The sequence below is a fragment of the Mycobacterium sp. Root265 genome (genome assembly GCF_001428895.1).
Lineage (GTDB): Bacteria > Actinomycetota > Actinomycetes > Mycobacteriales > Mycobacteriaceae > Mycobacterium.
In genome coordinates this window covers 173015-230290 of record NZ_LMJA01000001.1, presented here as the reverse complement: position 1 = coordinate 230290, position 57276 = coordinate 173015, and the positions used below count along the sequence as shown (strand labels likewise).

Genomic DNA, 57276 nt, shown 5'->3' with positions numbered 1-57276 from the left:
AGCAAAACTTTCGGCAACCGAAATGACCCTCCGGAAAGGGGGTCAGACAGCCTCTGCGGAGGGCCTCGCGAAGGCGGCTCCCAGCCGTGGAACCGCCTGGAAACCACGATCGCGTGCGCGCGCCGCGCCGCGCCGGATGAACGCCGCGGTCGCGACGAAGCCCGCCTGATCGGCGACCACCAGCGGGGTGAGCAGACGGTTGTGCACGTAGCCGAAGGCAAGTCCGGTGGCCGGATCGGCCCAGCCGAGCGAGCCGCCCAGCCCGACGTGCCCGAAGCCCGGCAGCACGCCGGGGAACGGCAGCGAGTGGTAGCCGAGGTGGAAAGCCATCGGCAGACCGAGCGAGCCGTCCGGATGCAGACTCCGCGGGCCGGTCAGGCCGGCCACCAGATCACGGGACAGGAACCTGGTGCCGTCGAGGTCTCCCCCGTTGGCGATCGCGCCGTACATCCGGGCCAGCGCCCGCGCCGTCGCGACGCCGTTGGCCGACGCCATCTCGCTGTCCAGCAGCGGGGTGTCGCCCTGCACCATCGACTTCATGCCGGGGAAGTACAGCGCGCCGAGTCCGCCGGACAGCGGCAAGGCGGCCAGATGGGGCGCCACCGCGTTGAAGATCGGATTCTGCAGGTGCCGCTGCGGGCCGATGATCTGCGCCGGCTGTGTCGGTGCCGCCACCGGCGGACGGCCCAGGTGCATACCGTCGACACCGAGGGGCGCCGCCAGCTCTCTGCGGAACAGCTCGCGCATCCCCAGGCCGGTCACCGAGCGGGCCAGACCGGAGACCAGCCAGCCGTAGGTCACCGCGTGATACGCCGGGCGCCCGCGCAGCAGCCCGGCGGGCGCGGCGGCGATGCGCTCCTCCATCTTGGCGTGGTCGAGCAGATCCGCCCGGCTGACCCCGTTGAGTTGGGACAGGCCGGCCCGGTGCCGCAGCACCTCACGAACCGTGATCGCGGCCTTGCCGTTGGCGCCGAACTCCGGCCAGTACTCGGCCATCGGTGCGTCGTAATCGATGAGCCCGCGGTCCACCAGGCGGTGGATGACGGTGGAGGCCATCCCCTTCGTCGCGGAGAACACCATCGCGCCGGTATCGGCCGTCCAGCGCTGCCTGCCCTTGCGGTCCGCCCAGCCCGTCCAGACGTCGACGACGGGTACGCCGTCCAGATAGACCGACAGCGCGCCGCCGCCGAACCGACGGTGACCGAACAGCTTGGAGAACGCCGACACGGCGCACGCGAAGTTGGGGTCGGCCGCACCCTGAACCCCGTGGGGCAGCGTGCAGTCATCAGGGGTCGCCGCGCTATTGCCGCTCTCGGTGCGCGCCGCGCTGCGCTCACCATCTATTGCGTAGGTCACAGTCAAACCAATTTACCTCGCCGTCTGGCTAACTAGCGAGGGGCGTTACCTATCCGTAAGACCAGGCCGGTTCCCGAAACGGTAACCTTGCCCAGCTCACCCGTCTGCGGCGTCGAGGATCTGCTGGGCCGCGAGCGCCGGAGTCAGCTCACCATCGCGCACCTGACGCTCCAGCTCGGCGCGGATGCGCTTGACCTCGGGATTGCTGAGCACCCGGTCCAGCACCGTGTCGCGGACCATCGCCCACGTCCAGTTCACCTGCTGTTTGCGGCGTCGGGCATCGAACTCGCCGGCATCGGTCAGCACCTTGCGATGCTTCTCGACGGTTTCCCACAGCTCCGCAAGGCCATCGCCGGTCAACGCGCTCATGGTGAGAACCGGTGGCCGCCAAAGAGTTTCGCGCGGGTAGATGAGGCGTAGCGCACCGGTCAGTTCACGCGCGGCGGCCTTGGCCTCCACCGCATGCTCCCCGTCGGCCTTGTTGACCACCACCACATCGGCGAGCTCGAGGACACCCTTCTTGATGCCCTGCAACTGATCGCCGGTCCGGGCCAGGGTCAGGAAGACGAAGCTGTCCACCATGTCGGACACCGTCACCTCGGACTGCCCGACGCCCACCGTCTCGACGAGGATGACGTCGAATCCGGCCGCCTCCAGCAGCACGATCGTCTCGCGCGTCGCGCGGGCCACCCCGCCGAGGGTGCCCGAGGTCGGTGACGGACGGATATAGGCGTCCGGGTGCACAGCAAGCTTGGCCATCCGGGTCTTGTCCCCGAGGATCGATCCGCCGGTGCGCGTCGAGGACGGATCGACGGCCAGTACGGCCACCCGGTGCCCGGCTTCGATCAGGTGCATGCCGAGCGCCTCGATGGTCGTCGACTTCCCGACGCCCGGCACACCGGTGATGCCCACGTGGACGGCACTGCCCGCTTCCGGCATCAGCTCCAGCAGCAATTCCTGGGCCTTCTGCCGGTGATCGGTACGCGTCGACTCGACGAGGGTGATCGCCCGCGCCAGACCCGAGCGGTCCCCACCGCGTACCGCCGCGGCCAGCTCGGCCACTGAAGGGCTCATCTAGCTCAGTGTGTAGCCGAGTCGGTCGGCGAGCTTGTGCAGCAGGCCGATGGCGGCATCGGCGATCACGGTGCCCGGCGGGAAGATGGCGGTCGCGCCGGCTTCGTAGAGCTCGTCGAAGTCACCGGGCGGGATCACACCGCCGACCACGACCATGATGTCGGGGCGGCCCACCTCGGCCAGCGCGTCGCGCAGAGCGGGCACCAGCGTCAGGTGTCCGGCGGCCAGCGAGGACACCCCGACGACGTGCACGTCGTTGTCGGCGGCCTGGCGCGCCACCTCGTCGGGGGTGGAGAACAGCGAGCCGACGTCGACGTCGAAACCGATGTCGGCGAAGGCGGTCGCGATCACCTTCTGCCCGCGGTCGTGGCCGTCCTGTCCCATCTTGGCGACCAGGATGCGCGGGCGGCGACCATCGGCGTCGGCGAACTTCTCCACCAGATCCGTTGCGGTAGCCACATTCCCAGCCTTCCCGACCTCGTCGCGGTAGACCCCGGCGATGGTGCGGATCTCGGCCTGATGCCGGCCGTAGACCTTCTCCAGGGCGTCGGAGATCTCGCCGACGGTGGCGTGCACCCGGGCGGCGTTGATGGCCAGCGCCATCAGGTTGTTGCCCAGCCCGTCCTCCCCGGCGGCCACGTTCTCGCCTGCGGCACGGGTCAATTCGGCCAGTGCCGCCTGGGTGGCCGCCTCGTCACGGTCGGCACGCAGTTGGGCCAGCTTGGCCAGCTGCTCGGTGCGCACCCGGCTGTTCTCGACCTTGAGGACCTCGATCTCCTGGTCCTCGGCCACCGCGTACTTGTTGATGCCGATGACCGGCTGGGCACCGGAATCGATGCGCGCCTGGGTCCGCGCGGCGGCCTCTTCGATGCGCAGTTTCGGGATGCCCTCACCGATGGCCTGGGCCATGCCGCCGTACTCGGCGACCTCCTTGAGGTGGGCGCGGGCCTTCTCGGCGAGCTGATGGGTCAGCCATTCCACGTAGTACGAGCCGCCCCACGGGTCGATCGGCCGGGTGGTACCGGACTCCTGCTGCAGCAGCAGCTGGGTGTTGCGGGCGATGCGGGCCGAGAAGTCGGTCGGCAGCGCCAGCGCCTCGTCGAGTGCATTGGTGTGCAGCGACTGGGTGTGACCCTGGGTGGCGGCCATCGCCTCGATACAGGTGCGGGCCACGTTGTTGAACGGGTCCTGGGCGGTCAGCGACCAGCCCGAGGTCTGCGAATGGGTGCGCAGAGACTGGGATTTCGCGCTCTTCGGATCGAACTGCGCGACCAGCTCGCTCCACAGCAGCCGGCCCGCGCGCAGCTTGGCGACCTCCATGAAGAAGTTCATCCCGATGCCCCAGAAGAAGGACAGCCGGGGCGCGAACTTGTCGATGTCCAGCCCGGCATCGAGGCCGGCCTTGATGTATTCGACGCCGTCGGCCAGCGTGTAGGCGAGCTCCAGATCGGCCGTGGCACCGGCCTCCTGGATGTGGTACCCCGAGATCGAGATGCTGTTGTACTTGGGCATCTTGGTGCTGGTGTAGCCGAAGATGTCGGAGATGATCCGCATGGACGGCTTCGGCGGATAGATGTAGGTGTTGCGGACCATGAACTCTTTGAGGATGTCGTTCTGGATGGTCCCGGCCAGCTTCTCCGGCGGCACACCCTGTTCCTCGGCGGCGGCGACGTAGAGCGCGAGGATCGGCAGCACGGCGCCGTTCATCGTCATCGACACCGAGACGGTGCCCAGATCGATCCCGTCGAACAGCTGGCGCATGTCCAGGATCGAGTCGATGGCCACACCGGCCATTCCGACATCGCCGGCGACCCGGGGATGATCGGAGTCGTAGCCGCGGTGGGTCGCCAGGTCGAAGGCGACCGACAGACCCTTCTGACCGGCGGCCAGATTTCGCCGGTAGAACGCGTTGGACTCGGCGGCGGTGGAGAAGCCGGCGTACTGGCGGATGGTCCACGGCTGGTTCACGTACATGGTCGGGTACGGGCCGCGGATGAACGGCGGCTCACCCGGGAAACTGTCCAGCGGGTAGCCCGCCGCGACCGCGCCATCGCGATCTGCGCCGATGTACACCGGCTTGACGTCGATGCCCTCCGGGGTCGACCAGACCAGCTGCTCGGGGGTGTAGCCGTGCGCGGCCGCGGCGACGCCGACCTGCTCGGTCACCGCTTCCGGCGTCGGCGTCTGCCCGGCGTCCTCGCCGTGCAACGGGATGTCGGCGAAACTGCCGATCGCAGCGGGGGTCTCGGTGATGTCGGATGCAGTCATGATTCAGGCCCCCAAACGGGTGAGCAGGGTCGCCAGCGCCTCGACGGCGTTGATCTTCGCGGTCAGGTACTCGTCGGGACGCGCAACGGCCTCCCCGATGGCCTTCTCCGGTCCGGCGAGATAGATGTGCGCTGCGCCGGCATCGCGTGCGGCAGCGACGACGGCCTCCGCCTCGGTGCCGTAGCGGGCGTCGGTGCCGCAGATCACCACGGCGCGGTGGCCGTCGACGGCCGCCGCGACCGCGGCCGCGTCGACCGTGCCCGGATTGACGACCTCGATGCCGCCGGAGGCCAGCAGGTTCGCGGCGAAGGTGGTCCGGATGTTGTGCTCGGCCAGCGGGCCCAGCGGCAGCAGCACCGCCTCGGGCCGTTTCCCGTGCTCGGCCAGGTGGGCATCCGAGCGGTCCCGCAGTGCCTCGAACCCGGCCGCGTACCGCACGATGCCGGTGGCTTCATCCGACTGCGGCAGCGGCTTCTCCCCCAGGTTCGGGAACTCGTTGACCCCGGTGAGCGAGGTCCGGCGGTGCGCGATGTCATCGGCGCGGGTGTCCCGCACCGCGGCGATCTGCTCGCTGAGGTGATCGCGCGCGTCCACGAATCCGCCACGGGACTCCAGATCCTGGAAGTGCGCCCAGGCCTGCTCGGCCAGCTGCGCCGTCAGGTCCTCGACGAACCACGACCCGGCCGACGGGTCGAGCACCCGGCCGAGGTGGGATTCCTCCAGCAGCAGCAGCTGCGTGTTGCGGGCCATACGGCGGGTGAAACTGGTTGCGGTGCCGGGCAATCCACCGGGAATGGCGGCATCGAACGGCGCCACCAGGACGGTGTCCGCGCCGCCGACACCGGCGGCGAACGCCGCCAGCGTGGTGCGCAGCATGTTCACCCAGGGATCGCGCCGGCTCATCATCGGCGCCGAGGAGACCGCGTGCACCACGGCGGCGCCGGCGGATCCGTCACCGGCGACCTCGGCCACCCGCGCCCACAATCGGCGCGCGGCGCGCAGTTTCGCGATCGTCATGAACTGGTCGTCGTCGGCGGCGAAGCGGAAGCTGATCTGGCGCAGGGCATCGGAGACGCTCAGTCCGGCCTCGGTCAGCAGCCGCAGGTAGCTCACCCCGGCCGCGATGGCCCCGGCCAGCTCCCAGGACGCGCTGGCACCCAGGTTGTGCAGCGCGGGACCGTCGACCGTCACGGTCCGCACCCCGGTCTGACCGGCCGTCCGCGCGGCGATCGCGGTGACATCGTCGATGCCGGCCGCGGGACGTCCGCTCAGCGGTGCCGTCAACGGGTCGGCGCCTAGATCCAGGGACACCCTGGCGCGTTGTTCGTCGTCGAAGTCGGCGATGAGCGCCAGCACGGCGTCGGCGGCGGCGACGTAGTCCGCGCCCGCGTCCAGCACCACCGGCACCAGATCGAGGTACACCCCGTCGAGCAGGTCTGCCAGTTCGGTCGGTGCCACCCCGGCTGGATCATTCCCCGTCGCTGCGCTCGCCCCGGCCGAACCGACCCGCAGCACCAGCGCGCTGGTGCCCTCGGTCAGCGCCAGCAGTAGTGCACCGTTGGCCTCCGAGGTACCGGACGCGACTGCCGGGAACTGTTCGGCGACCTTCCAGCCACTGAGCACATCGCGGCGGGCATCCCCGCCGCGGGCGAACGGCCACTGCCCGGGCAGCGGCGACTCGGGCACCCCGTCCAGGGCGGTGTAGAGCGGCCGGACCGGGAAACCTTCATAGGTCGGCGAGTCGAGCAGCCGCTCCGGTTCGGCGGGCAGATCCGCGGCGTCGCGCCGCAAGCTCTTCGCCAGCACGCCGGCGACACCGGAGCGCCAGCGCTCGCGATCCGATTCAATGACGCTCGAGGACACTCGCGGCTCCTGGGTTAAAAAGCGTTGTCTGACTTAGTTAGATTAGCCAGCTGTGACTGGCCTCTTTCACCTGAGGCTAAATGATCGGTATCACGGCAGCGTACGGCGGGCAAAAGCTACTGAGCAGTAGCGTTGGCGGCAACAGCGCCCGATGCCCCGTAGGGTTGGGAGACGTGAAACCCGTCGCCACCACGTTGCGCACGGTCTGGACCGCGGTGACGTCGACGGCCACTCAATTGCCCCGCCGTCGTGTGGTGGCCATCGCCGCCACAATTGTGATCCTCGTCGCAGTCGCGTTTCTGGTGCCGTTGCCCAGCGCGATCCAGCTGCGGGACTGGGCCACCGCGGCCGGCCCGTGGTTCCCGCTCGCCTTCTTCGCCGCCCATGTCGTGATGACGGTCTTCCCGTTTCCGCGGACCGCTTTCACGCTCGCGGCCGGCCTGCTGTTCGGGCCGCTGGTCGGCGTCAGCATCGCCGTCGTCGCGAGCACGCTCAGCGCCGTGCTGGCCGTCATCCTGGTGCGGGCGGTCGGCTGGCAACTCAGCCGCCTGACCCTGCACCCCCGGGTCGAGTCACTGGACGCCCGGTTGCGCGACCGCGGTTGGGTGACGGTGCTGTCGATGCGGATGATCCCGGCGGTACCGTTCGCCGTCCTCAACTACGCGGCGGGCGCCTCCGCGGTGCGACTGCTGCCCTACACGGTGGCCACCCTGATCGGGGTGTTCCCCGGGACGGCAGCGGTGGTCATCCTGGGCGATGCCCTCACCGGCAACATCAGCCCACTGCTGTTCCTGGTGTCGGCGTGCACCGCCGGCGTCGGACTGGCCGGGCTGGTCTACGAGATCCGGGTGCACCGCCGAACTCACCACCAACGACCGGCGGGCGACGAGCCCGCCGTCAACGGCTGACGGTCAGGCGGCCTGTTCCAAGGAGCTGTCCACCAGGCGCAGCTGACCGGCCCTCCGGGCCGCTGCTGGGCGTTTGGAGTGCAGCGTGATCATCGAGCCGGAGCGCACCACGCCCATCGGGCCCGAACCGGCGAAGCGTGCAATGCCCGCCACGCGGATCGCCCAGCCGGCCTTGGCCTGGCGGTAGCCGATCCGGATGCCGAGCGCGCAGATCACCAGCAGCCCGCCGACACCGGGGAGGGCCACCGCCGCCAGCGTCGCGATGGAGATCGGCACCAGCAGCGTGCTGACCGCACGGTCGAGGAACGTCTCGGGTGCGCCCGAGGCCGTCAGACCACTGACACCCAGCGACGCCGTGGTGATCGGGGCCATCCGCTGGACACTGACCGGGGTGACCGGGGACAGCACGGGCGCCGCGGGTGCGGGTGCCGCGACACCCGCACCGAGCGCGATGGCCGGGGTGTGCGGCAGCAGCAGCCCGGGCAGATCGATCGGACCGGACAGTGCGTTGGTCGGCCTGGCCTCCGGGTCGATGCCGATGGTGGCGACCGGCGGGGTGCTGACGCCCATCAGGGCGCCCAGCTCACCGGGCAGCGCCACGATGGTGCCGACCGAGGTGCTCACCGAGGTGAGCATGAACTCGATGGTGGTGATGACATCGGAGACCGGCGTGGTCGAACCGGGCAGCCCGACGAGCAACGCGGGGACCGCAGCCACCGTCTGGTGGGTCGCATTGAGCACCGAGGCCACGGTGTTACCGACGGTGTGGGCGACGTCGGGCAGCTTGTCGTAGGACAGCGGGGCCTTGACCGACACCGGCCGGGCCGGCGGCGGGCCGGCCGGCTTGGGCTTGGGGGTGCTGGAGTTGTTGGCCAGCGGGGTGCTCGCCGGTGCAACGGCGGGCTGCTGCTCGGGCGCGACCACCTCGGGATCGGTGACGACGGTCTCGGGCGCGGTGAGCTCGAGCTCGGTCGGGGTGGCGGAGGAGTCCGGAATGGTCGGGAGGGTGGTACGCGGACGGCCACCGAAGCCGGGCTGGGGGCGCTGGGCCGTCCACGGGCCGATCGTGCTGCGCACGCTGGTGAGCGACTGCCGCAATGATGCGCGCAGACCGGCACCGAGGTCGTTGCCGGATTTCGCGGTACCGCCCGTGGTGCCGGAGCTCTCGCCCTGCCCGGAGGTACCCGTGGAACCCGACGTGCCGCCGGAATCGGTGTCGGCAAGCGCCACGGCCGTGGGACCACCGACCAAAAGCATGGTGGACAGCACACCGGCGCCCACCGCGCTCCGCACGCCCGCCCTGCTCACAGCGTCCCCGTCATAACGTCGCCATTTCGTCCTCGCACCGGCAAAAGGCCCGGTCCACGGTCAGCAAATCACCAATATGCCATTAGACCATGCAATAAGTCCTACCGGCAGGAAAAATGTTCGACGCCGTCAATCAATCAGGGAAATCTCAGGCATCGCGCACGCAACCAGGTGGTGTATCGCGTACCGGGGTGCCGGTGTTACGGGGCGCGGTGGCTGCCGGGAGCCCCCGGCGGAGGCACCGGAGCACCGCCCAGCGCCTGCGTCTGGGTGGGCGCCTCCAGGGGTTCGGAAGGCGCCGAGCCCAGCGGCGGCACGGACTTTCGCGCCTCCGCCTCGGCCAGGGCCACCGCCCGGGCGATCTCCGGGTCGGTTTGGGTGTTGAACCAGTCCGCGACCTCTTCGGCGTCGTCCTCAGCGGACTTGGGTGAGTCGTCTGCCGGCGACGGGGTGTACCGGAACACACCGTCCTCCCCCGGCGCCCCGAGCAGCTTGGTGAAACCCTGCAGCGCGGATCCGAAATCACTGGGCACCAGCCACACCTTGTTGGCCTCGCCCTTGGCCATCAACGGCAGCGTCTGCAGGTACTGGTAGGCCAGCATCTCCGGGGTGGGACGGCCGTTCTTGATCGCCGCGAAGGTCTTCTCGATGGCCTTGGCCTGGCCCTGCGCCTGCAGGTATGCGGCGGCGCGTTCACCCTGCGCGCGCAGCATGCGGGACTGCCGGTCGGCCTCGGCGGCCAAGATCGCCGCCTGCTTGGCGCCTTCGGCCGACAGGATCTGTGCCTGCTTCTGCCCCTCGGCCGCCTTGATCGCGGCTTCCCGGCTGCCCTCGGCGGTCAGGATCATGGCGCGCTTCTCCCGGTCGGCGCGCATCTGCTTTTCCATCGAGTCCTGGATGGACGGCGGCGGGTCGATGCTGCGCAGCTCGACCCGGGCCACCCGCAGGCCCCACCGGCCGGTGGCCTCGTCGAGCACCCCGCGCAGCTGTCCATTGATGGAATCGCGTGAGGTCAGGGTCTGCTCCAGCGTCATCCCGCCGACGACGTTACGCAGCGTGGTGGTGGCCAGCTGCTCGACGCCGACGATGTAGTTGCTGATCTGGTAGACCGCCTTGGCCGGGTCGGTGACCTGGAAGTAGACGACGGTGTCGATGTTGACCGTCAGGTTGTCCTCGGTGATCACCGGCTGCGGCGGGAAGGACACCACCCGCTCCCGCAGGTCCACCCGGGCCCGGATCTTGTCCACGAACGGCAGCAGCAGTGTCAGCTGTCCGGACACCGTCTTGCTGTAGCGGCCGAGGCGCTCGATCACCGCGGCCTCGGCCTGCGGGATGAGCGCCACCGATTTGGCGACCACCACCACGGCAAAAATCACAAAGACCACAAGCAGTACGAGACCTACGAACGCACCGTCCATGACGACTCCCCTCCAGATCCAGTTTCGACTGCTGTTGCTCAGATGCCCCGGTAGACCACCGCGGTGGCACCGTCGATGTGCACGACGGTCACCCGGTCACCCGGTTCGAACACATCGTTGTCGTTGAGGGGCCGCGCCGTCCACACTTCGCCGTCAAGTTTCACCTGGCCGTCGTGCTGGGACACCTGGGAGAGCACCAGCGCGCCCTTGCCCTCCAGCGCCTTGGCCGGATCCAGCAGGCCGGTGTTCGACTCCATCCGCTTACGCAGCACGGGCCGCACCACGACGAGCAACAGCAACGAGACGACCAGGAACACGGCGCCGTCCGCCCAGATCGGCCAGTCGAACACGAAACCCGCGCCGGCGGCGGCCAGCGCGCCACCGCTGAGCATCAGGAGGAACAGGTCACCGGTCAGAGCTTCGGCGCCTGCCAGTCCCAGCGCTGCGACCAGCCATATCCATGCGGGCATGTGTGTCAGCGTAGCGAATCCGGCCGTATCTGCGACCGACAACTACACTGCCAGAACTATGTGGTGTCCGAGCGCTTCGCTGACGGTCTGGGTCAACGCCTGGCTTGCGGGCGTCGCCGCGCCCGACGATGTGCTCGACGCGCTATCCCAGTGGGCGCCAAAGCATTCCGTCACCGCCTACGATTCGGTGGCGGCGGGCTCCACCGGCCTGCCGTGGCCGGACCTGCACCACGCCGGAACCATGTCACTGCTGCAGACGATGCGGACCGCCGCCGGGCCGCCGCAGGGGGCGCCGCCGCTGACGCTGGTGCTGCCGGTCCCCGGCGATGTCCGCGGGCTGCCGCCGGACACTCAGTTCCAGCGCGACGCCATCACCATGGGTGAGGCGATCCTCGTCGGCCAGGATCCCCGCCGCTCGGTCGGCATGGTGCCCGAGTACATCTACGAGGACGTCGACGACCCGGATTTCGAGCCGGACCCGGTATCGCTGGCGTGGACGGTCTATTCGGCCGGGACCGCGGCTGTCGTCGAGCACAGCGATCTCGGTGATGCCGAGTACACGTTGCGGTCGGCGGTGCGCTCGGCCGCCGACGCCCTCGGCGCGTTGAGCGCCGGCATCGGCGCCGCCGACATCGACGATCCGCGCGGCATGGTCGAGCAGCTGCTGGAGGCAACCCGATTGCACCGGGTGCCCGATCACGCGCCGGAACGCGCGCTGCGGGTGCTGGAGAACGCGGCCCATGTGGACGCGATCATCACCGCCAGCTCCGGACTGATGCCGATCGGGCTTCAGACCAGTTCGGAGATACGCATCGCCTCGGACACCCTGCGGCCGTTGGCCTCGGTGGTGCGCACCGCCAGGCTCGCCGCCATCAGCGCGATCATGTACTCGGCCTGGGAGCGCTGACCGGCTCACAGGCCGGCGTGCAGAAGGCCCCGTCCACACTGCTGCCGTAACCCGGAACTGGTTGCGGCCCTGCGACTCTGGCCGGCTCGCCACCCAGGCGGAGCTCGTCGATCAGCCCGACGACCAGCTCGGCGAAACGGCGTTGGGCGTTCGGCGTGCTGGCCCGTGCCAGTGCAACCCCGGCGGCCTCGGCCTGTTCGGCGAGTTCGTTGTCGAGGTCCCACACCACCTCGATGTGGTCGGCGACGAATCCGATCGGACACGCGATGACGGCCTTGATTCCCTGCCCGACGAGGATCTCGAGATGATCGCCCACATCGGGTTCCAGCCAGGGCACCTGCGGTGGACCGGACCGGGACTGCCAGACGACGTCGAAATCCTGATAGCCGGCCGCGGCGGCCACCAGTTGCGATGCGTAGCGGACCTGACGCTCGTAGAGGTCGGTGCCGCACCGTGATGCGGCGCGCAGCGGTATCGAGTGTGCGGTGAACACCAGTCGCGCCCCGGCGCGCAGGTCCTCCGGAAGTGTCGCTGCGGCATCGGAAATGGCGTCGGCGAACATCCGCACGAACAGCGGGTGGTCGAAGTACTGGCGCAACTTCACCAGTTCCGGTGCCGACTCGCCCACCGCGGCACGCGCTCTGGTGATGTCCTCCTGATACTGCGCGCACCCGGAGTAGCCGCCCCAGGCCGAGGTGGAGAACACCGCAGCACGCCGAACACCGTTGTCGCGCATGGTCGCAACGGTGTCCTCGACGTAAGGTTCCCAGTTGCGGTTGCCGAAGTACACCGGCAGGTCGGTGACCGCCTCGATCTGCTCGATGAGCGCGCGGTTGATCCCGTTGATGGGCGAGACCCCGCCGAAGTGCAGATAGTGCTCGGCCACCGCCTCCAGACGCTCACGCGGGATACCCCGGCCCCGGGTGACGTTCTCCAGAAAGGGCATCACCTGCTCGGGGCCCTCCGGCCCTCCGAAGGAGAGCAGCAGCAGGGCATCAAACTCCACGTCCGACCCCGCTACAGCAGCTGGGTGTGGGCGCCGCCGTCGGCGTAGATGATGGTGCCGGTGGTGGCGGGCAGCCAGTCCGACAGCAGCGCGCAGACCGTCTTGGCGACCGGGGTCGGATCCTTCATGTTCCAGCCGACCGGTGCGCGCTGATCCCAGCCCTCTTCGAGCAGACGCATCTGATCGCCGGCCTCGGCACCCAGCGCGCCGCCGACGATGGCGCTCATGGCCAACGTCCGGATGGGCCCGGCGGCAACGAGATTGGAGCGCACCCCGAACGGTCCGGCTTCACGGGCAACGAAGCGGTTCACCGACTCCAGCGCGCTCTTGGCGACCGTCATCCAGTTGTAGGCCGGCATCGCCCGGGTGGGGTCGAAGTCCATGCCGACGATGCTGCCGCCGCTGTTGAGCACCGGAAGGGTCGCCTTGGCCAGCGAGGCATAGGAGTACGCCGAGATGTGAATGCCCTTGGCGACGTCCTCGTAAGGCGCGTCGAAGAACGGGTTGACACCCATGCCGGTCTGCGGCATGAACCCGATGGAGTGCACCACGCCGTCGAGCTTGTTGCCCTCGCCGATCACCTCGGTGACGCGGCCGGCCAGCGAGTCGAGGTGTTCGGAATTCTGCACATCGAGCTCGAGCAGCGGTGCCGGGTTGGGCAGCCGGTCGGCGATGCGCTGGATCAGCTTCATCCGGTCGAATCCGGTCAGCACCAGTTCCGCGCCGGCCTCCTGAGCCTGCTTGGCGATGTGGAACGCGATCGAACTGTCGGTGATGATCCCGGTGACCAGGATGCGTTTGCCTTCGAGAAAGCCAGTCATTGGTAAGTCCTTATCTCTTCTAGTGGCCCATGCCCATGCCGCCATCCACAGGGATGACCGCGCCGGCGATGTAGCTTGCGTCTTCGGAAGCAAGGAAGCTGACCGCTCCGGCCACTTCCTCGCCGGTGCCGACCCGCTTGGCGGGGATGAATTCCAGCGCACCCTCCTGGATGCGCTCGTCCAGCGCCCGGGTCATCTCGGTGTCGATGTAGCCGGGGGCGACGACGTTCGCGGTGACACCGGCCTTGGACAGCTCACGTGAGATGGACCGCGCCATGCCGATCAGACCGGCCTTGGCGGCGGCGTAGTTGGCCTGGTTGCCGATACCCCACATACCCGAGACCGAGCCGATGAAGATGATCCGGCCGAAACGCTTGCGCTGCATGCTGCGCGAGGCCCGCTGGGCCACCCGGAACGCGCCGGTGAGGTTGGCGTTGATGACGTTCTCGAAGCGCTCCTCGGTCATCCGGATGAGGAACGCGTCCTGCGAAATACCGGCGTTGGACACCAGCACCTCGACCGGGCCCTGGTGCTCCTCGACCTCTTTGAAGGCACGGTCGACGGCCGCGCTGTCGGTGACGTCACAGACGACGCCGAACAGTCCTTCGGGTGCACCGGAGCCGCGGTGGGTCACCGCGACCTTGTGCCCGTCGGCGGCCAGTCGCTGCGCGATGGCCAGACCGATCCCCCGGTTTCCACCGGTGACCAGCACCGAACGGGACACGAAGGGCGGACGGCCAACGGGCGCTGCGGCGGCACTTTCCGTGGCGGCAGTATCACTCATGACCGCCAACTTATCGTCTGACCGGCGCGGTCCCGAAATCGCATCGCCGCCGTGTCCACCCGGATGTGCGCCGAGTTCACGGAAGATGGACGGCGCTCACGCCGTGAGTGGCGTTCAGCCGCGCCGCGTCACGACCGGGTGGCGCGCCGAACATCCTGCGGTACTCCCGGCTGAACTGGGTGGGGCTGTCGTACCCGACGAGGTGCCCGACACCGGCGATGTCGCCGGGTTGCGCGACCAGCAGCGCCCGGGCCTCCTGCAGGCGGATGCGCTTCTGGAACTGCAGTGGGCTCATCTCGGTGACGGCGCGAAAATTCCGGTGGTACGCGGACGGACTCATCCCGGCCATCGCGGCGAGGTCGGCGATGCGCAACGGCTCGGCATAGTTCTCCCGGATCCAGCGAATCGTCCGGTTGATATAGGTCAATCCGCTTCCCGCCGAACCGATCTGGGCCACCACGCCGGCGTGTGGCCCGCGCAGCAGCCGCCACAGGATCTCCTGCTCGATCAGCGGGCCCAGCACGGCGGCGTCGGCGGGGTGCTCGAGCAGCCGCACCATCCGCAGCACCGCATCGAGCAGCTCCGGATCGGCGCAGCCGGTCGCCATGGCGGTCTGCGTGCCGGACCGCCGGGGCGCGCTGGTCTCGTGCAACAGCAGCTCCGCGATGGCCGGCGCCCGCAGCACCAATCCGACCGCCAGCGCCGGTGCCTGCGCACCGCAATCGATGAAATGTCCGCTGACCGGCAGTTGCGCGGTGACCACCAGGATCTCCCCGCCCCGGTACTCGACGACCCGGTCCCCCAGCAGCAGGCGCTTGCCGCCCCGCACCATCACCACGAGCAGCGGTTCGGTCAGTGAGTACTCCGGCGACGTGTCGGTCACGCTGGACACCAGCAGGCCGTCGATCGCCGTGGTCATATCCGGCCGGGCGTGCGCAGTGATGAGCGCTTCCAATTCGACCAGCGGACTGTCTGACACAGCCCGATGGTGTCAAAGACAGCAGGATCAGGCAAGAGCGCGGCAGGATCGGTCTACCCCGCCAAACGCCCGGACGGTTGCATGGGAGTGGTACATCCGAACATCTCCAAGGAGACCACCATGACACTGGACAACTACCTCACCCTCGGCCGTTCCGGCCTGCGCGTCAGCCCATTTGCACTGGGGGCCATGACCTTCGGGGAAGACGCCGGCGGCGCCGGCTGCAGCGTCGCCGAATCGGAGACCATCCTGGACGCCTACCTCGATCGCGGCGGGAACTTCGTGGACACCGCGAACTTCTACACCAACGGGCACTCGGAGAAGATCCTCGGCGACTACTTCCACCATCGCCCGCAGCGGCGCGATCGTGTGGTCCTGGCCACCAAGTTCTTCACCAACATGTCTCCCGGCGATCCGAACGGCGGGGGCGCCGGTCGACGCTCGATCATCGGCCAGCTCGAACAGAGCCTGCGCCGGCTTCGCACCGACCACATCGACCTCTACTGGCTGCACAACTGGGACCGGCACACCCCGATCGAGGAGACCATGCGCGCCCTCGACGACCTGGTGCGCGACGGCAAGATCCGCTACCTCGGGTTCTCCAACATCCCGTCCTGGGTCACCGCGCAGGCCCAGACGATGGCGGTACTGAAATCCTGGACCCCGCTGATCGCGCTGCAACTCGAATACTCGCTGCTGGCCCGCGATGTGGAGGGTGAGGCGGTGCCGCTGGCACTGGACCAGGACCTCGCGCTGGTGAGCTGGAGCCCGCTGCGCAACGGTTTCCTGTCCGGCAAGTACCGGCGCGGCCTGGACGTCGGTGATTCCGCGCGGGCCGCCTACGTGGGCGCACCCAGCGATGCCGAGTACGACGTCATCGACACCGTCACCGCCGTCGCAGAGGAGCTCGACACCACCGCCGCGGCGGTGGCGCTGGCCTGGCTACGGTCGCGGCCGGGCACGGTGATCCCGATCGTCGGCGCCCGGCGGCTGGCCCACCTGGAGGGCAATCTGGCCGGGCTGGACGTGCAGTTGCGCGCCGATCAGGTGCGCCGCCTCGATGAGGTGTCGGCCTTCGCGATGACCCACCACCCCGCCATCGAGGACTCGCTGCGGATGGCCCTGCAGTTCGCGGGCACCACGATCGACGGTGCGGCGAGCGGTGAGTATCCGCCACTGCAGGCCGGCACCGCCCGGTACTAGCCCGGCAGGCGACGGTTGATCAGCAGCGCCGCCAGGGCGGCCAACGCCAGCACCAGCGCACCGAGCCGCAGCCAGCCGACGCTGGCGTCGCCCTTGATGGTCTCGTAGCCGATCTGCTGCTGCAGCGAACTGAAGACCGCCTTGAGCTGTTCGAGGCTGGATGCGGTGAAGGCCTCGCCGCCGGAGAGGTCGGCGATCTTCTTGAGCATCTCGTCGTCGACGGGCACCGGCTGGCGCTGGTCGTTGATCTCCACGTAGCCGTACGGGGTGCCGAAGGACACCGTCGAGATGGGCACGCCCTGGTCCTTGGCGGTGCGGGCGGCGGTGTAGGCGCCCTTGGGGTTGTCCGGATTCGACGGCACGGTTTCCTTACCGTCGGACATCAGCACCACCCGCGCCGGCGGCGGTTCGTCGCCGCCGCCGATCACCGCACCGACGGTGGCGATCGCCTGCAGCGCGGTGAAGATGCCTTCACCGGTGGCGGTGCGATCGGCCAGCTGCAGCTTGTCGATGCCGTTCTTGGTGGCCTCGCGGTTGGTGGTCGGCGAGACCAGCACGGTGGCGGTGCCGGCGTAGGCGATCAGTCCGAGATTGATACCCGGGGTCAGCTGATCGGCGAACTGCTTGGCGGCCTCCTGGGCGGCGACCAGCCGGCTCGGGGCGACATCGGTGGCCCGCATCGACTGCGAGACGTCGATGACGAGCATCACCACGGCCCGGTTGCGCGGGATCCGCACATCGTTGGTCGGCCCGGCCATCGCCACGGTCAACAGCACCAGCGCGGACACCAGCAGGATCGCCGGCAGATGGCGCCACCGGGTGGGCTGCTTGGGCGCGACGGTCTCCAGCAGCTCCATGTTGGCGAAGCGCAGGATCCGCTTCTCGCGTGCCCGCTGGACCACGATGTAGAGGCCGACCAGTCCCAGTACAGCCAGCAGGAACAGGAAGAACCACTTGTGTTCGAAGCCCGACAGGCTCATCGGTCCGAGCAACGGCAAAGTCATGTGCAGCTTGTCATTTCAGTCTCGTAGTCTCGCTACCGGCCACCGGCCAGGGCGCCCCGGCGTCGGTTGGCCACGAAACGGACCACATCGGCGATCCAGTCCCGGTCGGTACGCAGGGTCAGCAGCGGCGCGCCACAGCGCCGCAGGGTACGGGCGACCTCGGCGCGGTGTGCCGCGGAGGCGCGCGCGAAATCGTCGCGCAACTTCTCGTCGATGGTGAACTCGCGGGTGACCCCGGTCTCGGTGTCCTGCAGGATCACATCACCGATATCGGGCAGTTCCACATCCCGCGGGTCGATGATCTCGATGCCGAGCACCTCGTGCCGCGCGGCGATGGCCCGCAGGGGCCGCATCCAGTCGATCGGGCCGAGGAAGTCGCTGATGACGACGGCCATGCCGCGCCGGCGTTCGGGACGGCGCAGTGCGTCGATGGTGGCGGCCAGGTCACCACGCACCCCGGGCGGTGCCTGCGGCGTGGTGGCGATGGCACGAAGGAGTTCCTGCTCGTGCAGCCGGCCCGAGAGCGCCGGGACCCGCCGCAGCGTGTCACCGTTGGAGATCAACGCACCGATCCGGTTGCCGCCGCCGCTGTTGAGGAACGTGATGGCCGCGGCCGCAGCCACCGCCAGATCGCGCTTCTCGCACCCGGTGGTCCCGAAGTCCAGACTGGCCGAGACGTCGACCACCAACCAGGTTTCCAGCTCGCGGTCGGCGATCATCTGCCGCACGTGTGGGTGGGTGGTCCGCGCGGTCACCGACCAGTCCATCCGGCGCACATCGTCGCCGGGCTGGTACATCCGCGACTCCCCCGGCTCCGACCCCGGACCGGGGATCAGGCCGAGGTGATCGCCATGCAACACCCCGTCGAGCTTGCGGCGCACTGTCAGCTCGAGCTTGCGCAGCGCCGCGGTCAGTGCAGGGTCGCGGATCTCACCACGCTTGAGCGAGGGCAGGTCGACCGCGCGACCGCCGGTGCTGGTCACCGACCGCCGGCCGCCGCGGCGGCAGGCACCCCGGGAGGCGCCGAATGACCCTGCTGCGGAATCGCATTCACCTGCGGCAGACCGACGGTCTGCATGATCCGGTTGATCACCGTCTCCGCGGAGACCTCGTCGGCCAGCGCGTCGTAGGTGAGCACCAGACGGTGACGCAGCACGTCCGGGATGACCTCGACGACATCCTGCGGGACGACGTAGTCACGCCCGCGCACCAGCGCCAGGGCGCGGGAGGCGGCGATGATGCCCAGCGAGGCACGCGGTGACGCGCCGTAGGCGATCCAGGACTTGGCGTCGGGCATACCGAACTTCTCCGGTTCGCGGGTCGCGGTGACGATGCGCACCACGTAGTCGACCAGCGCGTGGTGCACGAAGTTGTTCGCCGCGACCTCCTGCAGGCGCAGCAGATCCCCGGTGTTCAGGATCTGCTTGGGCTCAGGCGGTTTCACGCCCATCCGGTAGATGATCTCGCGCTCTTCCTCCGGCGACGGGTAGTCGACGTTGAGCTTGAACAGGAAGCGGTCGCGCTGCGCCTCGGGCAGCTGGTACACGCCCTCCTGCTCGATCGGGTTCTGGGTGGCCATCACCAGGAACGGGGACGGCAGCGGGAATGTCTTGCCGCCGATGGAGATCTTGCGCTCGGCCATGACCTCCAGCAGCGCGGACTGCACCTTGGCCGGGGCGCGGTTGATCTCGTCGGCGAGCAGGAAGTTGACGACGACGGGGCCGAGTTCGATGTCGAACGCCTCCTGGCCCTGCCGGTAGATGCGGGTACCGACGATGTCGGTGGGCACCAGGTCGGGGGTGAACTGAATGCGGGCGAAGGTGCCGCCGACCACCTTGGCGAAGGTCTCCACGGCGAGGGTTTTGGCCACACCGGGCACACCTTCGAGCAGGACGTGGCCCTTGGCGAGCAGACCGACCAGCATGCGTTCGAGCAGCTGATCCTGCCCGACGATGATGCGCTTGACCTCGAAGAGGGCCCGCTCAAGGGTGTGGACCTCGTTCTGCAGGTTCGCATTGGCGGGCGGTGCGCTCTGCGTGCCGGGCGGGTAACCCTGCGTCGGGGCCGGGCCTGCGTAGCCTCCGGCGCCCTGCGGCGGCCCACTCGGTGACGTCATCTAGCTTCCTCCCACGGTCGTTCGATACAAACTCGCTGGTATTCGCCGACGTCCACCGAGGCGGCGGGGCGTCCGCCGTCAACTATTCCAGGCAGTTCGGAATCCGTCGACGTCGCCCGCCCGTGCGGCGGGGCGTCAGGACTCGATGATACGAACCAGGTGCGGTGACATCCCGGCGGTGCGCAACGGGCTGACGGTCACCTTTTCGGCGCTGCCGGAGGCCTCCAGCATCTTCCCGCCGCCCAGATAGATGGCCACGTGCTGGCTGCCGCCGGGGCCCCAGAAGATGAGGTCGCCGCGCTTGGCCTGAGACGGCGCGATCGCGCGGCCGGTGTTGTACTGGTCGCCGGAGTACTTCGGGATCTGCACGCCGACGCCGGCGAAGGCGTACCGGGTGAAGCCCGAGCAGTCGTAGCCCATCTTCCCGGCGTCATAGTCCACGCCGGGGCCGGGGCCGGTCAGGGTGCCGCCGCCCCACGAGTAGGGCACCCCGATCTGGGACCCGCCGCGCCGGATGACGTATTCGATGGCGGCCGGACCGCGCACCCGGGCGCCGGTGGGCAGTCCGCCCGCGGCCGGTGTGGGCGCCAACCCGATGCTCTGCAGGAACTTCGAGCCCAGGCTCTGCGTGGTCTCCAGGGCGATCTTGCTCACCTGGAACGAGGCGTTCGCGATCGCGACCGGGTCGCCGGGCGCACCCGAACTCGGGTGGGCGGGCAGAGTCGGATCCCATTCCCCGGGAGCCGCGGCTGCCGGCACCGCGGCACCGAGCGCAATCGCCGCCACGACGGTCAGCGTGGCCAGCAGCCTGCTGAGGCGTGAGTTTCGAAAGTTCCTGGAAGCCTTCACGAACACAGAAATCCCAACGTTTTTAATACTCGATGTAGCGGACGGCGTGCGGGGTCATACCGCTGGTGCGCACCGGCGAGACCTTCACGTGCGAGCCGGTGTAGGGGGCCTCCAGCATCTGGTTGTTGCCGAGGTAGATGGCCACGTGCTGGCTGCCTCCCGGCCCCCAGAACAGCACATCGCCGCGGCGCATCTGCGATGTCGGGATCTTGCGGCCCATGTCGTACTGCGATCCCGAGTAGTGCGGCAACTTGATGCCCACCCCGGCGAAGGCGTAGAGCACCAGCCCCGAGCAGTCGAAACCGACTGTGCCGGAGCCCGAATCGATGCCGTTGCTCTTGCCTGCCGCATTTCCGCCGCCCCACGAGTAGGGCACACCGATCTGCGACATGGCGCGTTTGATGACGAACTCCGAGGCCGCCTGGCCGTGTACCCGCGGGATCGCACCGTTGGTGAATCCGGTTGGGGTGGGCAGGATGCCGAGCTTCTGCAGGAAGGTGCGGCCCATGTTCGCGGTCAACTGGGCCGAGGTCTGCATGATGCCGAGGATCGCGTTGATGATCGCGATGGGGTCACCGCTGACGAACGCACTCGGGATCGCGGGCAGGGTCAGGTCCCACTGGCTGGACTGCGCTCCGGGCGCCGCTCCGGGCTTGCGGTCCCAGTCCGCGGCGGCGGGGGTGGCCGCGGGTGCCGCGCCGGCACCCGGCGCTGCCGCCGCCGGCGCGGCGGCCGGTGCCTGGGCCGGACGCGCGGCGGCCAGTTTCGCCTGTGCCGCGCTGCGTTCGGCGCTCAGCCGGTCCAGCTCGGCCTGCTGCGAACCGAAGACCTTCTGCGCCTCGGTCAGGCTGGCCACCGCGGCGTCCTGGCTCGATTGCGCGGCGGCAGCGGCGTTGTCGGCGTCCTGCTTGGCCAGCCGGGCCGCGGACTCCCGGTTGACCTGATCGGTGCGGGCCCGCTGCAGATCGGACATCACCTGCTGCGAGCTGATGGCCATCGCCTGACCGGCCGCCGCCGTGCGCAGCGCGTCGGCCGGGTCGCTGGCGGTGAGGTAGGAGGCGGCGGGCCCGTTGACGTACGCGGCGACCGCGTAGGTGTCGAACCGCTTCTGCGCGTCGGCAATTGCCGCATTCGCATCGGCCACGCTGCGCTGGCTCGCGTCGACCTGCTGCTGTGCCGCGAGCGCGGCGTCGCGGGCGTCCTGCACCCCGACGAGCGCCTTGTTGACGCTCTCCTGCTGGCTCTGCACGGAGGCGCCCAGGTCCTGCAGTCGCTGGTTGGCATCGGCCACGGCGGCGACGAGGGCGGCCACGCCCTCGGGACCGACCGGCTCGGCGATCGCGACAGGCCCGGTGATCGGGCCGTTCGGGACAACGCTCGCGAACAGGATCCCCAACGACAACGGGACCGCGCAGACTCGCCCGTAATTCCGGGAGGCGGAGGCGCCAGGGGTGCGTCTCATTCGACTCAAGTCTCCTAGGGCTCAACGCGAACGGTGTTGGCACAACATCACTTGCGTGCCATGAGTCACAGGAATCACACCTGCATCACGAGCACTGTTTGCACCGTACGTCACATCACGCGCTAAAGAAACTTTAGTAACAAATTACATGAATGTAATTGAATCGAGCGTTATCGAATGGTGATATTCGAATTCGCGATCAAATGTTCGACGATTAGTCGGCAGGTCCGACGGGAGGCACGTCAGCAACGGCTTGCTTGGCACGAACCTGCAGCACGCGTGTGAATACCGCCGCCACCGCAACGCCGAGAACAACCACGATGGTAAACGGCATCCAGGGAAAGTCGGGACTCTGCAACTCCGCCACGAAATTCATCGACGATTGCACCGGATCCCCGGTTTTCGCCAGATCCTGACCGGCCTCCAGCGTGACCCGGTCAAATACCGGACTGAAGGTCCCCGCATAGGACGGACTGACGGCCAGCACCGTCGATCCCGGGTAGGCCGTACCCACCTCGGTGGCGATGTCGCGCAGCGGAGTGTCGATGGGCGGGTTGGTCTCGACGACGACGATCTTCAGGTCGATGCCGTCCTGGCCGGCCTCGGCGACCACCTGCCGCAGAGCGGCGATATCGGTACCCGCGGGCGCACTCACTCCGCCATCGCCGACCTGCGCCTTGACCACAGTCATGTCCACGTCGGGCGGAATGTAGCCCGGCAGGTGCGGGAGTTCGTGCGGTCCGGTCACACAGGCACCGTACCGTCGCCCCAACCGCAGGGCCGCACCCGACTCACGGGTCGTCACCGCGAAGTGATTCCGGCGTGATCTACGTGCACATCCCACGATCTGGCCATCCGGGTCGCACCGGGCGGGCAACTGGAGAAGACTGGACCCGACCCGCAGCGCCTTGCAGGACAAGCGTACTGTTAGGATCATTGACGCCGTCGACACAGCCCGTCGCGGCAAGATCTAGCCGGGAGTTGATGTGAGCAGCACAGATTCGGTCAATTCGTTTGGAGCCCGCGACACGCTGACCGTCGGGGACAACAGTTATGAGATCTACCGCCTCGACGCGGTCCCCGGAACCGAGAAACTTCCCTACAGCCTCAAGGTGCTGGCCGAGAACCTGCTTCGCACCGAAGATGGCGCCAACATCACCAAGGAACACATCGAGGCGATCGCCAACTGGGATCCCTCCGCCGATCCGAGCATCGAGATCCAGTTCACCCCGGCCCGTGTGGTGATGCAGGACTTCACCGGCGTGCCCTGCGTCGTCGACCTGGCCACCATGCGTGAGGCCGTCGCCGCACTCGGCGGCGACCCGGACAAGGTGAACCCGCTGTCACCCGCCGAACTCGTGATCGACCACTCGGTGATCCTGGACGTATTCGGCAACGCCGGTGCCTTCGAGCGCAACGTCGAACTCGAATACGAGCGCAACGGTGAGCGCTACCAGTTCCTGCGTTGGGGCCAGGGTGCTTTCGATGACTTCAAGGTCGTGCCGCCCGGCACCGGCATCGTGCACCAGGTCAACATCGAGTACCTGGCGCCGACCGTCATGGTCCGCAACGGCAAGGCCTACCCGGACACCTGCGTCGGCACCGACAGCCACACCACCATGGTCAACGGCCTGGGCGTGCTGGGCTGGGGCGTCGGCGGCATCGAGGCCGAGGCCGCCATGCTCGGCCAGCCCGTCTCGATGCTCATCCCCCGCGTGGTCGGTTTCAAACTGACCGGCGAGATCAAGCCCGGCGTGACCGCCACCGACGTGGTGCTGACCGCCACCGACATGCTGCGCAAGCACGGCGTCGTCGGCAAGTTCGTCGAGTTCTACGGCAAGGGTGTGGCCGAGGTGCCGCTGGCCAACCGCGCCACCCTGGGCAACATGAGCCCCGAATTCGGTTCCACCGCAGCCATTTTCCCGATCGACGAAGAGACGATCAAGTACCTGCGACTCACCGGCCGCAGCGATGAGCAGCTCGCGCTGGTCGAGGCCTATGCCAAGGAGCAGGGCATGTGGCACGACCCGGAGAAGGAGCCCGTCTTCTCCGAGTACATCGAACTGGACCTGTCCACCGTGGTGCCGTCCATCTCGGGCCCCAAGCGCCCGCAGGACCGCATCGAGCTCACCGACGCCAAGACCGCGTTCCGCAAGGACATCCACAACTACGTCGAAGAGAACTACCCCACCCCCGAGTCCAAGCTGGACGAGGCGGTCGACGAGTCCTTCCCCGCCAGCGACTCGGTGTCACTGTCTTTCGCCGACGACGGTGCCGTCGATGCGCGGCCGTCCGCTGCCAACGGCAGCGAGGGCCGGCCGTCCAAGCCGGTGCAGGTGAGTTCCGCCGAGCGCGGTGACTTCGTCCTCGACCACGGCGCCGTCGTCGTCGCGGGCATCACGTCCTGCACCAACACCTCGAACCCCACCGTCATGATCGGCGCCGCGCTGCTGGCCAAGAAGGCCGTCGAGAAGGGTCTGACCTCCAAGCCGTGGGTGAAGACCAACATGGCGCCCGGCTCGCAGGTCGTCACCGACTACTACAACAAGGCCGGCCTGTGGCCGTACCTGGAGAAGCTCGGTTACTTCCTCGGTGGCTACGGCTGCACCACCTGCATCGGCAACACCGGCCCGCTGCCCGATGAGATCTCGGCGGCGATCAACGAGAACGACCTGTCGGTCACCGCGGTGCTCTCGGGCAACCGCAACTTCGAGGGCCGCATCTCCCCCGACGTGAAGATGAACTACCTGGCCTCGCCGCCACTGGTCATCGCCTACGGCATCGCCGGCACCATGGACTTCGACTTCGAGGCCGATCCGCTGGGCACCGATCACGACGGTAACGACGTCTTCCTCAAGGACATCTGGCCGACCGCCGCCGAGATCGAGGAGACCATCGCCTCCTCGATCGACCGGAAGATGTTCGTCGACAGCTACGCCGATGTCTTCAAGGGTGACGAGCGCTGGCGTTCGCTGCCGACACCGGAGGGCAACACCTTCGAGTGGGACGACAAGTCCACCTATGTGCGTAAGCCTCCCTACTTCGACGGCATGCCCGCCGACCCGGAGCCGGTCAACGACATCACCGGCGCCAGAGTTCTTGCCCTGCTGGGTGATTCGGTGACCACCGACCACATCAGCCCAGCCGGTGCCATCAAGCCGGGCACCCCGGCGGCGCAGTACCTGGACTCGCACGGCGTGGAGCGCAAGGACTACAACTCACTGGGCTCACGCCGTGGCAACCACGAGGTGATGATCCGCGGCACCTTCGCCAACATCCGGCTGAAGAATCAGCTGCTCGACGATGTGTCGGGCGGCTACACCCGCGACTTCACCCAGGAGGGTGGCCCGCAGGCGTTCATCTACGACGCGTCGGAGAACTACCAGGCCGCGGGCATCCCGCTGGTGGTGCTGGGCGGCAAGGAGTACGGATCGGGCTCCTCGCGGGACTGGGCGGCCAAGGGCACCAGCCTGCTGGGTGTGCGTGCGGTGATCACCGAATCCTTCGAGCGCATCCACCGGTCGAACCTGATCGGTATGGGCGTCATCCCGCTGCAGTTCCCCGCCGGTGAGTCGGCGGCCTCGCTGAAGCTGGACGGCACCGAGACCTTCGACATCGCCGGGATCACCGCGCTCAACGAGGGCAAGACGCCGAAGACGGTCAAGGTGACCGCCACGAAGGAAGACGGCAACAAGGTGGAGTTCGACGCCGTGGTGCGCATCGACACCCCCGGCGAGGCGGACTACTACCGCAACGGCGGCATCCTGCAGTACGTGCTGCGCAACATGCTCAAAGCGAACTAGGCAAAGGCAGGACTCGGGACATAAGGGCAACGGGTACACCGTGCCACGGGTAACCGACGACCATCTGGCCGCCCGCCGCCGCCAGATCCTCGACGGCGCCCGGCGCTGCTTCGCCGAGTACGGATACGAGAAGGCGACCGTGCGGCGGCTCGAACACACCATCGGGCTGTCGCGCGGCGCCATCTTCCATCACTTCCGTGACAAGGACACGCTGTTCTTCGAACTGGCCCGCGAGGATGCCGAGCGGATGGCGGACGTCGCCGCCCGCGAAGGTCTGATCCAGGTGATGCGTGACCTGCTGGCCGCGCCCGACCAGTTCGACTGGTTGGTCACGCGGCTGGAAATCGCCCGCAAACTGCGCAATGACCCTGCGTTCCATCAGGGTTGGGCGGAGCGTTCGGCCGAGTTGTCGGCGGCGACCACCGAACGCCTGCGCAAACAAAAGCAGGCCGGCCGCCTGCGGGATGATGTGCCGGGCGCTGTGCTGCAGACCTATCTGGATCTGGTCCTCGATGGTCTGGTGGCGCGGCTTGCCTCGGGCGAGGACACCGAAAACCTCAGCGCGGTACTGGACCTCGTCGAGGCTTCGGTGCGACACCCCGCCGGCGGCAGCTAACTGGCGCGACGGTGGTTCGGCCCACCGCGACTGCGCATTCTGGTTCCCGATTCGCGCAACATGCTGTGCACAGACCCATACGATCGACCGGTCTCGGCCACCAATGACCTGATACTGGCCCCCCGCTCGTAAGCGCTGCGCAGCTCGGTCAAGATCTGCTCACGGGACCTACTGGTTTCATTCATCGACATCTCCCCACTTCCCGGTGCAACGTCGCGGATACCCAGACTAGGAACCGAGCAAACACCGCGTGGAGGAACGCGCGAATTGTCTTGCAGCCAGCCCTATGCCAGCTCGATGAGATCCCGGTACTCGGTGGACCAGAAATCCTCTGTGCCGTCGGGCAGCAACACCACCCGCTGCGGATCCAGCGCCTCGGCGGCGCCCGGGTCGTGGGTCACCAGCACCACCGCGCCCTGGTAACTGCGCAACGCGTCGAGCACCTGCTCGCGTGAGGCCGGATCCAGGTTGTTGGTGGGTTCGTCGAGCAGCAACACGTTGGCAGTTGACGCCACCAATCCCGCCAGCGCCAGACGGGTCTTCTCACCGCCGGACAGGGTGCCCGCCGGTTGGTCGAGCTGAGGGCCGGTGAACATGAACGCGCCCAACAGACCTCGCAGATCCTGCTCCCCGGTGTCGGGGGCCGCATGCCGGATGTTCTCCCAGACGGTGGCGTCGTTCTCCAAGGTGTCGTGCTCCTGGGCGAAGTACCCGATCTTGAGTCCGTGCCCCGGCTCCAGTGCCCCCGCGTCCGCGGATTCGGTTCCGGCCAGCAAGCGCAACAGGGTGGTCTTGCCGGCGCCGTTGAGTCCGAGCACCACAACCCGCGAGCCCCGGTCGATCGCCAGGTCGACCCCGGTGAAGATCTCCAGCGAACCGTAGGTTTTGGTCAGCCCCTTGGCCACCAGCGGGGTCTTTCCGCACGGCGCCGGGGTGGGAAACTTGATCCGGGCGACCTTGTCGGCCACCCGCTCAGCGTCGAGTTCGGCGATCATCCGCTCCGCACGGCGCAACATGTTCTGGGCCGCAACGGCTTTGGTGGCCTTGGCGCCCATCTTGGCGGCCTGGGTGCGCAGCGCGGAGGCCTTCTTCTCGGCGTTGGCGCGCTCCCGGCGGCGGCGTTGCTCATCGGTGGCGCGGGCGTCGAGGTACTTCTGCCAGCCCATGTTGTAGACGTCGGCCTCACCGCGCACCGCGTCCAGGAACCAGACCCGGTTCACGACATCGGCGAGCAGCTCGACATCGTGGCTGATCACCACCAGCCCACCGGTGTGGTTCTGCAGGAATGAGCGCAACCACCCGATCGAATCGGCGTCGAGGTGGTTGGTCGGCTCGTCGAGCAGCAGGGTGGTGGCCGAACCGGATCCCGTGTCGCTGGCGGCGAACAGGATGCGCGACAGTTCCACCCGGCGGCGCTGACCACCGGACAGGGTGCGCAGCGGCTGGGTCAGCACGCGGTCCGGCAGCCCCAGGCTGGCACAGATGCGGCCGGCCTCGCTCTCGGCGGCGTACCCGCCGAGTGCGGAGAACCGCTCCTCCAGCTCGCCGTAGCGGCGCACCGCCTTGTCGCGGGCGGCGTCATCGGCGACCTCGGCCATCAGCGTCTGTTGTTTCTCCAGATCCGACAGCAGGGTGTCCAGCCCCCGCGCGGAGAGCACCCGGTCGCGGGCCAGCACGTCGAGGTCGCCCTCACGCGGGTCCTGCGGCAGGTAGCCGATGTCACCGATGGTGTCCACCGAGCCGGCGTAGGGCTCGCCCTCGCCGGCCAGGATGCGCATCGTGGTGGTCTTGCCCGCGCCGTTGCGGCCCACCAGGCCGATCCGGTCACCGGGCTGGATCCGCAGCGCGGAGCCCTCGATGGACAGCAGTGTGCGCGCCCCGGCGCGGACCTCCAGGTCCGTTGCGGTGATCACGCAACTACCTCCTCATGTTGACTACTTGCCGTCGGTACCCCGGTCGTCAGAAAAGACCGGCGACCGCTTATCTTTGCGCGCAGCGACCGCTTCTTCAAAGTTGGCGGTGAGTAGACGCACGTAGAGCTGACCGAGGCCCTCGGCCTGCATATGGCCCTCCAGGCTACCGGCGTCCAGTCCACTCCACAGCGTGCGTTTGGTCAATTCGACTCCCGGCCGGGAGAACGCCGCGATGCCCCTGGCCATCTCCAGGCACCGCGACAACAGCTCGTCCTCGGGGGCCACGCTGGAGACCAGCCCGATGCGCTCGGCCTCGATCGCATCGACGTCGCGGCCGGTGAGCATGATCTCGAAGGCGCGCGACGCACCGATCGCGCGGGGCAGCAGATAGGACAGGCCCAGCTCGCTGGCGGTCAGTCCGTTGTTGATGCCTGCCGCACGAAAATACGCTCCAGCTGCGGCGACGCGGATATCGCAGGCCAGGGCCAGGCACAGCCCGCCACCGATGGCCGCACCGTTGACGGCGGCGATCACCGGCTGATGGAGCCGGCGCAGGCCGAGGATGACGTCGTCGAGGACCTCCATGGAGCGCAGCGCGAACGACGGCCGGGTCAGGCCCCCCACGTGCGGCACCGAACCCGCCGATTTGTGGTCGGCACCCGAGGAGAACCCGCGGCCGGCGCCGGTCAGCACCACGACCCGCACCTCGTTGTCATGGTGCAGATCGCCGATCACCGCCCGCAGTGGAACCATGACGTCGAACGCCATGGAGTTCATCCGTTCGGGCCGGTTCAGGGTGACCAACGCCACGCCGGGCTCGGGACGGTCGACGACGACGAACTCGCTGTGCTCAGCCACGCCGAGCACGTTAGCGCGCGGGTCAGTTCTCCTGCGACGCGACGGCCGCCTCGATGTCGAACTCCTTGATCTTGGTGATCAGTTCTTCGAGCTGCGCGGGGCCCAGCGCACCGGACTGGCGGAACACCTGATGGCCCTTCTTGAACGCCATCAGCGTCGGGATCGCCTGGATCTCGGCGGCCTGAGCCAACTCCGGCTCGGCCTCGGTGTCGACCTTGGCGTGCACGACGTCGGGATGCTTGTCCGCGGACGCGCCGAACGTCGGCGCGAAGGCACGACAGGGACCGCACCACGACGCCCAGAAGTCGACGAGGACGATGTCGTTGTCGTCGACGATCGCCTTGAATTCAGCTGCGGTGATGTCCTGTGTAGTCACGTTCTTCCTAACGTCTCGGCTGCTCTACAGATTCCCAGTATGTCCCCGGGACTAACCGACACCGGCCAACGAGTAGACCCGGACCCAGTCCACCCTCATGGCCTGCGGGAACTGCGAGGCCGAATCCGGATCGCCGGTCCACGGATTGCCCACCGCGGTGTTCAGGATCAGATAGTGCGACCAGGCCCCGGAGAACGGCGTCCAGTCACCGCCGAGCGCCTCGTACTGCGCCTTGGTGACCCGTCCCGTCTCGACGCCGTCCACATGCCAGATGATGCGGTCCGGATACCAGTCGATGCCGTAGTCGTGGAAGCCGGCGGACAGATCGACGCCCAGGTCTGCTCCGACGGTGTGCAGTTTGACGTCGACGGTGTTGTCCGCAGCCGCCGGGCCGTGGATGTTGCCCGTCCACTTGGTGCGCCCCTCGTCATCCCGGAAACCCGGGTATTCGACGATGTCGATCTCACCCTGACGCGGCCAGTCGAACTCGTGACCGGGTTCCAGGCCGACCATCCAGAACGCCGGCAGGGTGCCCTGGGTGTAGGGCATCTGCAGGCGGGCGACGATGCGCACCGGCGGTTCCACCGACTGCTTGCCGTAGGTGACCACCCGCGCCGAGGTGTAGTTGTGCGGCGCCGGCGCACCGTCGGGGGCGGTCTCCCGGCGGACCTCGATGACCAGGTGGCCGTTGGCGTCGATGGACACATTGGAGAAATCGGGCGTGTAGAACTGGTTCTCCCCCGCGGACTGGCCCCATCGGCCGGTCTGCGTCGACCAGGCCTGCATCGCCTCGGCGATATCGGTGAAGTTGGTCTCCCACAGCAGCACCGGGCCACTGGATGTGGGCGGCGTTCCCCCGGGGTTCGGGGTCACCGGACCGGTCGGCGGTACCACCACCGGTTTCGCGGGGATCCCGAAGATGCGCTGCCGGACATCGCGCCACCAATTCTGCATCCCCTTGGGCAGCGTGAACCTGACGCCGACACGCGACAGGATGCCCTTGAGGACGCTGCCGATCGTCACCGGTTTGGCCGCAGCGACTGTCGCCTGTGCCGGCAAGGCCGCCGTCGGCGCGGTCACAGCCGTCAGGCTCGCCGCCGCCGCGGGAGTCACCGCGGGTTGTTCGTCCGCCTCGGAGACGGCCGTCTGGCTCCGGCGCTCCGGACGCGGTGGGCGGGTCTCGGCGAAGGTGCGACGCCGGTCGAACTCGTCGGCGCCGGGTGTGGCCACCCCCGGGGCCGACGGCACCGCGCCCGGCTGGCCGTCGGCGGGTGAGGCGTCGTCCGGTACCACCGCTTCCACCGCGACCGTGCGGGGTCCGGTGGGGGCGATCTCGGCGGTGCGGGCGCTGCGGCGACTTGTGATGGGCCGCCGGACTTCTCGCGGTGTGCGCGCCGCCGGCCCGGTCCGCACACGCTGGGGAGCACCGGTGACCGACGGGCGGTCCGGCGTCGTGGTTCCCGAGGAGGCAGACGATGTCGCGTCATCGGCCGCGGCAAGGGCCAGACCCTGACCGGATGCGACGGCGGCACCGAGGCCGGCCGCCATGATTCCGGTCCCCAGCCAGTACCGATAGGCGGTCATATCCGTCACCCCATTCGATCCGTTACGGCAGCCGACAGACAAATAGACGGACCGTGCGGGGTCGACGAATACGCGCAGGCAAATACAACTGACCCAATAACCAGAGGACTGCGCAAACTCGACCTGACACCCGACGTGCCGCATACAGCAGGCGACGTTCACGGGAACCCGCGATGCCGCCTTGGAATCGTTTGAACCAGTATATATTTGATGAATCCCACACCGGATCACCGATGCAGCTCGAACAGTAATCGAGACTGATCGAGTTGGCGAGCTAAATCAACATATTGCAATGTCAAGAAATGCAAAGGACGTGAGCAATTGAATTCAATACCTTAATGGCGATATCGCGGCACGAAATGCAAGTCGTAACGGATCGCGCGTCGGTGAACCTCAATTCACCGAACTGCCCACCCTGAAGTCGCGGTTTACCGTGCAGCGCTTAAATGGCGTCGTGAGACGGCAATTTGCTGAAAACGCAAAGAGCGACATTTGCGCACAGCGCCACTGACGGCCGATAACCCGAATCGGGTCAGCCGGGAATGCCGGCACCACGACGCCGGCCGAAGGAAGGACCTATCAGACGGTGAAACCGAGCGCGCGCAGCTGCTCGCGGCCGTCGTCGGTGATCTTGTCCGGACCCCACGGCGGGTTCCACACCCAGTTCAGCTTGATCTCGTTGACCAGGCCGGCACCGATCAGCGCGGTGCGGGTCTGGTCCTCGATCACGTCGGTGAGCGGGCAGGCCGCCGACGTGAGCGTCATATCGATGAGCGCGACGGTGCCCGCCTCGCCCTCTTCCAGGTTCATGCCGTACACCAGGCCGAGGTCGACGACGTTGATGCCGAGTTCGGGGTCCACCACGTCACGCATGGCCTCCTCGACATCGGCGAGCAGTTCCTCATTCGCGGGATCGGTATTGACGGTGTCGCTCATCGTTTGTCCTCCACATCATGGCTGGCCTCGGCCAGAGCAGCCTTGAAGGCCGTCCAGCCGAGCAGGGCACATTTCACCCGCGCGGGGTACTTCGCCACACCGGCGAAGGCAATACCGTCGCCGATGACATCCTCATCCCCCTCAACGTTCCCACGCGAGGAGATCATCTCGGTGAACGCCGCCACCGTCTTGAGCGCATCGCCGACACTCTGCCCGATGACCTGGTCGGTGAGCACCGAGGTGGCGGCCTGGCTGATCGAACAGCCCTGGCCGTCATAGGAGATGTCCTCGACCGTCTCGCCGTCGGCGGACAGCGCCACCCGCAGGGTCACCTCGTCACCGCAGGTGGGATTGACGTGGTGCACCTCGGCGCCGAACGGCTCCCGCAGCCCGCGGTGATGCGGGTGCTTGTAATGGTCCAGGATCACTTCCTGGTACATCTGTTCCATTCTCATCGGGCGAAGAACTCCACGGCTCTCTTCACCCCGGCCACCAACCGGTCCACCTCGTCGAGCGTGTTGTACACCGCGAAGGACGCACGTGCGGTGGCGCTGATGCCGAACCGGCGGTGCAGCGGGGCCGCGCAGTGATGGCCGACCCGCACCGCGACGCCCTCGTCATCGAGCACCTGGCCGACATCGTGGGCGTGCACACCGTCGAGCACGAAGCTCACCGGGGAGGCACGCCGCTCGGTGGTCTGCGGGCCGATGATCCGGACCTGCGGCACCTCGGCGAGCCCGGCCAGCGCGGCAGCCACCAGCGTCTGCTCGTGGGCCTGCACGGCGGGCATGCCGATCGCACTCAGATACCGTGCGGCCGCGGCCAGTCCGACCACCTGCGAGGTCATCGGAGTACCCGCTTCGAATCGCTGCGGTGCGGGCGCGAAGGTCGTCGCCTCCATGGTGACGGTCTCGATCATGGACCCACCCGTGATGAACGGCGGCAGCGCGTTCAGCAGCTCACGCCGGCCGTAGAGCGCGCCGATCCCCGTCGGGCCGAGCATCTTGTGCCCGGAGAACGCGGCGAAATCGACTCCGAGAGCGTGGAAGTCGATCGGCTGGTGCGGCACCGACTGGCAGGCGTCCAGCAGGGTGAGCGCGCCGACCGCCTTGGCCCGGGCCACCAGTTCGTCCACCGGCGCCAGTGCGCCGGTCACGTTCGAATGATGGGTGAACGCCACGATCTTGACCCGCTCGTCGAGCTCGAGCGAATCCAGGTCGATGCGCCCGTCCTCGGTGACGCCGTACCACTTGAGTGTGGCGCCGGTGCGCCGCGCCAGTTCCTGCCACGGCACCAGGTTGGCGTGATGCTCCAGTTCGGTGGTGACGATGACGTCACCGGGACCGACCGCACCCTCGAAGCGGTTGTCCCCCAGCGCGTAGGCCACCAGGTTGATCGCCTCGGTGGCGTTCTTGGTGAACACCAGCTCGTCGACATCCGCGCCGACGAAGGCCGCGATGTCCGCACGGCCCTGCTCGTAGGCGTCGGTGGATTCCTCCATCAACTGGTGTGCACCGCGGTGCACCGCACCGTTGGAGGTGGTCAGGAACGCCCGCTCGGCATCCAGCACCGCCAGCGGTTTCTGCGATGTCGCACCGGAATCCAGATATGCCAACTGACACCCGCCGCGCATCACCCGGTTCAGGATGGGGAAATCGGCCCGGATACGGGCAATCCCCTCCAGATCCAGTGCGCGGTCGACGGATGTCGTTGTCATGGTCGGGCTCCTCCTACGCGGTGGATGTGGCTAGGTTGATGCAGCCTGGGTGAAACGCTCGTAGCCGTTCTCTTCGAGCTGATCGGCGAGCTCGGGCCCACCCGACTCGATGATCCGGCCGTCGAAGAACACGTGCACGAACTGCGGGCGGATGTAGCGCAGGATCCGGGTGTAGTGCGTGATCAGCAGCAGGCCACCGTTCTCGGCCTCGGCGTAGCGGTTCACGCCCTCGCTGACGATGCGCAGCGCGTCCACGTCGAGCCCGGAATCGGTCTCGTCGAGGATGGCAATCTTCGGCTTGAGCAGCGACAGCTGCAGGATCTCGTGGCGCTTCTTCTCACCACCGGAGAAGCCCTCGTTGACGCTGCGCTCGCTGAACGTCGGATCGATGTCGAGGTCGGTCATCGCACCCTTGACCTCCTTGACCCAGTGCCGCAGCTTCGGGGCCTCGCCGCGTACCGCGGTGGCCGCGGTCCGCAGGAAGTTCGACATGGACACACCGGGGACCTCGACCGGGTACTGCATGGCCAGGAACAGGCCGGCACGTGCCCGCTCGTCGACGCTCATCTCGAGCACATCGGCACCGTCGATGGTGATCGAGCCGGAAGTGACCTTGTACTTCGGGTGGCCGGCGATCGCATAGGACAGCGTGGACTTGCCGGACCCGTTGGGGCCCATCACCGCGTGGGTCTCCCCCGACTTCACGGTCAGGTTGACGCCCTTGAGGATGGGAATGTCGTCGCCACCTTCAGGATTGGCGACGGAGACGTGCAGGTCTTTGACTTCGAGCGTGGTCATTCTTGGGTCGCTTTCGATTCCGTGATGGCTAGTTCTCGTTCGATGGCTTCGGTCAGGCGCTCGCGCACGGCGGGCACGGCGATCTTGGCGATGATCTCGCCGAAGAAGCCGCGGACCACCAGGCGGCGGGCCGCCTCCTCGGGAATGCCCCGGGCACGCAGATAGAACAGCTGCTCGTCATCGAAACGGCCGGTGGCACTGGCGTGTCCGGCACCGGCGATCTCACCGGTCTCGATCTCCAGGTTGGGCACCGAGTCGGCGCGGGCGCCGTCGGTGAGCACCAGGTTGCGGTTCGCCTCGTAGGTGTCGGTGCCGGTGGCCTCGGCGCGGATCAACACATCACCGATCCACACGGTGTGCGCATCCGGCTTGTCGGAGGTCGGATCACCTTGCAGCGCACCCTTGTAGAGCACATCGGACTTGCAGTTCGGTACCGCATGGTCGACGAGCAACCGGGACTCGAAGTGCTGGCCGTCGTCGGCGAAGTAAGTGCCCAGCAGCTGAGCCTCGCCGCCCTGGGCGGTGAATCGCACGGTGGCCGTGGTGCGCACCACATCGCCACCGAGGGTGACGTTGACATGGCCGAGCACCGAATCCTTGCCCAGGCGGGCATGGTGCGAGCTGACGTGCACCATGTCATCGGCCCAGTCGGCGATCCAGATGACGCCGAGTCCGGCCGAATCGCCGACGATGATCTCGACGTTGTCGGCGTAGGTGCCGCTGCCGCGCAGGTCGACCACCACGATCGCCCGGGACAACTCTTCCACCCGGATCTGCAGGTGCCCGTAGGCGACGTTGCCCTCGCCGGGGCCGGTGACGACGATCTCGATGGGCTCGCCGACCTCGGTGTCGCGGGCCACGGTGACCACGGTCGCATTGCCGAACGACGAGTACGCCTGGGCGGCAACGCGGTCGGAGGGGACACCGCCCTGGCCGAGTCGCGGATCGTCGCGCTGGACGGTCTCCACGGTCACGCCGGGGCGCTCGGTCACCTCGATCAGTGCGGAACCCGTGGCGGGCGCCGAACCGTCGTGCAGGCCACGCAGGCGCTTGAGCGGTGTGAACCGCCACAGCTCATCACGGCCGCCGGGCACCTCGAACGCGTCGACATCGAACGAGGCGAACTGCTCGCCCTTGTTGGTGTTGAGAGCCGAACCGGATTTGCGGCCGCCTTCGACCGCGGATGTCAGATCCTGAACCACTATCCGACCGCACCTTCCATCTGGAGTTCGATCAGCCGGTTGAGTTCCAGCGCGTACTCCATCGGGAGTTCCTTGGCGATGGGCTCGACGAAGCCACGCACCACCATGGCCATCGCCTCGTCCTCGGTCATGCCGCGGCTCATCAGGTAGAACATCTGGTCCTCGCTGACCTTCGACACGGTGGCCTCATGGCCCATCGTGACGTCGTCCTCGCGGATGTCGACGTAGGGGTAGGTGTCGCTGCGGCTGATCGTATCGACCAGCAGCGCATCGCATTTCACGCTCGACTTCGAGCCGTGCGCGCCCTTGTTGACCTGAACCAGGCCGCGGTAGGAGGCACGGCCACCGCCGCGCGCCACCGACTTGGACACGATGTTGCTCGAGGTGTTCGGGGCCAGGTGCAGCATCTTGGCGCCGGTGTCCTGGTGCTGACCCTCGCCGGCGAACGCCACCGAGAGCACCTCACCCTTGGCGTACTCACCGGTCATCCACACCGCCGGGTACTTCATCGTCACCTTGGACCCGATGTTGCCGTCGACCCACTCCATGGTGGCGCCGGCCTCGGCACGGGCCCGCTTGGTGACCAGGTTGTAGACGTTGTTCGACCAGTTCTGGATGGTCGTGTACCGCACCCGGGCACCGGGCTTGACCACGATCTCGACGACCGCGGAGTGCAGCGAGTCGGACTTGTAGATCGGCGCCGTGCAGCCCTCGACATAGTGCACGTAGGAGCCCTCGTCGGCGATGATCAGGGTGCGCTCGAACTGGCCCATGTTCTCGGTGTTGATCCGGAAGTAGGCCTGCAACGGGATGTCGACGTGCACGCCCGGCGGCACGTAGATGAACGACCCGCCCGACCACACCGCGGTGTTCAGCGCGGAGAACTTGTTGTCCCCGGCCGGAATCACGGTGCCGAAGTACTTCTTGAACAGCTCGGGATGCTCGCGCAGACCGGAGTCGGTGTCCAGGAAGATGACGCCCTGCGCCTCCAGATCCTCACGGATCGAGTGGTAGACCACCTCGGACTCGTACTGGGCCGCGACACCGGAGACCAGGCGCTGCTTCTCCGCCTCCGGGATGCCGAGCTTGTCGTAGGTGTTCTTGATGTCGGCAGGCAGGTCGTCCCAGGTGGCGGCCTGCTTCTCGCTGGAGCGCACGAAGTACTTGATGTTGTCGAAGAAGATGCCGTCCAGGTCGGAACCCCAGTTGGGCATCGGCTTCTTGTCGAAGGTGCGCAGCGCCTTGAGCCGGACGTCGAGCATCCACTCGGGCTCGCTCTTCTTCGACGAGATGTCGCGCACGACAGCCTCGTTCAGGCCGCGCTGAGCACTGGCGCCGGCGACGTCGGAATCCGACCAGCCATAGCCGTACTTACCCAGGGACGCGATGGTCTCTTCCTGGGTCAGCGGGGTCTCCGGGGTGAGGGTCATGGCGACACTCCTTGTGTGGTGGTGGATTCGGCGCGGGCTGTGGGCCGAACAGGTAAGGACTTGTCAGGTCCCAGTGGAACGTGGGTGGTGCAGGCGAAATCGCCGTTGACGATGGTGGCCAGCCGCTGCACGTGCGTGCCCAGGATCGCGGCGAACGCCTCTTGTTCAGCGTCACACAGCTCGGGAAATTCCTCGGCGACATGTGATACCGGGCAGTGATGCTGGCAGATCTGCACACCGGACAATGGACCGGCCACCGGTGTGGTGGTGGTCGCGTAGCCGGCGTCGGTCAGTGCGGTGGCCATCTGATCTGCGGTCTGTTCGACCGCGTCCGGATCGCTCACCTCGGGGATCCCCGCCAGGATGGTGTCGATGCGACGACGGGCGAAGGTGCGCACCGCGTCGTCGCCGCCGATCTCACGCAACTGGCGCATCGCCGCCGCCGCCAGGTCGTCATAGGCATGCGAGAGCTTCGCGCGACCGGCCGCGGTCAGGCGGTACCGCTTGGCGGGCCTGCCCCGGCCGTTGTGCTGCCAGGCCGCGGCGGCGCTGGCCTGCGCGTCACCTGCCTCGATCAACGCGTCGAGGTGGCGGCGGATACCGGCCGCCGAGATGCCGAGGCGCTGGCCGATGTCACCTGCGGTGACCGGGCCTTCCAGCAGCAACTGGACGATCGCGCTGCGGGTGTGACCGTCCGGGGACACCAAGGTGGGCGCGGTTGCCGCCGCGCCCGGTGCCTCCGGATTTAATTTCACAACACCATTGTGACGGAATTCGCCCTGGGGTTCCAGCAAGGTAACCCTAACCGCGACGGAACGCCCCAGCCGACCCCGACGGGCCGTCGAAACCCGGCCGCTACGCTGCTCGCATGACCGCCCTTGGGTCCTTCAGCTCGGCGGTCGCCCGTTGGCACGCCGACGAACGATCGGTGGGCTCACCCCTCAACGGCGGCGAGATCGTCTCCCTACGCCGTACCAGGGTATTCGGTGCGACCGGAACCGTCCTCATGGCGATCGGCGCGCTGGGCGCCGGCGCCCGGCCCGTCGTCCAGGACCCCACCTTCGGCGTCCGTCTGCTCAACCTGCCCTCGCGCATCCAGACCGTGTCGCTGACCATGACCACCACCGGCGCGGTGATGATGGCGCTGGCCTGGCTGATGCTGGGCCGATTCGCCCTCGGACCGCACCGGATGTCGCGCAGCCAACTCGATCGCACGCTGCTGCTGTGGCTGCTGCCGCTGCTGATCGCCCCGCCGATGTACAGCAAGGATGTCTACTCCTACCTGGCGCAGAGCCAGATCGCCCGGCTCGGGCTCGACCCGTATCTGGTCGGTCCGGCCCCGGGGCTCGGCCTGGATCACGTGTTCACCCTGTCGGTGCCCAGCCTGTGGCGCGAGACCCCGGCCCCCTACGGTCCGTTGTTCCTGTGGATCGGCGAGGGCATCTCGGTGCTCACCGGCGACAACATCGTCGCCGCCGTGCTGTGCCACCGCCTGGTGGTACTCGTCGGGGTCGGACTCATCGTCTGGGCCACGCCGCGACTGGCGCAGCGATGCGGTGTGCACGAGGTGAGCGCGCTGTGGCTGGGCCCGTGTAACCCGCTTTTGTTCATGCATCTGGTGGCCGGTATCCACAACGAGGCACTGATGCTCGGACTGATGCTGGCGGGCACCGAGTTCGCACTGCGCGGTATCGACGGTGTCCGCAACGGACAATGGCGGATGCCACCTCGAGCGACCGCGATGCTGGTCGCCGGCACCGTGCTGGTCACGATGTCCTCACAGGTCAAGCTGCCCTCCCTGCTGGCCATGGGGTTCATCGTGATGGCGCTGGCGTGGCGCTGGGGCGGGACCCTCAGAGCGTTGCTGGCCGCCGGCTTCTCGCTGGGCGCGCTGTCGCTGGCGGTGATGGCGGTGATCGGCTGGGCCAGTGGTCTCGGCTTCGGCTGGTTGTTCACCCTGGGCACCGCGAACGTGGTGCGGTCCTGGATGTCGCCACCCACCCTGATCGCGCTGGGCACCGGGCAGGTCGGCATCCTGCTCGGCCTCGGCGACCACACCACCTCGGTGCTGGGCCTCACCCGTGGCATCGGTGTGATCATCATCGCAATCCTGGTGACCTGGCTGCTGCTGGCGGTGTTCCGCGGCCGCCTGCACCCCGTCGGCGGCCTCGGTGTCGCACTCGGTGCGACGGTGCTGCTGTTTCCGGTGGTCCAGCCCTGGTATCTGCTGTGGGCCATCATCCCGTTGGCGACCTGGGCCACCCGGCCCGGATTCCGCGGCTCCGCCATCGCGATGACGCTGGTGGTGGGCATATTCGGCCCGACCGCCAACGGCGACCGGTTCGCCCTGTTCCAGATCGTCGACGCCACCCTGGCCAGCGCGGTGATCGTGCTGCTGCTGATCGCGATCACCTACCGCCGGCTGCCGTGGCGCGGGCTGCCCGATCCGGGCCCCGATGACCGCCGACCCGGACCGGAGCCACCGGCCCCCAGACCCGACGCTTACGCTGAATCTCCGTGACCACCGGTTCTGAGCCCGTCGTGCAGCTGCGCGGCGTCAGCAAGCGCTACGGAGCGACGATCGCGGTGAACAACCTCGACCTCGAGGTGCACCGCGCCGAGGTATTCGCGTTACTGGGGCCCAACGGCGCGGGCAAGACCACCACCATCGAGATGTGTGAGGGATTCCTGCGCCCCGACTCGGGCAGCATCGAGATCCTCGGCCTCGACCCGACCACCGAGAACGCCAAACTGCGTGAACGCATCGGCGTGATGCTGCAGGGTGGCGGCGGCTACCCCGCGGCCCGGGCCGGCGAGATGCTCAACCTGGTGGCCGCCTACGCCGCCGATCCGCTGGATCCGCAGTGGCTGCTGGACACCCTCGGGCTCGCCGATGCCGCCCGCACCACCTACCGCCGGCTCTCCGGCGGCCAGCAGCAGCGCCTGGCGCTGGCCTGCGCAGTCGTCGGCCGCCCGGAGCTGGTGTTCCTGGACGAGCCGACGGCCGGCATGGACGCGCACGCCCGGATCGTGGTGTGGGAGCTGATCGATGCACTGCGCCGCGACGGCGTGACCGTCGTGCTGACCACCCACCAACTCACCGAGGCCGAAGAGCTGGCCGACCGGCTGGTCATCATCGACCACGGCGCGACGGTGGCCGCGGGCACACCTGCCGAGCTCATGCGCAACGGCGCAGAGAACCAGCTGCGTTTCACCGCACCTCCGAAACTCGATCTCTCGCTGCTGATCTCGGCGCTGCCGGAGAACTACCGGGCCACCGAGGCCACCGCCGGCGAATACCTGGTGGAGGGGCACATCGATCCGCAGGTGCTGGCCACGGTGACGGCGTGGTGCGCCCGGGTGAACGTGTTGGCCACCGACATGCGCGTCGAACAGCGCAGCCTGGAACAAGTCTTCCTCGATCTGACCGGCCGGGAGTTGAGATCGTGACCAATCGTTTCGCCGCGGGCACCTTCTCCCCCGACCCGCGCCCGGCCGGGGTGCGCCAGATGCTGATCGCGCAGTTCGGCCTGGAACTGCGCCTGTTGCTGCGCAACGGTGAGCAGCTGCTGCTCACCATGTTCATCCCGATCACCCTGCTGATCGGGCTCACCCTGCTGCCGCTCGGCGAGTTCGGCGACAACCGGGCCGCCACCTTCACTCCCGCGATCATGGCGCTCGCCGTCATCTCGACGGCCTTCACCGGACAGGCCATCGCGGTGGCCTTCGACCGCCGCTACGGCGCGCTGAAACGGCTCGGCGCCACCGCACTTCCGGTCTGGGGCATCATCGCCGGAAAGTCACTGGCCGTGGTCGCCGTGGTGTTCCTGCAGTCGATCCTGCTGGGCGCCATCGGTATTGCGCTGGGATGGCGCCCCGAGATCGGCGCCCTGGCCCTGGGCGCGGTGGTGATCGCGCTGGGCACCGCGACCTTCGCCGCGCTGGGACTGCTGCTCGGTGGGACGCTGCGCTCGGAGATCGTGCTGGCCCTCGCCAACCTGCTGTGGTTCGTCTTCGCCGCCCTGGGCGCCCTGACGCTCGACGGTGGTCCGGTGCCCGCGGCGCTGCGCTGGGTGGCGCGGCTGACACCGTCGGGCGCGCTGACCGAGTCGCTGACGCAGGCGATGACGCTCTCGGTGGACTGGTTCGGCATCGCGGTGCTGGCGGCCTGGGGTGTGCTCTCGGCGTTGGCGGCGCTGCGCTGGTTCCGCTTCACGTGAGGACGGTGCTCGGGGTCGACGGCTGGACGAACGGCTGGGTCGGCATCGAGCTTCGGGGCGGCCGCTTTGCCGCCGCCCACGTGGACGAGACCCTGCGCGGCCTGACCGCCGCGGTACCCGGTGCGCTGGCCATCGGTGTCGATATCCCGCTGGGCCTGCTGGATTCAGAGGTGCGCGCCTCCGATCGGGCGGCCCAACGCCGTCTCGGTGCCCGGTCGTCGAGCCTATTCGTGATGCCTCCCCGGCCGGTGTTCGACGCGCCCGACCATGCGACCGCCACCGCCGCGGCCAAAGCCTTGACCGGCGCCGGGATCAGCATCCAGACCTGGGGGCTGCGGCGGAAGTTCCTGGAGGCCGAGGCACTTCACCGGGAGACCCGGCTGCCCATGTACGAGGTGCATCCCGAGCTGTCCTTCCACGAGATGGGCCTGCTGGTCACCGACGGCAAGAAGAAGAGCTGGCGTGGCCAGCGGGCCCGGCTCCGAATCCTGGCCGGCCGCGGGATCGACATCCCGGAGGACCTGGGCGGCGCTGTCGCCGCCGTGCCCGCCGATGACGTGCTCGATGCGGCCGCCGCGGCGTGGAGCGCGCACCGCATCGTCACCGGGGCCGCGTTCAGCCTGCCGGATCCGCCGCAGCTCGACGCGCGCGGCCGCCCGCTGGCGATCTGGTGCTGAGAACCCGCCCGACCGGCCCTACTACAAGTTGTAGTTAGCGCTGCTCTACGATCGGGCCGTGGCTGTCGGACGACTTTTCCTGCGACTGGTCGACACGCTGCCGGTGCCCAGTCTGCGCACGCAGCGCATCGTCGCGGCGCTGGTGATCCTGACCCAGGGCGGCATCGCGGTCACCGGAGCCATCGTGCGCGTCACGGCCTCCGGACTCGGCTGCCCCACCTGGCCGCAGTGCTTCCCCGGTAGTTTCACCCCGGTCCCGCACGCCGAGGTCGCGGGCATTCACCAGGCCGTCGAGTTCGGCAACCGGATGCTGACCTTCCTGGTCGTCCTCACCGCGGCGGCCGCGGTCATCGTCGTCACCCGCGCCCGGCGCCGCCCCGAGGTGGTGCGCTACGCCTGGCTGATGCCGGCTTCGACGGTGGCCCAGGCGATCATCGGCGGGATCACGGTGCTCACCGGATTGCTCTGGTGGACCGTGGCCATCCACCTGTTGGTGTCCATGGCGATGGTGTGGCTCGCGGTACTGCTGTACGCCAAGATCGGCGAACCCGACGACGGCGAACCGGTGGCAGTGGTCCCGACGCCGTTGCGGCAGCTGACCGCGCTGGGCGGCGTCGCACTGTCGGCCGTCCTGGTGACCGGCACCATGGTGACCGGCGCCGGCCCGCACGCGGGCGACAAGAGTCTCGAACGTCCGGTGCCGCGCCTGGAGGTCGAGATCACCACGCTGGTGCACATGCACTCGACGCTGCTGATCGCGTACCTCTCCTTGGTGGTGGCGCTCGGGTTCGCACTGTCGGCGGTCCGCGCGCCACGGCCCGTGATGACCCGCCTGGGGGTTCTGGTCGTGCTGGTCGTCGCCCAGGGCGCGCTCGGCGCGGTCCAGTTCTTCACCGGCGTCCCCGAGGCGCTGGTGGCGATGCACGTCGCCGGTGCGGGCGCGGCCACCGCGGCCACCGCGGCGCTGTGGGCGTCGATGCGAAAGCGCAACACCAGCACGGTGTGATTGTTGTGATTAATTCACATCCTTGACCTAGGCTGTCGGCATGACGCCCGGTTTGAACGCGCATGCTCGACGAGCAGCGATCGCCGCCCGGATCCACACCGACCGTGAGGTCGACTTCGCCACGCTGGCCGATGAATTCGACGTGTCCGAGATGACCATCCGCCGCGATATCGAGCGACTCGAGGAGCAGGGCGTGGCCCGCCGGGTGCTCGGCGGCGCTATCGCGTTCGGCGGCAAGTCGACCGAGCCGTCCTTCGATGCGCGTGCCGCCGACTCCGCCGATGAGAAGCTGCACATCGCCCACGCGGTGGCCGACCTGCTGACCCCGCGCGAGACCGTCATCCTGGACAGCGGCAGCACGGTTCTGGCGGTCGCCAGGGCCGTCAAGGGCCGGGATCTGGGACTGACCGTGATCACCCCCAGCGTGTTGGTCGCCATCGAACTCGCCGACGAACCGGACACCACGATCCTGCTGACCGGCGGCAAGGTCCGCCCCGGCGAGCTGAGCCTGATCGGTGCCGAGGCCGAGGATTTCTACCTGCGCTACAACTGCGACACCTACGTGATGGGCATCGCCGGGGTGGACGGGAAGCGCGGCGCCTCGGAGTACCACCGGGAAGAGGGCAACGTGAAGCAGGCCGCCATGCGGGCGGCCGACCGGGTGATCGTGGCCGCCGATGCCTCCAAGCTGGGCCGGGTGCAGTTGATCAATGTGGCACCGGTATCGGCGATCTCGATTCTGGTCACCGACGGGCCGCCGACCCATCCGGCGGTCGACGCACTGCGTTCGGCGGGCGTGTCGGTGGTGTGCGTCAACGCAGATCGGTCAGAGCGCGAACGTGCGCCGCGCGAGCAGTCACTGCCAGCGCGCTGAGACCCCGGCGCTCTGCGAGCGGGTCACCACCGCACCCGCCTCCTCGGCGATGAGTGCGCCCGCCGCCCAGTCGTGCACCGCGAGATCGTCCTCGTAGAAGGCGTCCAGGCTGCGCTGCGCCACCAGGCAGAGATCCAGCGCGGCCGCCCCGAACCGGCGCATATCGGTGTATCCGGCCATCACCGTGCCGAGTTCGCGCAGCTGCCTGCGCCGGTGGCCGGGATCGTAGGACAGCCCGGTACCCACCAATCGGACCGAGGACTCCATCAGCACCAGCGGCAGGCGCTCCTCCTCCCCCGAACCCGAATCGATATGGGCACCAAGGTCTTTGGCAGCGCTCCAGGTCACCCCGAGGGCCGGCGCGCACACCGCGGCGGCCAGCCAGCTGCCGTCCGACGTCGACCGGGCGGCCACCGAGGTGCCGAAGTGCGGGAGACGCCGGATGTAGTTCGTGGTGCCGTCGAGCGGGTCGACGACCCACTGCACCGGACCTGCGCCGGTGTGCTCGGGCAACTCCTCGCCGAGCACACCGTCATCGGGCCGGGCGCCCAGCAGCAGGTCCCGCACCGCCTCCTCGGCGGCACGGTCCACCGCCGTCACCACGTCGCCGGCGGCACTCTTGGTCGCGATGTGCACCGTTTCGCCCCAGTGCCGCAGGCACACCTCGGCGCCGCGACGGGCCGCCTGGATCGCCAGCAGGCGCAACTCCTGGCTCACAGCGACTTTCGGAATTCCTTCACCGCGTCCATCAGTTCCGCGGCCCGGGAGGCCACCGCGCGGTTCTCGAACACCCCGTCCTTCTTGAAGTAGGTGCCCACGACCGCGCCGTCGGCGATGGACAGCTGTTCGGCCGCATTGTGTGCGCGCACACCGGTATTCACAAAAACCGGTACCGCGCCGGCGTTGTCCTTGACCACCCGCAGCGCCTGGGTGTCGGTGGACGCCCCCGCGGTCAGACCGGACACGCAGATGGCATCGGGCTTGGTCGCGAAGACCGTGGTGGCGGTGACCGAGGCCAGATCACGGTCGGCGAGGTAGACCGCCGACTCCGGGACGATGTTGAACAGCAGCTTCACCCCGGCGCCTCCGACCCGGTGGCGGTGCCGCGCCACCTCGCCCACGTTGGTGTCCCACAGGCCGAAATCGCTGGCGTAGACGCCGGTGAAGATCTCCCGCACCCACTGGGCGCCGGTGGCCACCGCCAGGTCGATCGAGGCGCGACCGTCCCACAGCACGTTCACGCCGTAGGGCACCGTGAAATCGGACAGCAGCTCACCGATCACCCGGGCCATGGTGATGGCGGTGATCGGTTCGGTCTTGGTCAGATACGGCAGGCTGAACTCGTTGGAGACCATGACACCGTCGACGCCGCCCTCCTGCAGGGCGGCCAGTTCTTCCTTCGCGCGATCGACGACCGCCTGAATACCCGCAGCCGAGTCGAAACCGGGATCACCCGGCAGCGCCGCCAGATGCAGCATGGCGATCACGGGCTTCTGCACGGCAAATACGTCATCGAGCCAACTGGTCATGGGGGCGCCTCTCCGCGTGGTCTGGGATTTCAGAGCTGTGCTGGGTTAACCGTATGTTACTAAATCACAGTAATCCAGGGATTTCTCGTGAGTTGTCGTGACTGTTGCACAAGTCTTGTGAGAATATAACAGAGTCAGTATTGTGGTCCCACCGCAACAAATGCAGGGCGGACATCGACCGAAGGGATGGCATGCCGGAGTTCACCATCGGCATTGATATCGGCACCACCGGTACCAAGACCGTGCTCGTCGATATCGGCCGAGCCCGCATCGTCGCCCAGGCCACCCACGACGCCCAGTTGTTCTCCGCTGCCCCCGGCCACGCAGAGGCCGACCCGACCCAATGGCTACACAATGTGCATGCCGGGATCCGCGACGTGCTGGCCACCTCCGGCGTCACCCCCGACCGAATCGGCGCACTGTCCACCACCGGCATGGTCCCGGCCGTCGTAGCGGTGGACGGCAGCGGCGCACCCGTCCGGCGCGCACTGCTCCAGAACGATGCCCGCGCCACCGCCGAGATCACCGAGCTTGCGCACGCACTCGACGGCGAGACCGTACTGCGCGCAACCGGTTCCGCGGTCACCCAACAGTCGGTGGGCCCGACCGCGCTGTGGTTGCAACGCCACGAACCCGACAATTGGAGCCGCACGGCACATCTGGTCGGCTCCTACGACTGGGTGCTGATGGCGCTCGGTGCACCCGCGCATGTCGAACTGAACTGGGCGCTGGAATCCGGTCTGGGCACCGTCGACGGCGAACGCTTCGAGCCGATGTACAGCGCGGCCGGCCTGTCCCCGGAACTGGTGCCCGCCGTGCTCGCCCCCGGCAGCCTGGCCGGTGAGCTGAGCGTCGCGGCCGCCGAGGCCACCGGACTGAGGCCCGGCCTGCCGCTGATCGTCGGCGGCGCGGACCATGTGCTCTCCGCGTACGCCGCGGGCATCAATGCCGAGGGCGACTGGCTGGTGAAACTCGGTGGCGCCGGCGACATCCTGGCCGCCGCCGATCAACCCGTCATCGATGCCCGGCTCTACCTCGACGCCCACCCGGTGCCCGGGCGGTGGCTGCCCAACGGCTGCATGGCCACCAGCGGCAGCCTGATCCGCTGGTTCCAGACCCTGTCCGGTGGCATCGACCTGGTGGCCCTCGACGATGAGGCCGACACCCGCAACCCAGGCGAGATCCTCTGCCTGCCCTACTTTCTCGGCGAGAAGAGCCCACTGCACGATCCCGATCTACGCGGCGCGTTCGTCGGCCTCGACCTCGCCCACAACCGCGCCGACATGTACCGGTCGGTGCTGGAGGCGATCGCCTACGGTTTCCGACATCACACCGAGGTGTTCGCCTCCATGGGGGTGCCACTGCACCGGGCACTGGTCACCAACGGCGGTAGCCGTTCGGTGCTGTGGAAGCAGATCCTGGCCGACGTGCTGGACACCCCGCTCTCCCCGATCGTCGGTCACCCGGGGGCCTCGCTGGGCGCCGCGGTGATCGCCGCGGTCGGCACCGGGCTGCTGGACGGCTGGGACAGCACCGCGATGTTCCAGACCGTCGGCGAACCCGTCATCCCCGACCCGAGGCACGTCGACCGGTATGCCGAGGCCTACGCCCAGTGGCGTGAACTCGGTGACGTGCTGACCCCCATCTCCCACCGCATCGCCCGAAAGGCCCGGCCATGACCTCCCCCGACACCACCGCCAACACCCAGACCGCCGTCGTCACCGGCGCGGGATCGGGTATCGGCCGGGCGATCGCCACCACCCTCGCCCAGCGGGGCTGGCGGGTCATCGTCTCCGACATCGACGCCGAGGCCGCCGAACAAACCCGCGACGCTCTGAGCGGAACCGGGCACGAGGCAGCCCAGCTCGACGTCACCGACGCCGCCGGATCGGCGCGCCTGGCCGACGATGTGGCCGACCGGGTGGGCCTGCACGCCTGGGTCAGCAACGCCGGCATCTCGGCGATGGCCCGCTTCGTCGACGTGTCCACCGACCAGCTGGACCGCAGCCTCGACATCAACCTCAAGGGTGTCTTCCTGTGTGGCCAGGCCGCGGCGCGGGCGATGATCCGCACCGGGGTGCGCGGCACCATCGTCAACACCGCGTCCATGGCGGCCAAGCAGGGCCGGGTGCCGTTCCTGGCGGACTATGTGGCCTCCAAGTTCGGTGTCCTCGGCCTCACTCAGGCCATGGCCTTCGAGCTTGCCCCCCAGGGCATCACGGTCAACAGCGTGTGCCCCGGCTTCGTCGCCACCCCGATGCAGTCCCGCGAGCTGGAGTGGGAGGCGCTGCTCACCGGCTCCACTCCCGACGGTGTGCGTAAGTCCTGGGTCGAGGCCACCCCCCTGGGGCGGCTGCAGACCCCCGACGACGTCGCCCGCGCGGTGGCGTTCCTGGTCTCCGAGGATGCCCGGTTCATCACCGGAGAAGCACTGTCGGTCAACGGCGGTGCCTACATGGATTGAGGCCACCCACCCCCGCACACGCCCGATCCACCAGGACAAAGAGAAGAGGACCATGAAAATCCCAACCTTGCGCTGGTTGCCAGCGATCATCGCCGCCACCAGCCTGACCCTGGCCGGCTGCGCGGGCAGCGGCGGCTCCGGCGAGCAGAGCTCGTCGGGTCTGGGTGAGATCCCCACCGACACCAACGCCACGGTGCGGGTGCTGATGGAGAACGTGCCCGATACCGATATCGTGAAAGGCCTTGTCGGGCAGTTCAATCAGAAGTATCCCGATATCAAGGTCGAGATCGAGACCATGACCTTCGACCAGATGCGTGACCGCCTGGTGTCCTCGTTCCAGGCCTCGCAGCCCGCCTACGACCTCATCGTGGTGGACAACCCGTGGATGGACGACTTCGCCGACGCCGGCTTCCTGGAGCCGCTCAACGACCGGATCGCCGCGACCCCGGATTACCAGCCCGACGGTTTCTTCGACTCGCTGACGGCCATCACCGATGTCGAGGGCACCACCTACGGTGTGCCGTTCTACAACTACGCCCTCGGCTACATCTACAACACCGGCGATCTCACCTCCGCCGGGCAGAGCGTCCCCACTGATCTGGACGCCCTGGTGGCCACCTCGCAGCGGCTCAAGACCGCCGACCGCGCGGGCATCGCGATGCAGCCGCAGCGCGGCTACAAGATCTTCGAGGAGTGGGCCAACTGGCTGTTCGCCGCCGGCGGCTCGATCTACGGTGAGGACGGCAAGCCCTCGCTGGACACCCCCGAAGCCGCCCGGGCCCTGGACGCCTATATCGAGACCTACAAGACCGCGGCCCCGGCCAACAGCCTGTCCTGGGGTTTCGATGAGGCGTTCCGCTCCGTCTCCAGCGGTATGTCCGCATCGATGATCGGCTACAACTGGAACCTGCCCGCGCTCAACGACCCCGAAGGCGCGTCGGCAGAACGTGCCGGGCAGTTCGCCCTCGCTCCCATCCCCGGCGGCAAATCCGCGCTGGGACTGTGGAGCTGGGCCATCCCCGCCAACTCCGGGGCGGCCGATGCCGCCTGGGCGTTCGCCTCCTGGGTGACCTCACCCGCGATCGACGCCGAGCGGGTCGCCGACGGTGGTGCCGTGATCCGGCAGGGTTCGCTGACCGACCCGAAGGTGCTCGCCGACGGGTACGGTGCCGACTACTACAAGACGGTCGGCGAGATCCTGGCCGACGCGGCACCGCTCACCCAGGGCAAGGGCGGCGAGGAGATGATCCAGGCGGTCGGCACCGAGCTCAACGATGCCGCCGCGGGGAACAAGAGCGTCGCCGACGCACTGCGCGATGCGCAGGCAGCTGCGGAGCGGATCCAGCAGTGACCGTAGGGAATCCGGCGGCCACCACAGCGGAGGTGTCCTAGATGAAGTTCAAGTACGGCATGCTCACTCCGCTGCTCGCCCTGTTCGCCGTGGCCGTCGGATTCCCGCTCTGTTATGCGGCGTATCTGTCAGTGACCGACTACAAGCTGACCGATCGCGCCCAACCCGATTTCGTGGGCACTGCCAATTTCACCGGCGCCCTGACCAATCCGGCGTTCTGGGAGGCGTTTGCGACCACCGCCATGTATGTCGTGATCGCGGTCAGTCTGGAGCTGGTTCTCGGCTTCGCGCTCGCGCTGGCCCTGCACCAGCAGCGCTGGGCCAAAGATCTGTCCCGTGCAATCGTGCTCGCGCCCATGTTCATCACCCCGATCGCGGTCGGGCTGATCTTCCGCTTCCTGCTCAACGATCAGATCGGCGCGGTGCCGGCGTTGCTGCACGCGGTGGGCGCCGATTACGACTTCTTCGGTGCCGGGAAGGCGTTGCTGACGCTGGCCTTCATCGATGTCTGGCAGTGGACGCCGTTCATGGTGCTGCTGATCCTGGCCGGCCTGGAGTCGATGCCCAAACAACCCATGGAGGCGGCCCGGGTCGACGGGGCCGGTCCGGTCTACCGGTTGCGCCGGGTGCTGATCCCGATGCTCGCGCCGGTGCTCACCGTCGCGGTGCTGCTGCGCGGGCTGGACGCCCTGCGGGTCTTCGAGTACATCTATGCCACCACCCGCGGCGGCCCGGGCACCGAAACCCAGACGCTGCAGTACTTCATGTACCTCGAAGGCATCCAGTTCTTCCGGCTCGCACAGGCCAGCGCCATGGCCTTCATCGTGCTGGCCCTCGTCCTGGTGGTCATCGTGGCGGCGTTCCGTGCGATGGAACGCAACCGCGCCGCCGAGCGGAGCAGCGCCCGATGAACAAGTTGCGCCCGCTCGAGGTCCTGCGCCTCGCAGTGCTCACCGCGGCGTTCATCTTCGTCCTGTTCCCCATCGTCTGGGTGGCCTTGGCGAGTTTCAAGACACCCCAACAGATGTCGGAACCGTTCCTGTTCGCCTTCGCTCCCAGCCTGGCGAACTGGCAGGCCGTGTTCGAGTCCGGGGTGTTCGCCGCCGCCGGCCGCAGCGCACTGGTCGGCATCATCACCGTCGCGATCAGCCTCGTCGTCGGCAGCATGGGCGCCTACGTGATCGCCAAGTACCGGGCCGGCGGATCGCTGACCCGATTCGGAATGCTTGCCGCCCAGGTGGTCCCGCCGGCGGTGATGGTGTTCCCGTTCCTGACCATGGCGCAGGCGCTGCGGATGACCGACACCCTGGCACCGGTGATCTTCGCGCACCTGTCCTTCGTGCTGCCACTGGTCACCTGGTTCCTGATCGGCTTCTTCGAGGCGGTACCCGCCTCGCTGGAGGAGCAGGCCCGGGTGGACGGATTCACCCGCTGGCAGGCGTTCCGGATGGTGGTGCTCCCACAGGTGTACCCGGGTATCGGAGCCGCGGGCATCTTCGGGTTCACGTTGTCCTGGAACGACCTGTTCTATGGGCTGATCCTGGCGCCGGGCAACGCGGCGATCCTGCCGGTGGCGATCGCGAACTTCAACACCTTCCGGGGTGTGCAGATCGGCACCATGAGTGCGGCGATCATGATCGCGATCATCCCGGTCGTCATCGCCAGCTTCTTCATCCAGCGACGCTTGGTCCAAGGGATCAGCGGCGGCGCGGTCAAGTACTAGACAAGCGAGGTTGTACAGGCATGGCATCGGTGACTTTTTCCAAGGTCGGCAAATCGTTCGGCTCGACCAGCGTGGTGTCGGACCTGGATCTGGAACTCACGGACGGCAGCATGACCGTGCTGGTCGGACCGTCGGGCTGCGGTAAGACCACATCGCTGCGCATGCTGGCCGGGCTCGAAGAGGTCAGCGCCGGCACCATCCGGATCGGCGATCGCGATGTGACAGCGCTGGAACCCAAGGACCGCGACATCGCGATGGTCTTCCAGAACTACGCGCTCTACCCGCATCTGTCGGTGCGCGAGAACATCGCCTTCCCGTTGCGGGCCAAGAAGATTCCTCGCGCGGAGGCACTCCGGCGGGCCGACGAGATCGCCGAGTCACTGGGCTTGGGCGCGCTGGTCGAACGCAAGCCCAAGGATCTTTCCGGCGGCCAGCAGCAGCGGGTGGCGATCGGGCGGGCCATCATCCGCGAACCCGCGGTGTTCCTGTTCGACGAACCGCTGAGCAACCTGGACGCCAAGCTGCGCGTCGAGACCCGCACCGAACTGCTGCGGCTGCAACGCAGGTTGGGCATCACCTCGCTCTACGTCACCCACGATCAGGAAGAGGCGATGACCCTGTCGGACCGGATCGTGGTGATGCGCGAGGGCCGGATCGCCCAGGCCGGCCCGCCCGCAGAGGTCTACCGGCGACCGGCCGACACCTTCGTGGCCACGTTCGTCGGCAGCCCGAAGATGAATCTGATCGACGGCGCCGTCACCGGCGGTGAACTACGCACCGCATCCGGCGTCCGGATCGCGGTGGGCGGCCCGGATGCGGCGGCGGTGACGATCGGGGTGCGCGCCGACGACCTGATGCTCACCCCGTCCGCGGACGGGGCCACGGTGGTGGAGCTCGTCGAGCTGCTCGGGCCGCGGGCCATCATCACGGTCCGGTCGGCCGATCAGCAGCTGACCAGCGTCGTGGAGGCCTCGGCGCTGACCGACATCACCGTCGGCGCCACGGTCGAGCTGTCGGCCCGTGACGTGCACCGCTTCGATGTGCAGACCGGGGTGCGGCTCGGCGATCCCGCCTGACAGTCCTCAGGAGTCCTCGATGTCGGTGAGCCTGCTCGGGGCCGCCTGCCGCCAGGAGTCCAGCAGAATGTCGTGCAGCTCGGCGAGGTCTTCCACCGCGTCGAGCCGGACCCGCACCCACGCCGAGGGCGCTTCGTGTGGCGGCACCCAGAACTTGCGCGGCTCGGCGGCGATCAGCTCCTCGCGATCAAATCGTGGGCAGCGCACCGCAAATGACGTCTGATCGTCGGGCACGGTGAGGAACATCTTGCCCGCCACGTCAAATGTCGGATGCCCCCAGCGCTCCTTCTCCCTGGTCTCGGGTAACGACAGCGCGATGCGCTGGACATCATCAGCATCGAACACCGGGATCACGCCCCGCGGTGTGACAGTGGGCCCAGCCCCAGGCGGGTCAGGGCCGCCTCCACCCCGAGCGCGTAATCGCGTTCGGCGCGCCGCTTCTCGGTCGCGACGAGCTGGCGGAAACCCAGCGACGGTTCGACGAGTTCGAGTTCCAGCAGCCGCGGGTCGCGGGCTCCGCCGATGACGTCGACGCGGGCGTAGAGCAGATCGCGTGCGGGGATGCCGAACCGTGTCGTCGCAGAGGCGACCGCGGCGTGGCCGACCTCCCACACCTCGTCGGCGGGATCGGCGGCGCCGAGTTTCTCCGCGGCGAACGTCCCGGTCTGCTCGAACTGCGGTCCGCGCCCGGCCGGCGGCAGGATCGGGCCCTTGGTGAAGGCGTGTGAGGGCCGGCCGTTGAGAAATACCAGCGCCGTCTCCCCGCCGGAGATCCGCCGGTCATAGGGCTGCACCAGCACGGCGCGGCCCTTGGCCTGTAACGCCTCGGCGTGGGCCACCGCCGAGCGGGGGTCGACGAAGCGTTGCGCGCCCACCGACCCGGCGCCGACGGCGGGTTTGACCACCACTTCGCCCTCGGGTGCCGGCACCGTCTCGCCGACCGCGTAGTAGCGGGTGGGGACGATCGGCAGACCGTCCTTCGCCAGGTCCAGCAGATAGTGCTTGTCGGTGCTCCAGGCCACCATCTCCGGCGGATTCAGCAGGTTGCGCACCGCCCGGGTCCAGGTCAGGAATTCGTCGAGGCGCTCGCTGTAGTCCCAGGTGGCGCGCAAGATCACCAGGTCGGCGTCCAGGGTGGCCGGGTCGTCCCAGGATTTCCAGCTGACCGGCAGGCCGCGCGCACGCAGGGCCTCGACCAGGCCGTCGTCATCGCTGTCGCCTTCGGGAAGTGCCGCGCAACTGGCGAACACGATGCGGGGATGGAACACGTCGGGACGGGCCAGCTTCACATATGGATGATAGAGATATGCATGCCATCGAAGTTGCCCAGACCGGCGGACCCGAGGTCCTGAACTACGTCGAGAAGGATGCGCCGTCGCCCGGCCCCGGCCAGGTGCTCATCAAGGCAGAGGCGATCGGCGTCAACTTCATCGACACCTATTTCCGCTCGGGACAGTATCCGCGCGAGCTCCCGTTCGTCTCGGGCAGCGAGGTGTGCGGCACGGTCGCCGCGGTGGGTGAGGATGTCGCGGCCCTGGCCGTCGGGGACCGGGTGGTCACCGCCAACGCCGTCGGCGCCTACGCCGATTTCTCCGTCGCACCAGCCGATTACGTCGCGTACGTGCCCGACGCCGTGGCCCCGGATGCGGTGGCATCGGCCTTGCTGAAGGGGATGACGGCGCACTACCTGCTGAAATCCGTGTACGCCGTGCAGTCCAATGACACGATCCTGGTGCATGCCGGCGCCGGCGGTGTGGGTCTGATCCTGACCCAGTGGGCCACCAGCCTGGGGACCAGGGTGATCACCACCGCGTCGACCCCGGAGAAGGCCGAACTGTCCCGGCAGGCCGGTGCGGTCGAGGTGCTGGAGTACCCGGAGGACGCCGAGGAGTTCGGCGCCACCGTCAAGAGGCTGAGCAACGGCGGAGTCGCCGCGGTGTACGACGGGGTGGGCGCCTCCACCTTCGAGGCCAGCCTGGCCAGCCTTGCGGTGCGCGGCACGCTGGCCCTGTTCGGTGCCGCGAGCGGGCCGGTGCCCGCATTCGATCCGCAGCGGCTCAATACCGCCGGTTCGGTGTTCCTGACCCGGCCCAGCCTGGGCGCCTACACCCGCACCGCCGATGAGTTCGCCTGGCGGGCAGGCGAAGTGATCAACGCCATCGCCGACGGTTCCATCACCATCACGGTCAGTGAGCGTTACCCGCTGGCCGAGGCCGCGCGGGCGCACACCGATCTGCAGGGTCGCCGGACCGTCGGTTCGGTGGTGCTGGTGCCTTAACGGCGCAACCGCACCAGCCGGTACAGACCGAACAGCACGGCGAGCCCGACGATCGCGGCGCCGACCCAGGGCAACAACAGACCGACGAGCAGCAGCAGGTTGGACCCGGTGTCGACCAGGGCGTCCCAGCCGCGTTCCATCTGGCCGAGGAAACCCCGGTACTCATCGGGTGCGGGACCGCCGGTCTCCCCGGCGACCAGATCGACGGTGATGGTGCTGTAGCTGATCTGCTCCCCCAGTGCCGCGCGTTGGGCGCGCAAGCTGTCCAGGTCGGCCTGCCGCTGGGACAGCGCGCTCTCCGCCTCGATGAGGGCCGACGGGTCGCGGGCGTCGCGCATGATCGCCAGCAGGCGGTCCACCGAGGTCTGCAGTGCCTTGATGCGGGCGTCCAGGTCGACCCGCTGACTGGTCACGTCCTCGGTCTGCATGTCCAGTGACTGGACGGTGCCCAGTCCTTTCAGGCCGTCCATCACACCGTCGAGCTTGTCGGCGGGCACCCGAAGGGTGAGGGTGATCCGGGCCGGATCCAGCGCCGATCCGCCGTACTCGGTACGGCTGTCGATGCGTCCGCCGGCGTCGCCGGCTTGTGCAGATGCCCGGTCCGCCGCGTCCCCCGGGTTGTCCGCGGTGATGGAGATGGTGGCCGTCTTGACAACATCGCGTTGCACTTCGGGCGGCGCCTTCGGCGCGTCCTGAGGCGCCGGGCCGGTGAGCGGCATGGTCTCCGAGACGGAGCCCCCGCCTCCGGCCTTGAAATCCTCAGCTGTCCCCGGCGGGCCGGGCGGAGATCCGGCCGAGCATGCCGCGAGGGCGAACAACACGAAGAGGCCCGCCATGGCCCGGAACAGCCACCCGATGATCATGAAATCACATAGTAGGGAGTCGGGCCCGGTTCGGAGTCAATCCTGTTCGCCCACGGAACGCGTGTCCGTCGACCGCGAGCATTGAACGTTGGGCGTCGATTCGGTGAACTGTTGGCATGCAGTGCTTTTCGGAGAGGTTGCGATCAGCGGCCCCTGGCGCCGCCCCGCACGCAGCGGGCCCGGATCTGCTTAGAATCTCGTCCGTGCGATGGCGTAGCGGTGTGGGTGTCGCATGTGCGGTGGGCTTGGCAAGCGTGACCACCGGCCTATCTGCGGCCGGGGCCGAGCCCGTGAGCATGCGCCCGCAGAGTTACGACAAGACCTCGCGCGATGGCTGGCATCTGAACATCCGCATCGACAACGAGGTCGTGAACTCGGTACCGAACCTGGCCAATGCCAACGATTCCCGAGAGGGCTTTGTCACTGCCTCGGCGACCGCGACAGCCGTCGGCGGATCCAGTCCGATCACCGACAGCATCTTCATCGTGGGCTACCAGCTCGGTTGCCAGTCCGACGTGTCGGCGGGGCTGCAGTACGGCGGCACCGCCGGTGTGGCACCACAGGGCTCGGTGGGATTCGACGGCGCAACACCGAGCGCATCCGCCGGCGGAACGGGCGGCCTGGCCGGGTTCGTGCAGACCGTCCTGCAACCGGGCGTGATCGTCGATCTTCCGCTGTCCAACATGTCGCTGAGCAGCGGCGGTGTCGCGATGCTGGACATCGACAACATCCACATCAAGGCGGACGCCTGTGGCGGCGATGTCACCGTCCGCTCCTACGCATACCTGCGCGTCTCGACCGACGCTGCGCACACGCAGTTCGCCGTCTACGGTGACCCGATCAAGATCTGACATGCGGCGTATCGGAGCGGGCTTGCTGATCGGGTCGATCTCGGCTGTTCTGGTCGCACCCACCGCCGGCGCCGACCCCATTCCGCTACCGGACCCGCCCCCCTATCTTCCCGGTGCCCCGCTGGCCGAACCCGGCAGCTTCGACTATCCCTACAACGTCATCGCCGTCGGCCCGCCGGCCGCCACCGATTCCCGTGGCACCTGTATCGGATCCACTGTCGACGCACCCTCACAGGCGACGGGTCTGCCCGGTAGCAGGCTGGGAAACGGCGAGCAGGCCCCGGGGCCGCTGGTCACATCAAATACCCGGTACGGGATCTCGGCGGGACTGGAGTTGCCGGGGCCCGCGAATCCGGGAATCGACGCCCGAGCCGGGGGCGCGGCAGTCCCCTCTGGCGAGAATCCGGATGGACACCCTCCGGTGGTGCTCCCGGCGGCGGAGGCGGCGGCACCGACCGGCGACCTGCCGGGCTACCCGCCACCGCTGGTGGAGTTGCCGGGCAACCCGCACACCAGCGCAGACGGCCCCTAGACCGGCCGGGCTGCCGGGAAAACCCACGACCCGTCCAGGATCTCCGGCCGCGGCCGGTACAACCGCACGATGTAGTTCCAGCCCTCGGTGATCGGCAGCAGATTGGGTCCCTGCTCACCACCGAACTGGACGATGGTGCGCCCGTCTGACTCGGTGGCCGCGGTGATGTTGTTCACCGAGTAGGCGTTCTGCGGGTTCGGCGTGAAGTAGCCGCTCTGGTCATAGACGGTGATCGACCAGAAGCCGTCGACCGGGACATCGTCGACGATGAGCCTGTGCACGGTGGTGCCGTCGTTCGCGGGCGGGACGACCGAGAGGTAGAACGCGTCGCGCTCGGGGTTTCCGCCCCACGCGTAGGCCGTCCCGATCAGATGGCGCACCGGATCGACCTCCGATTTCTGCCCGAAGGTGCGCAAGCTGTCGGGCACCGTCGTCGACAGCGTGATCAACGCATCGCGCACCGTCTTCTGGCTGGCGGGATCCCAGTCCGGCACTGCGAAGGTGCCCGGCCCACCGGGCTGGGAGACGGTGATGGCGTCCTGCAGCGCGTGCACCGCGGCCACATCGGCGGCATCATCGGGATCGACCAGGGTGCGGAAGGCCGTGGCGATGTAGCGGGTCCCGGCGTCTTCGCGGGTGATGGTCAGCTCGGCCGGCGCGTACACCACGGCGGGCACGTAGTGGTCCTCGGTGATGACCTGCAGGGACATGAACCGCCCGGCGCTGTCGGGCAGCGTGATCGTCACCGGACCGGCATCCAGATCGAACACCCCCACCGAGTAGAGCGTGTCGCGGTTCTGCCG

At 68.1% G+C, this 57276-nt stretch carries 55 protein-coding genes (1 of these 55 running past the window's edge); 20 read left to right on the top strand and 35 right to left on the bottom strand.

Translation table 11 applies throughout. The annotated features are described in order from the left end of the window. Positions 1-42 precede the first annotated feature (42 nt). From ASE48_RS01020 to mutA, 4 genes are all read right to left on the bottom strand, one after another. A complete protein-coding gene (locus ASE48_RS01020; protein ID WP_057165140.1) occupies positions 43-1356 on the bottom strand; it encodes a serine hydrolase domain-containing protein in 1314 nt (437 codons plus the stop codon). 96 nt (positions 1357-1452) lie between these two features. Next, positions 1453-2430, bottom strand: coding sequence for a methylmalonyl Co-A mutase-associated GTPase MeaB (meaB, locus tag ASE48_RS01015; RefSeq protein ID WP_057165139.1), 978 nt, complete (start codon positions 2428-2430; stop codon positions 1453-1455). Then, positions 2431-4698, bottom strand: a complete 2268-nt coding sequence (scpA, locus tag ASE48_RS01010; protein WP_057165138.1) for a methylmalonyl-CoA mutase — start codon at positions 4696-4698, stop codon at positions 2431-2433. A gap of 3 nt (positions 4699-4701) precedes the next feature. Beyond that, positions 4702-6561, bottom strand: coding sequence for a methylmalonyl-CoA mutase small subunit (gene mutA / locus ASE48_RS01005; protein ID WP_057165137.1), 1860 nt, complete (start codon positions 6559-6561; stop codon positions 4702-4704). A 173-nt stretch (positions 6562-6734) separates the two neighbouring features. Here mutA and ASE48_RS01000 point away from each other — a divergent pair, with 173 nt between their 5' ends. Further along, the gene (locus ASE48_RS01000; protein ID WP_057165136.1) at positions 6735-7469 is read left to right on the top strand and encodes a TVP38/TMEM64 family protein; all 735 of its coding nucleotides are present in this window, start codon (positions 6735-6737) and stop codon (positions 7467-7469) included. A gap of 3 nt (positions 7470-7472) precedes the next feature. On the opposite strand, the gene ASE48_RS00995 is transcribed toward ASE48_RS01000, so the two are convergent. From ASE48_RS00995 to ASE48_RS00985, 3 genes are all read right to left on the bottom strand, one after another. Further along, positions 7473-8777, bottom strand: a complete 1305-nt coding sequence (locus ASE48_RS00995; protein WP_156408992.1) for a hypothetical protein — start codon at positions 8775-8777, stop codon at positions 7473-7475. A 200-nt stretch (positions 8778-8977) separates the two neighbouring features. Further along, positions 8978-10195, bottom strand: a complete 1218-nt coding sequence (locus tag ASE48_RS00990; RefSeq protein WP_057165134.1) for an SPFH domain-containing protein — start codon at positions 10193-10195, stop codon at positions 8978-8980. A 38-nt stretch (positions 10196-10233) separates the two neighbouring features. Next, positions 10234-10665, bottom strand: a complete 432-nt coding sequence (locus ASE48_RS00985; RefSeq protein ID WP_057165133.1) for an NfeD family protein — start codon at positions 10663-10665, stop codon at positions 10234-10236. 58 nt (positions 10666-10723) lie between these two features. On the opposite strand from ASE48_RS00985, the gene ASE48_RS00980 reads away from it, so the two are divergent. Beyond that, entirely contained in the window at positions 10724-11572 is an 849-nt protein-coding gene (locus ASE48_RS00980; protein WP_057165132.1) for a hypothetical protein, read from the top strand. Here the strand turns inward: ASE48_RS00980 and ASE48_RS00975 are convergent. From ASE48_RS00975 to ASE48_RS00960, 4 genes are all read right to left on the bottom strand, one after another. After that, positions 11547-12578, bottom strand: coding sequence for a ferrochelatase (locus ASE48_RS00975; RefSeq protein WP_057165131.1), 1032 nt, complete (start codon positions 12576-12578; stop codon positions 11547-11549). The genes ASE48_RS00980 and ASE48_RS00975 overlap by 26 nt on opposite strands. A gap of 11 nt (positions 12579-12589) precedes the next feature. Beyond that, entirely contained in the window at positions 12590-13399 is an 810-nt protein-coding gene (inhA, locus tag ASE48_RS00970) for an NADH-dependent enoyl-ACP reductase InhA (RefSeq protein ID WP_057165130.1), read from the bottom strand. Positions 13400-13418: 19 nt separating this feature from the next. Further along, complete coding sequence (gene fabG1 / locus ASE48_RS00965) at positions 13419-14183, bottom strand: 3-oxoacyl-ACP reductase FabG1 (protein WP_057165129.1); 765 nt, start codon at positions 14181-14183, stop codon at positions 13419-13421. A 76-nt stretch (positions 14184-14259) separates the two neighbouring features. After that, on the bottom strand, positions 14260-15162 hold the full coding sequence (locus ASE48_RS00960; protein ID WP_057165128.1) for an AraC family transcriptional regulator: 903 nt from the start codon (positions 15160-15162) through the stop codon (positions 14260-14262). Positions 15163-15282: 120 nt separating this feature from the next. On the opposite strand from ASE48_RS00960, the gene ASE48_RS00955 reads away from it, so the two are divergent. Then, entirely contained in the window at positions 15283-16365 is a 1083-nt protein-coding gene (locus tag ASE48_RS00955; protein ID WP_057165560.1) for an aldo/keto reductase, read from the top strand. Here the strand turns inward: ASE48_RS00955 and ASE48_RS00950 are convergent. The 6 genes from ASE48_RS00950 to ASE48_RS00925 all read right to left on the bottom strand — a co-directional run bounded on the left by ASE48_RS00950 (position 16362) and on the right by ASE48_RS00925 (position 22544). After that, complete coding sequence (locus tag ASE48_RS00950) at positions 16362-17369, bottom strand: VWA domain-containing protein (RefSeq protein ID WP_057165127.1); 1008 nt, start codon at positions 17367-17369, stop codon at positions 16362-16364. The genes ASE48_RS00955 and ASE48_RS00950 overlap by 4 nt on opposite strands. A 32-nt stretch (positions 17370-17401) precedes the next feature. Continuing rightward, the gene (locus ASE48_RS00945) at positions 17402-18352 is read right to left on the bottom strand and encodes a DUF58 domain-containing protein (RefSeq protein ID WP_057165126.1); all 951 of its coding nucleotides are present in this window, start codon (positions 18350-18352) and stop codon (positions 17402-17404) included. Continuing rightward, a complete protein-coding gene (moxR1, locus tag ASE48_RS00940) occupies positions 18349-19485 on the bottom strand; it encodes a chaperone MoxR1 (protein ID WP_057165125.1) in 1137 nt (378 codons plus the stop codon). Before moxR1 ends, ASE48_RS00945 begins: the two co-directional genes overlap by 4 nt. 135 nt (positions 19486-19620) lie before the next feature. Next, on the bottom strand, positions 19621-20271 hold the full coding sequence (gene ripB / locus ASE48_RS00935; protein WP_235570581.1) for an NlpC/P60 family peptidoglycan endopeptidase RipB: 651 nt from the start codon (positions 20269-20271) through the stop codon (positions 19621-19623). An 85-nt stretch (positions 20272-20356) separates the two neighbouring features. Further along, complete coding sequence (ripA, locus tag ASE48_RS00930) at positions 20357-21796, bottom strand: NlpC/P60 family peptidoglycan endopeptidase RipA (protein WP_057165124.1); 1440 nt, start codon at positions 21794-21796, stop codon at positions 20357-20359. Positions 21797-22010: 214 nt separating this feature from the next. After that, positions 22011-22544, bottom strand: a complete 534-nt coding sequence (locus tag ASE48_RS00925) for an Rv1476 family membrane protein (protein WP_057165558.1) — start codon at positions 22542-22544, stop codon at positions 22011-22013. 238 nt (positions 22545-22782) lie between these two features. Here ASE48_RS00925 and acnA point away from each other — a divergent pair, with 238 nt between their 5' ends. Together acnA and ASE48_RS00915 are read left to right on the top strand one after the other, a co-directional pair. Further along, the gene (gene acnA, locus ASE48_RS00920; protein ID WP_057165123.1) at positions 22783-25599 is read left to right on the top strand and encodes an aconitate hydratase AcnA; all 2817 of its coding nucleotides are present in this window, start codon (positions 22783-22785) and stop codon (positions 25597-25599) included. Positions 25600-25639: 40 nt separating this feature from the next. Then, positions 25640-26215 carry a TetR/AcrR family transcriptional regulator gene (locus ASE48_RS00915; protein ID WP_057165122.1) on the top strand — a complete coding sequence of 192 codons (576 nt, stop codon included), beginning with the start codon at positions 25640-25642 and terminating at the stop codon, positions 26213-26215. On the opposite strand, the gene ASE48_RS33275 is transcribed toward ASE48_RS00915, so the two are convergent. From ASE48_RS33275 to ASE48_RS00860, 12 genes are all read right to left on the bottom strand, one after another. Then, positions 26212-26400 carry a helix-turn-helix domain-containing protein gene (locus tag ASE48_RS33275; RefSeq protein WP_082613960.1) on the bottom strand — a complete coding sequence of 63 codons (189 nt, stop codon included), beginning with the start codon at positions 26398-26400 and terminating at the stop codon, positions 26212-26214. The two genes, ASE48_RS00915 and ASE48_RS33275, sit on opposite strands and share 4 nt — an antisense overlap. A 99-nt stretch (positions 26401-26499) precedes the next feature. Further along, on the bottom strand, positions 26500-28128 hold the full coding sequence (locus tag ASE48_RS00910; RefSeq protein WP_057165121.1) for an ABC-F family ATP-binding cassette domain-containing protein: 1629 nt from the start codon (positions 28126-28128) through the stop codon (positions 26500-26502). A gap of 21 nt (positions 28129-28149) precedes the next feature. Further along, positions 28150-28995, bottom strand: coding sequence for an enoyl-CoA hydratase (locus ASE48_RS00905; protein ID WP_057165120.1), 846 nt, complete (start codon positions 28993-28995; stop codon positions 28150-28152). A gap of 13 nt (positions 28996-29008) precedes the next feature. After that, positions 29009-29362, bottom strand: coding sequence for a thioredoxin (gene trxA / locus ASE48_RS00900; RefSeq protein WP_057165119.1), 354 nt, complete (start codon positions 29360-29362; stop codon positions 29009-29011). Positions 29363-29413: 51 nt separating this feature from the next. Then, positions 29414-30946, bottom strand: coding sequence for a glycoside hydrolase family 16 protein (locus tag ASE48_RS33270; protein ID WP_235570580.1), 1533 nt, complete (start codon positions 30944-30946; stop codon positions 29414-29416). A gap of 579 nt (positions 30947-31525) precedes the next feature. Continuing rightward, on the bottom strand, positions 31526-31882 hold the full coding sequence (locus ASE48_RS00890) for a metal-sulfur cluster assembly factor (RefSeq protein WP_057165118.1): 357 nt from the start codon (positions 31880-31882) through the stop codon (positions 31526-31528). Beyond that, positions 31879-32337, bottom strand: a complete 459-nt coding sequence (sufU, locus tag ASE48_RS00885) for a Fe-S cluster assembly sulfur transfer protein SufU (protein WP_057165117.1) — start codon at positions 32335-32337, stop codon at positions 31879-31881. The genes ASE48_RS00890 and sufU overlap by 4 nt, the downstream gene beginning before the upstream one ends. Then, positions 32334-33599: a cysteine desulfurase gene (locus ASE48_RS00880; protein ID WP_057165116.1), complete on the bottom strand. Its 1266-nt coding sequence runs from the start codon at positions 33597-33599 to the stop codon at positions 32334-32336. The genes sufU and ASE48_RS00880 overlap by 4 nt, the downstream gene beginning before the upstream one ends. A gap of 30 nt (positions 33600-33629) precedes the next feature. After that, positions 33630-34397, bottom strand: a complete 768-nt coding sequence (sufC, locus tag ASE48_RS00875; protein ID WP_057165115.1) for a Fe-S cluster assembly ATPase SufC — start codon at positions 34395-34397, stop codon at positions 33630-33632. Beyond that, the gene (gene sufD / locus ASE48_RS00870) at positions 34394-35599 is read right to left on the bottom strand and encodes a Fe-S cluster assembly protein SufD (RefSeq protein ID WP_057165114.1); all 1206 of its coding nucleotides are present in this window, start codon (positions 35597-35599) and stop codon (positions 34394-34396) included. Before sufD ends, sufC begins: the two co-directional genes overlap by 4 nt. Then, on the bottom strand, positions 35599-37029 hold the full coding sequence (gene sufB, locus ASE48_RS00865; RefSeq protein ID WP_057165113.1) for a Fe-S cluster assembly protein SufB: 1431 nt from the start codon (positions 37027-37029) through the stop codon (positions 35599-35601). The genes sufD and sufB overlap by 1 nt, the downstream gene beginning before the upstream one ends. After that, the gene (locus tag ASE48_RS00860) at positions 37026-37784 is read right to left on the bottom strand and encodes a helix-turn-helix transcriptional regulator (protein ID WP_162264166.1); all 759 of its coding nucleotides are present in this window, start codon (positions 37782-37784) and stop codon (positions 37026-37028) included. Before ASE48_RS00860 ends, sufB begins: the two co-directional genes overlap by 4 nt. Before the next feature lie 113 nt (positions 37785-37897). On the opposite strand from ASE48_RS00860, the gene mptB reads away from it, so the two are divergent. From mptB to ASE48_RS00830, 6 genes are read left to right on the top strand one after another with little or no spacing between them, the layout of a single operon-like run. Continuing rightward, positions 37898-39550 carry a polyprenol phosphomannose-dependent alpha 1,6 mannosyltransferase MptB gene (gene mptB / locus ASE48_RS00855; protein WP_057165112.1) on the top strand — a complete coding sequence of 551 codons (1653 nt, stop codon included), beginning with the start codon at positions 37898-37900 and terminating at the stop codon, positions 39548-39550. Further along, positions 39547-40479: an ABC transporter ATP-binding protein gene (locus ASE48_RS00850; protein WP_057165111.1), complete on the top strand. Its 933-nt coding sequence runs from the start codon at positions 39547-39549 to the stop codon at positions 40477-40479. Before mptB ends, ASE48_RS00850 begins: the two co-directional genes overlap by 4 nt. Next, positions 40473-41249, top strand: coding sequence for an ABC transporter permease (locus tag ASE48_RS00845; protein WP_200962044.1), 777 nt, complete (start codon positions 40473-40475; stop codon positions 41247-41249). Before ASE48_RS00850 ends, ASE48_RS00845 begins: the two co-directional genes overlap by 7 nt. Next, positions 41246-41926 carry a DUF429 domain-containing protein gene (locus ASE48_RS00840; protein ID WP_082613923.1) on the top strand — a complete coding sequence of 227 codons (681 nt, stop codon included), beginning with the start codon at positions 41246-41248 and terminating at the stop codon, positions 41924-41926. Before ASE48_RS00845 ends, ASE48_RS00840 begins: the two co-directional genes overlap by 4 nt. Before the next feature lie 58 nt (positions 41927-41984). Then, a complete protein-coding gene (locus tag ASE48_RS00835; protein WP_057165109.1) occupies positions 41985-42932 on the top strand; it encodes a COX15/CtaA family protein in 948 nt (315 codons plus the stop codon). Between the two features lie 40 nt (positions 42933-42972). Next, positions 42973-43806, top strand: a complete 834-nt coding sequence (locus tag ASE48_RS00830) for a DeoR/GlpR family DNA-binding transcription regulator (protein WP_057165108.1) — start codon at positions 42973-42975, stop codon at positions 43804-43806. On the opposite strand, the gene ASE48_RS00825 is transcribed toward ASE48_RS00830, so the two are convergent. Both ASE48_RS00825 and ASE48_RS00820 read right to left on the bottom strand, forming a co-directional pair. Beyond that, a complete protein-coding gene (locus tag ASE48_RS00825) occupies positions 43789-44523 on the bottom strand; it encodes an inositol monophosphatase family protein (protein WP_057165107.1) in 735 nt (244 codons plus the stop codon). The genes ASE48_RS00830 and ASE48_RS00825 overlap by 18 nt on opposite strands. After that, a complete protein-coding gene (locus ASE48_RS00820; RefSeq protein WP_057165106.1) occupies positions 44520-45335 on the bottom strand; it encodes a BtpA/SgcQ family protein in 816 nt (271 codons plus the stop codon). Before ASE48_RS00820 ends, ASE48_RS00825 begins: the two co-directional genes overlap by 4 nt. Positions 45336-45526: 191 nt before the next feature. On the opposite strand from ASE48_RS00820, the gene ASE48_RS00815 reads away from it, so the two are divergent. Genes ASE48_RS00815 through ASE48_RS00790 form a run of 6 tightly spaced genes read left to right on the top strand, consistent with a single transcriptional unit; the run spans position 45527 to position 51949 of the window. Beyond that, the gene (locus ASE48_RS00815) at positions 45527-47014 is read left to right on the top strand and encodes an FGGY-family carbohydrate kinase (RefSeq protein ID WP_057165105.1); all 1488 of its coding nucleotides are present in this window, start codon (positions 45527-45529) and stop codon (positions 47012-47014) included. Further along, positions 47011-47799: an SDR family NAD(P)-dependent oxidoreductase gene (locus ASE48_RS00810; protein ID WP_057165104.1), complete on the top strand. Its 789-nt coding sequence runs from the start codon at positions 47011-47013 to the stop codon at positions 47797-47799. The genes ASE48_RS00815 and ASE48_RS00810 overlap by 4 nt, the downstream gene beginning before the upstream one ends. A gap of 52 nt (positions 47800-47851) precedes the next feature. After that, positions 47852-49150 carry an ABC transporter substrate-binding protein gene (locus tag ASE48_RS00805; RefSeq protein WP_057165103.1) on the top strand — a complete coding sequence of 433 codons (1299 nt, stop codon included), beginning with the start codon at positions 47852-47854 and terminating at the stop codon, positions 49148-49150. Positions 49151-49191: 41 nt separating this feature from the next. Continuing rightward, the gene (locus ASE48_RS00800) at positions 49192-50061 is read left to right on the top strand and encodes a carbohydrate ABC transporter permease (RefSeq protein ID WP_057165102.1); all 870 of its coding nucleotides are present in this window, start codon (positions 49192-49194) and stop codon (positions 50059-50061) included. Next, positions 50058-50873 (top strand): carbohydrate ABC transporter permease, encoded by an 816-nt coding sequence (locus tag ASE48_RS00795; protein WP_057165101.1) that lies wholly within the window; start codon positions 50058-50060, stop codon positions 50871-50873. The genes ASE48_RS00800 and ASE48_RS00795 overlap by 4 nt, the downstream gene beginning before the upstream one ends. Before the next feature lie 20 nt (positions 50874-50893). Further along, positions 50894-51949, top strand: a complete 1056-nt coding sequence (locus tag ASE48_RS00790) for an ABC transporter ATP-binding protein (RefSeq protein ID WP_057165100.1) — start codon at positions 50894-50896, stop codon at positions 51947-51949. Between the two features lie 6 nt (positions 51950-51955). Here the strand turns inward: ASE48_RS00790 and ASE48_RS00785 are convergent, their stop codons facing one another. Next, on the bottom strand, positions 51956-52294 hold the full coding sequence (locus ASE48_RS00785; RefSeq protein WP_057165554.1) for an MmcQ/YjbR family DNA-binding protein: 339 nt from the start codon (positions 52292-52294) through the stop codon (positions 51956-51958). Between the two features lie 5 nt (positions 52295-52299). Next, positions 52300-53238, bottom strand: a complete 939-nt coding sequence (locus tag ASE48_RS00780; RefSeq protein ID WP_057165099.1) for an ATP-grasp domain-containing protein — start codon at positions 53236-53238, stop codon at positions 52300-52302. Between the two features lie 17 nt (positions 53239-53255). On the opposite strand from ASE48_RS00780, the gene ASE48_RS00775 reads away from it, so the two are divergent. Continuing rightward, complete coding sequence (locus ASE48_RS00775) at positions 53256-54227, top strand: quinone oxidoreductase family protein (RefSeq protein ID WP_057165098.1); 972 nt, start codon at positions 53256-53258, stop codon at positions 54225-54227. Here ASE48_RS00775 and ASE48_RS00770 read toward each other — a convergent pair. Then, positions 54224-55090, bottom strand: a complete 867-nt coding sequence (locus ASE48_RS00770) for a DUF4349 domain-containing protein (RefSeq protein ID WP_082613922.1) — start codon at positions 55088-55090, stop codon at positions 54224-54226. The two genes, ASE48_RS00775 and ASE48_RS00770, sit on opposite strands and share 4 nt — an antisense overlap. A gap of 296 nt (positions 55091-55386) precedes the next feature. On the opposite strand from ASE48_RS00770, the gene ASE48_RS00765 reads away from it, so the two are divergent. Beyond that, positions 55387-55941, top strand: a complete 555-nt coding sequence (locus tag ASE48_RS00765) for an MspA family porin (RefSeq protein ID WP_156409016.1) — start codon at positions 55387-55389, stop codon at positions 55939-55941. Position 55942: 1 nt separating this feature from the next. Beyond that, entirely contained in the window at positions 55943-56473 is a 531-nt protein-coding gene (locus tag ASE48_RS00760; RefSeq protein WP_057165096.1) for a hypothetical protein, read from the top strand. Here the strand turns inward: ASE48_RS00760 and ASE48_RS00755 are convergent. Continuing rightward, on the bottom strand, positions 56470-57276 hold the 3' portion of the coding sequence (locus ASE48_RS00755; RefSeq protein WP_057165095.1) for a DUF1254 domain-containing protein. Its footprint extends 138 nt past the window's final position; 807 of the gene's 945 nt are visible here — the last part of the coding sequence; the start codon falls outside the window, past its right edge; it ends in the stop codon at positions 56470-56472. The two genes, ASE48_RS00760 and ASE48_RS00755, sit on opposite strands and share 4 nt — an antisense overlap.

Excerpts from the sequence above, each read along its gene's own strand:
- meaB (WP_057165139.1), bottom strand. The coding sequence starts at position 2,430 with ATGAGCCCTTCAGTGGCCGAGCTGGCCGCGGCGGTACGCGGTGGGGAC.
- scpA (WP_057165138.1), bottom strand. The coding sequence starts at position 4,698 with ATGACTGCATCCGACATCACCGAGACCCCCGCTGCGATCGGCAGTTTC.
- ASE48_RS00990 (WP_057165134.1), bottom strand. The coding sequence starts at position 10,195 with ATGGACGGTGCGTTCGTAGGTCTCGTACTGCTTGTGGTCTTTGTGATT.
- ASE48_RS00985 (WP_057165133.1), bottom strand. The coding sequence starts at position 10,665 with ATGCCCGCATGGATATGGCTGGTCGCAGCGCTGGGACTGGCAGGCGCC.
- ASE48_RS00980 (WP_057165132.1), top strand. The coding sequence starts at position 10,724 with ATGTGGTGTCCGAGCGCTTCGCTGACGGTCTGGGTCAACGCCTGGCTT.
- inhA (WP_057165130.1), bottom strand. The coding sequence starts at position 13,399 with ATGACTGGCTTTCTCGAAGGCAAACGCATCCTGGTCACCGGGATCATC.
- fabG1 (WP_057165129.1), bottom strand. The coding sequence starts at position 14,183 with ATGAGTGATACTGCCGCCACGGAAAGTGCCGCCGCAGCGCCCGTTGGC.
- ASE48_RS00955 (WP_057165560.1), top strand. The coding sequence starts at position 15,283 with ATGACACTGGACAACTACCTCACCCTCGGCCGTTCCGGCCTGCGCGTC.
- ASE48_RS00950 (WP_057165127.1), bottom strand. The coding sequence starts at position 17,369 with ATGACTTTGCCGTTGCTCGGACCGATGAGCCTGTCGGGCTTCGAACAC.
- moxR1 (WP_057165125.1), bottom strand. The coding sequence starts at position 19,485 with ATGACGTCACCGAGTGGGCCGCCGCAGGGCGCCGGAGGCTACGCAGGC.
- ripA (WP_057165124.1), bottom strand. The coding sequence starts at position 21,796 with ATGAGACGCACCCCTGGCGCCTCCGCCTCCCGGAATTACGGGCGAGTC.
- ASE48_RS33275 (WP_082613960.1), bottom strand. The coding sequence starts at position 26,400 with ATGAATGAAACCAGTAGGTCCCGTGAGCAGATCTTGACCGAGCTGCGC.
- ASE48_RS33270 (WP_235570580.1), bottom strand. The coding sequence starts at position 30,946 with ATGACCGCCTATCGGTACTGGCTGGGGACCGGAATCATGGCGGCCGGC.
- ASE48_RS00890 (WP_057165118.1), bottom strand. The coding sequence starts at position 31,882 with ATGAGCGACACCGTCAATACCGATCCCGCGAATGAGGAACTGCTCGCC.
- sufU (WP_057165117.1), bottom strand. The coding sequence starts at position 32,337 with ATGAGAATGGAACAGATGTACCAGGAAGTGATCCTGGACCATTACAAG.
- ASE48_RS00880 (WP_057165116.1), bottom strand. The coding sequence starts at position 33,599 with ATGACAACGACATCCGTCGACCGCGCACTGGATCTGGAGGGGATTGCC.
- sufC (WP_057165115.1), bottom strand. The coding sequence starts at position 34,397 with ATGACCACGCTCGAAGTCAAAGACCTGCACGTCTCCGTCGCCAATCCT.
- sufB (WP_057165113.1), bottom strand. The coding sequence starts at position 37,029 with ATGACCCTCACCCCGGAGACCCCGCTGACCCAGGAAGAGACCATCGCG.
- mptB (WP_057165112.1), top strand. The coding sequence starts at position 37,898 with ATGACCGCCCTTGGGTCCTTCAGCTCGGCGGTCGCCCGTTGGCACGCC.
- ASE48_RS00830 (WP_057165108.1), top strand. The coding sequence starts at position 42,973 with ATGACGCCCGGTTTGAACGCGCATGCTCGACGAGCAGCGATCGCCGCC.
- ASE48_RS00820 (WP_057165106.1), bottom strand. The coding sequence starts at position 45,335 with ATGACCAGTTGGCTCGATGACGTATTTGCCGTGCAGAAGCCCGTGATC.
- ASE48_RS00815 (WP_057165105.1), top strand. The coding sequence starts at position 45,527 with ATGCCGGAGTTCACCATCGGCATTGATATCGGCACCACCGGTACCAAG.
- ASE48_RS00810 (WP_057165104.1), top strand. The coding sequence starts at position 47,011 with ATGACCTCCCCCGACACCACCGCCAACACCCAGACCGCCGTCGTCACC.
- ASE48_RS00805 (WP_057165103.1), top strand. The coding sequence starts at position 47,852 with ATGAAAATCCCAACCTTGCGCTGGTTGCCAGCGATCATCGCCGCCACC.
- ASE48_RS00800 (WP_057165102.1), top strand. The coding sequence starts at position 49,192 with ATGAAGTTCAAGTACGGCATGCTCACTCCGCTGCTCGCCCTGTTCGCC.
- ASE48_RS00795 (WP_057165101.1), top strand. The coding sequence starts at position 50,058 with ATGAACAAGTTGCGCCCGCTCGAGGTCCTGCGCCTCGCAGTGCTCACC.
- ASE48_RS00790 (WP_057165100.1), top strand. The coding sequence starts at position 50,894 with ATGGCATCGGTGACTTTTTCCAAGGTCGGCAAATCGTTCGGCTCGACC.
- ASE48_RS00775 (WP_057165098.1), top strand. The coding sequence starts at position 53,256 with ATGCATGCCATCGAAGTTGCCCAGACCGGCGGACCCGAGGTCCTGAAC.
- ASE48_RS00770 (WP_082613922.1), bottom strand. The coding sequence starts at position 55,090 with ATGATCATCGGGTGGCTGTTCCGGGCCATGGCGGGCCTCTTCGTGTTG.
- ASE48_RS00765 (WP_156409016.1), top strand. The coding sequence starts at position 55,387 with ATGCGCCCGCAGAGTTACGACAAGACCTCGCGCGATGGCTGGCATCTG.
- ASE48_RS00760 (WP_057165096.1), top strand. The coding sequence starts at position 55,943 with ATGCGGCGTATCGGAGCGGGCTTGCTGATCGGGTCGATCTCGGCTGTT.